The organism is Halanaerobium sp. ST460_2HS_T2, assembly GCF_003337665.1.
Lineage (GTDB): Bacteria > Bacillota > Halanaerobiia > Halanaerobiales > Halanaerobiaceae > Halanaerobium > Halanaerobium kushneri.
In genome coordinates this window covers 57,672-115,342 of the sequence record NZ_QPJF01000003.1, presented here as the reverse complement: position 1 = coordinate 115,342, position 57,671 = coordinate 57,672, and the positions used below count along the sequence as shown (strand labels likewise).

Here is a 57,671-nt window from a genome sequence, read left to right as displayed (position 1 = left end):
TTACAGTTAATGGAGTTAAACAAACATATAATACCACTCCTCCAGAGTTAATCATAGCTGATTTAAAGATTTTAAAAGATGCTCCCTGGAAGTTAATTCAATCAGGATTAGGAGACCTTTTAGGTAAAGTTTCATCATTATTGGAATGGAAACTAGGAGTGGCTTTATTTGATGAATATTTCTGTCAGGAGGCCTTTAATTTAGTCGAAGAGGTTTTAGATGATCTGATCAATAATTCAGATAAAATTATTGCCAGAAAAAAATCTGGAATAGAAATTTTAACAAAGGGATTAATTTATTCCGGGATTTCTATGATGATGGTTGGGAGTTCCCGTCCTGCTTCAGGTACAGAACATCATATTTCTCACTTTTTTGATATGTATGCTGGCATTTTTAAGGAGCATGTTCCAACCCACGGTATTAAAGTAGGAACTGCATCTTTTATTAGCAGTGATTATTATCTAAGATTATTAGAAAGTGATTTTTCTCAGTTTGAAATCACTCATAATCGAAAAGCTCGGGAAAAAGAAATTAAAGAAGCTTATTTAGATAAAGCCGATGGTATCTTAGAACTCCTAGATCAGCGCTGGGAGCATGATCTGATTTCCAAAGAAGATTTATTATCAGCTGAAGAAGAAATAAAAGATAATATTAAGGAATTTAAAGATTATCTCTTAAGTGTAGAAACCATCTTAGATGATTTTGGGTTTTTTGAAAGGGAAGACGTTAAAAATTTAAACCGAGATTGGCTAAAGAAGGCAGTAAATCACTGTTTTGAAATTCGCTTTCGCTATACCATCTCCACTCTTTTAAGACAGGTAGGGCTGCTTGACAAATGGGGATCAGATGCAATTGAGAAGCTGGAAGTAAAATTAGCCGAAAATAATAAATAAATGGATTAACTATTTAAAAGTGCTGGAGCTTCATTTTTCCAGCACTATTTTTATTTAAATAAAGCTGATCGTAAAAAGTTAAAAATATTGTAGTAATAGGTAAAAAAATTGATATACAAACTATCTAAATTATTTTAAAATTAATTTAAGTTAATAAAATTAAAAGGGGGTATATATGAGTAAAGATAAATTAGGTGTTGAAATTAATGTTGAGCCGAAAAGGGTATCTGGAAAAAGAGATAAAAAGATATATGGACATTTTATAGAACATTTTCACAGGCAAATTTATAATGGAATTTATGATCCTGAATCACCTCTTTCTGATGAGGATGGATTTCGAACTGACATTATCGAAGCAGTAAAGAAAATAGACATCCCCATTTTAAGGTGGCCTGGTGGCTGTTTTGTTTCTTCTTACCACTGGAAAGATGCAGTTGGAAAGGAAAGAAAACCTTTATTTGATAAAGCCTGGCGGGTTGAAGATCCCAATACTTTTGGAACAGATGAATATATTAAAATGTGTGAAAAAATAGGCTGTGAACCTTATATCTGCACAAATGCTGGAACTGGAACAGCAGAAGAAATGAGTGACTGGGTAGAATACTGTAATCTAGAAAATGAAGGTCAGTATGCAAAATGGCGCATAGAAAATGGAAATCCAGAGCCCTTTAAGGTTAAATACTGGAGTATTGGCAATGAAAATTATGGTCACTGGGAAATTGGGGCAAAATCAGCTGACGAGTGGGGAAAACTTGTTAGAGAAGCTGCCAAAATGATTAAACATGTTGATCCTGAGACTGAGCTTTCTGCTGCAGCGCTTTCTGATCTGGAATGGAACGTTAACCTTTTAAAAAATTGTGGTGAATTTCTGGACTGGATTTCTATTCATGAATACTGGGACATGGTGCCGGAAGAGAATGATCTGGCTACTTATGAACAGTGTATGGCTTTTACTAAAGATGTTGGGCATGCAGTTGATGAAGTTAGAGGACTGCTAAAAGCAATGAAATTGGATAAAAAGATTAAAATTGCCTTTGATGAATGGAACCTCAGAAGCTGGCATCATCCTAATGTTCACACAATAGAACAGGGTGTTGATAAAAAAGATTATCTGGACCCAAGAGATAAAAATGATGATAACAGTCAGTACACGATGGCAGATGCGGTTTTTACAGCCTGCTTTTTAAATGCAATGAATAGAAATTGTGACATTGTTGGTATGGCTAATTTTGCACCAGTTTTAAATACAAGAGGCTGTATCTACAGTTATGATCAAGGAATAGTTTTAAGAACTACCTATCATGTATTTGATTTATATGTTAATTATCTTGGAGATACAATTATTGACCTCTGGACTGATCAGCTCCCTCAGATGACAATAAATGATAAACAAGGTAATGAAGTTGAAGTAGAAAGTTTAGATTTACTTGCTACCAAATGGTCTGATAAAGAGGGAATTGCTATAGCAGCTGTAAATAAAGACCCTCAGGAAGGTCAGCTGTTAGATCTATCTATTGCTGCTGACTATAAGGAAGCTAAATTATTTTATATTAGTGGTGAAAATAAAGATTCTTATAATGATGTTGATAAAAATGAGGTCAAAATAATTGAGGAAGATTTGGGAGAATTTGCTGGTAATTTAAAGTTAGAATTAAAACCTCATTCTGTTAATATTATTCAACTTAAATAGATTAAATAACAAAATAATTGAATTGATTAATTTAAAATTCTAAAAAGTTAAAAATATTGTAGTATAAAGTAAAAAAATTGTAGTGACTATTTATCTAAATTATCTTAAAATTAACTTAAGTTAATAAAATTAAAAATAGGAGGAATAATTATTATGAAAAAATCTTTGCTTATCTTTTTAGTTTCAACAATGCTGCTTATGTTTACTTTTTCTGCTGCGGCTGAGACTACAACTCTTACTTACTGGACTTTTCAGGAATTACATCAGCAGTTTTTTGAAAAACAGGTTGAACTCTGGAATGAGAATAATCCCGATAATCAAATTAATTTAGAGTCAACAGTTTATCCTTATGATCAAATGCATAATAAGTTATTGATTGCTCTGCAGTCGGGTGTTGGTGCTCCAGATATTGCAGATATTGAAATCAGTAAATTTGCTAATTATTTAAAGGGAAGTAATCCACAATTAGTGCCTGTTAATGATGTAGTTGATCCACTTATGGATAAGATGATTACAGCAAGGTTTGAGAACTATGCCAAAGATGGCAAATATTATGGAATTCCCTTCCATGTTGGAGCCACTGTAATGTATTATAATATGGAAATGATGGATGCTGCCGGTGTAGATATTGATAATATTGTTACCTGGGATGATTATGTTGAAGCAGGTAAAAAAGTAAAATCAGCTCTTGACAAACCAATGACTACAGTTGAGGTTACAGAACACTGGACACTGTATCCAATGATCAGTCAGATTGGTTCTGATATTTTTGCAGAAGATGGCAGTGTTATTTTAGATAATGACAAAAACGAAAGAGTTTTAACATTTATTAATGACATGGTACACAAGTCCGAAATAGCTGTACCAGCTCCTGGTGGATTCCACCACTCAGAAGAGTACTGGGCTTTCATGAATGATGAAGGGGCAGCTTCCTTAATGATGCCACTTTGGTATATGGGAAGATTTGTTCAGTATATGCCTGACCTAAAAGGTAAAATGGCTATTAGACCTCTACCAGTCTGGGATAAAGGTGGAAACAGATCTGCTGGTATGGGTGGTACAGGTACTGTAGTTACAGTTCAGAGTGATAAAAAAGAACTGGCTAAAAACTTCCTGGTTGAAGCAAAGTTATCAGTACAGGCATCACACAAATTATGGACTGATCTTGGTTTTGATCCTGTAAGATGGGAAGTCTGGGATGACCCAGTTATGTCAGAGCCTAATCAGTATACAGAATACTTCCAGAATGAAGATATTTTTGGAATGCTTTTAGATATTAAAGACGAAATTAATCCTACTATGATTACAGAAAAATACCCACAGGCAATTGATCTGCTGAAAAAGAATGTATCTTTCAAAGTCATTAAAGAGCAGAGTCAAACACCTGCCGAAGCTTTAAAAGATGCTGCAGATGAGTTAAGACAGTAGTTAATTAATTAAAATAAATTATTAAATAGACTAAAAGGTTCGGCTCTAATCTTAAGAAAATTGAATGATTAAGTTGGATCTTTTAGTCTTTTATTAAGGAGAATTTCTATGCAGATATTTAAAAATTTTTATGAAAAATACATTAACTCGAAAAAAGTTGCTCCCTATATTTTTGTTTCACCATTTATTTTGGTCTTTTTAGTATTTTATTTATATCCTATAATTTCAACAGTAATTATGAGTTTTCAGGAGATTGGATTTGGGGAAGCAAAGTTTATTGGACTGGCAAACTATAAAAAATTGTTTAACGTACATTATAAAAATGCATTGTTAACCAGTACCAATTATACTTTCTGGACAATTTTAATTTTAGTTCCTTTGCCGATTATTTTGGCAGTGTTTTTAAATAGTGATAAAACAAAATTTACTAACTTTTTTAGATCATCAATTTTTATGCCAGCTTTAACATCTGTAATTGTAGCAGGTATGTTTTTTAGATACGCTTTTGGTGAGCAGGCATCAACTCTGGCTAACTCAATTATTGGTATTTTTGGTTTAGAACCTATTACCTGGCTGCAAAACTATATTCCGGCAATGATAGCTCTGGTTGTTTTATGTGTCTGGCGCTGGCTGGGAGTAAATATAATTTATTTTTTATCAGGGCTGCAGAGTATTCCCGAAGAAATTTACGAAGCTGCAGATATTGATGGGGCAAACAGCTGGGATAAATTCAAATATATTACTATTCCTTCTTTAAAACCGGTAATTATTTATGTAATAACAATCAGTGTTTTTGGAGGTTACAAAATGTTTGCAGAAAGTTATGCTTACTGGCAGACAGCAACTCCAAATGATATTGGAATGACAATAGTTTCTTATATTTATCAGACCGGTTTTAATAATTTCAATATGGGTTTTGCTTCGGCAATTGGTATTACCCTGTTATTGATTGTATTAGTAGTTAATATTATTCAGCTCAATATATTTGGATTGTTCAAAAAGGAGGAACAGTAATGTCAAATAGTAAAGTTCAAATTACAGCTATAATTTTAGTTTTATCATTTTTTGCCTTTTTTGCTCTGGCACCATTTTTCTTTATGTTAATTTCATCCTTTAAACCAGGAGACCAGATTATTAAAAATGGAATCAGTGCCAGCATAGATTTTGATATCATGTCTTTGCAAAACTATAAGACTTTGTTTACAGAAAGAAGTGGAATTTATCTTCACTGGTATAAAAATAGTGTATTAATTACTACAATTCAGACAGCTGTAGCAGTGTTTTTAAGTTCCTGGGTTGGTTATGGTCTGGCTGTCTATGAGTTTAAAGGGAAAAATTTAATCTTTGTGCTGGTATTAGTTTTAATGATGGTACCAATTGAAATTTTAATATTACCCCTCTATAAACTATCTATAACTTTAAAAATAATTGACAGTTATGCCGGGGTAATATTGCCCTTTATTGTCCCACCAGTTGCAGTTTTCTTTTTCCGGCAGTTTGCAGTTGGTCTGCCGACAGAATTAATTGATGCAGCAAGAATTGATGGTGCATCTGAATTTGCAATATTTTTCAAGATTATGATGCCTCTAATGAAACCGGCTTATGGAGCAATGATCATTTTACAGGCGATGTTTAGCTGGAATGCTTTTGTCTGGCCGCTAATAGTTCTACGTTCAAATGAAAACTTTACTCTTCCAATTGGTCTTGCTTCTTTAATTACTCCATATGGTAATAGTTATGATATGCTTTTTTCCGGGGCAGTAATTTCAGTTGTACCAATAATAATTCTGTTTATGTTTAAACAAAATTCATTTATTTCTGGTTTAACAGTTGGAGGAGTTAAAGGATAATAAGGAGAGTCAAAATTGCAGCTAAAAATTAAAACTTTGTCTCAAAATAATATACTAATAGGATTGGCATTATTAACTATGTTATTAGTCTTTTATAGTTCAGCTCTGGCATCTGACCCGGTAATTATGGAAGAGAATTTTAAAATTAAAGATCTGGAAAAAATTAAGCTTAAAGTAAAAGTAGGAGAAAAAATTACTTTACCCAGTCAGTTAAAAGTCGAATTACAGCAGGGAATTACAGCTCAGTTTCCTGTTGTTTGGGATGAGACTGCTGATTTAATTTATCGGGAAAAAGGAAATTACCAAATCAAGGGGAAATTAAAAATCCAAAACTATCCGGATCCCTTAATTGAACAACGAGCTGATCCATTTATTTATAAACATCAGGATGGCTATTATTATTTCACTGCTTCTTATCCAGAATATGATCGAATAATTTTGCGCCGCTCAAAAACTATTGCAGGATTAAAAGATGCTGAAGAAAAAGTTATCTGGTGGAAACATCAGGAAAAAGAAATGAGTAAGCATATCTGGGCTCCAGAACTGCATTTTATAAATGGAAAATGGTATATTTATTTTGCTGCTTCCAGAACTGATGCGATCTGGGCAATTAGACAATATGTGCTAGAAAATGATTCAGCCAATCCACTCCAGGGTGAGTGGAAGGAAAAAGGTAAACTTAAAATGAATTTTGAGGAATTTACTCTTGATGCCACTAGTTTTACTCATCAAAATCAGAGATATTTAGTCTGGGCGCAGAAGAAATATGGTGATTCGAATTTATATATTGCAAAACTAAAAACCCCCTGGCAAATAGAAGGAAAACAAAGACTGATAGCTGAGCCAATTTACAGCTGGGAGCGTAAAGGCTTTAATGTAAATGAAGGTGCAGCTGTTATTAAGAAGGGAAATAAAATATTTATCACTTATTCTGCAAGTGCTACAGATGCCAATTATTCTGTTGGTCTTTTAACTGCTGATCAGGACAGTAATCTTTTAGATCCTGATTCCTGGTCAAAATATGATAAAGCTATTTTTAAGAGTAGTAAACTTACTGAGCAATTTGGTCCCGGTCATAATTCTTTTACAGTTGATGAAAATGGAAATGAGATTCTAGTTTATCATGCCAGATCATATAAAAAAATTAACGGTGATCCCCTTTATGATCCCAATCGCCATACAAGAGTACAGAGAATTTTCTGGGATCAAAATAATAACCCTGTTTTTGGAATTCCAGGTTATAAAATTGAGGGGGATAGAGGTGTTGTAGCAGAAATTACAGTTGAATAATTAAAATTATAAGCTTAAGTATAAATGAATAATGATAAAATAAGACCTCCTTTATAACAAAGAACTCTCAGCTGAGAGTTCTTTGTTATTTAAAGTAATTTTTTTGCTAAAAAGCTGTTTAATCAGTTTTAAAATGATATAATATTATTAAATGCAAAGAGAAAGCAGCGATAAAAATGGATAATAATTTAATCATCAAAATGAAATTGAAAATTTATAGTTATCTCAGAAAAACTCATATCCAAAATAGGTTAATTGTTTTGTTTTTAGTTCTATCTCTTTTCCCAATGTTAGTAACCGGTATTTATTCTTATCAGAAATCAAGTCAGGCAATTCACGATAAAATTAATACATATTCAGTTGAAGTAGTAAATCAGGTTGCTAAAAATATTGAAGAAGAATTGACCAGAATGGAATATCAGACTATTGAGATAGCATTTTCAGAACTGGTACAGAACACGCTCAGCAATTATGAACAACTGAGTGAATGGGAAATATATGATGCTAGATACAGAATGCGGGCCGATATGGTGAGAAAATTTTCTTTTTCTGAATATATTTCTGATGTTCAGCTCTTTACTGATCAGGGAGATAAAATTATTGCTTATGGAGATACAGGATTTACTTTAACTTTTAAAGATAAGTTTAGAAATAATTTACTTGCAGAGATAAAAAATAGTGATGGAGCTCCAGTCTGGAAGGCAGTTGATTTTAGAGATGAGCTGCATCAGGTAAGCAGAGTGTATCCCGAAAATACACCTGAGAAATCTTATGGAATAATTATCGGGAGGACAATTAAAGAATTATATAAAGGAACACAGCTTGGTTCTGTTATTATTAGAGTTAATGAAAATTTATTTTCTGATGTTTATAGAAATATTGATCTGGGCGAAGGAACTGAGATTTTTATAATTAATTCTGCTGGAACAGTTGTTTCGACAAGGAATAATGATATTGCTTTTAATGAAAAGTATCCAGAATTTAACTTGATTAATAAAATTAATGAAAATTCTAAACAGACAAATACTACCTTTGAGTTAAATATTAATCAGGATAAAAATTTAGTTGCTTTTTCACCAATCAAGGATACTGATTGGTTTATTGTAAGTACCATTCCTTTTTCATATTTAAATCGTGAGACCGGTCAAATAGCAAAGGATATTATGGGAGTTAGTTTGATTATTTTTATGTTAGCAATCTTTTTATCATATTTATTTACAAAAAGTATATCAGATCCTTTAAACAAACTGGTTTCTGCGATGAATCAGGTCGAAGATGGTAATTTAGAGGTTCAAATAGAGGATTACCAGGCACAGGATGAATTATCGGAGGCCAGCAATAACTTTAATCATATGGTAGTTGAATTAAAGGAACTGCTTGAGGATGTCAAGGAAAAGGAAAAACAAAAAAACAATTTAGAATTCAAGGCATTACAGGCTCAGATTAATCCGCATTTTCTTTCTAATATTTTAAATACAGCCCGCTTACTTGCTGATATGCAGAATGCCGATAATCTTGAGAATTTTCTTTCCTCTGTTATTAATTTACTGCATTTAAGCATGAATAATAAAGAAGATTTTATAACTGTAAATAAAGAGATAGAGTATTTAAAAAGTTATCTTAATATCCAGCAGTTTAGACTGCATAATAAGTTTGATGTAAAATTTGAGATTGAAAAAGATTTATTGAATTATAAGATCCCTAAATTTTTACTGCAGCCGGTTGTAGAAAATTCTATTATCCATGGGATAAGTGGAAAAAGTGGGCAGGGTTTAATAGAAATAAAGGGTTTTAGCCAGAAAGAAAGAGTTATTTTTACAATTACAGACGATGGTATCGGTATTTCTGAAACGGAAATTAATAGTTTATTAAATAAGGAAAGAAAAAATAAAGATCAATTTTCTGGGATTGGAATTAACAATGTAAAAGAAAGAATAGAGAATTATTTTGGTAGTGAGTACGGTATTGAAATTGAAAGTTTAAAAGGCTATTTTACTACAGTTAAAATTATTTTGCCTGAGATTGATTAAGCTTAAGAAATATATTAATTTATTTTAGAAAGGATATCTAAAATGTTAAAAGTTTTGATAGTTGAAGATGATATTTTCGATTATACTCATCTTAAAAATATAATTGACTGGAATCAAGAAGGCTTTCAAATTTCTGAACAGATTAAAAACGTAGAAGCTGCAAAAGAAAAGTTGTTTGAGCAAAGCTTTGATATCTTAATTACTGATATGAAGATGCCGGGTCAGAGTGGAGCAGATCTTATTCAATTTGTTTCAGATAATTTTCCCGAACTTAAAACTATTGCTCTCAGTGGTTATAAGGAATTTGATTATGTTAAACAAAGTTTAAAAGCAGGTGCAGAAGATTATATTTTAAAACATGAATTAAGGCAGGACAATTTACGTCAGGTTTTAGCTAAAATAAAGAAAGAAATTAATAAACGCGATCAAAAAGAAGATAGTAACATTTTTGAAGAAAGTTTCTTTATGGATCAAAAAGAAATTTTAGTTCAAAATTTTGTTGAAAAACTAATCAGAGGTCATTTTAATAATAAAAATGAGTTAAAAAGACAGATACAATTATTATCTTTAAATTTTGAATTAAAAAATATAGTAATTACAGTTGGACAGTTTGATAATTATAAAGTTTTGCAGGAGAAATATTCAGAATCAAAGTTGATGAACTTAAAAAGATCTTTTATAAATATGGTAGATGAAATTCTTAGAGAAAATGGAAAATCTTTTGCGGTTTTAAAAGATGAAAAAAAATTTCTCTTCTTATTTTCATTTAAAGATAATAGTGAGTTGAAAATTAATAACAGTATTGCTTCAGCTTTAAATAGAATAAAAACAGCTTTAAAAAATTATTTGAATATTACTGCCAGTTTTGCTGTTGGAAATATACTAAAGGATCCTTTGAAAATAGGCGAAAACTATCGAGAAATATTAGAACTTCTGGGAGATAGATTTTACCAGGGTAAAGATATGATAATTTATCAAAATCAAAATAATAGAGTTGATAATCAGCAATTTAATCTTGACATTAAAACAGAAAAAGCTTTGCAAAAATATATTGATCAAAAAGATTATAGCTCCTTAAAATTGGAATTGGAAAGCATATTTAATAAAATTTATCGAATTAAGCCAGGTTTATCAGTTGTAAAAATGACTTTTATTTCTTTAATTAATATAGTGAACAGTAAAATTAAAGATAAAAATTTAAAGAAGGAAGAGATTTTTAAAAACACTGGTAATCCATACCAGAAATTAGAAGAATTCAATACTCTAAAAGAATTTAAGATCTGGATTGAGGAAATTTACAATAATTTGATTATTGAATTGAAAAATAAAAATAATTATTCTGATATTATAAATAAAACCTTATTGTATATGAACAAAAATTATGATAAAGATATTACTTTAAGCAGAGCTGCTTCTGAAATAGGAGTTAGTTACTCATATTTGAGTAGGAAATTTAAAGAAGAGTGTGGACAGGGGTTTAGTGATTACTTAAATCAACTGAGAATAGAAAATGCTAAACAATTAATTGAAGCTGGAGATAGTAATATTAAGGAAATTGTTAATCAGGTTGGTTTTAATAATTATAATTATTTTTTTAAGGTATTTAAAGATTCAGAGGGAATGACACCAAGTGAATATGAGCGAAAAAGCCAGAAATAAATTTTAGAAAAACTACCTCTTAAATGGTGGTTTTTCTTTTTTTTTATTAAAAAACCGCAAAAAATCTGAAATTTCTTGCAGGAATTTTTGACTGAGTATTGAATAATGATTATAGAGAGTTAATTTAAGGCTTGAATTAATATTTGGTTTATAAAAACTTATAATAAGTATTAAAAATATATTTTTTATTTAAAAATCTAACCGATTAGATTTTTAAAAATTCAAACTTCTAAACGGTTAGAAATATAATTTAATTATTATAAAGTTAATAATTAATATAATTGGGGAGATAGATTATTATGGTTACAATCAAAGACGTGGCAAAAAAAGCAGGGGTTTCTGTAGCAACAGTTTCTGCTGTAATAAATAAAGATTCTGATGTCAATGTAAGTGAAAGACTTTCAAAAAAAGTAATTACTGCCGTAAATGAACTAAATTATCGGCCAAATAGAATTGCCAGGGCATTATCAAAAAAAGAAAATCCAATGATAGCCTATGTAGTTCCAACAATTAGGAATCAATTTTTTTCGCAGATTGGTCATTACATTGAGAATTTTGCTTTCGAAGAAAAATATGGAGTATATTTATGTAATACACATTCTAAAATAGAAAGAAGTGATTTATATTTAAATAATTTGATCGAAAATAGAGTTAGTGGAGTGATAGTAACTTTAACCTGGGAAATTATGACCAGCAATTTTATTGAGAATCTTCTAGAAGCAAATATTCCTGTGGTGGGTATGGCTGGAGCTCGGAAAAGAGATGATATTGATACAGTGTTAATTGATGATCAGGAAGGAAGCTATAAAGCCGTTGAATATTTAATTAAGAATAATAGATCTAGCATTGCCTTTATTGGGGTGGAGGAAAGTAAAACTACTGAAATTAGATATTCTGGTTACAAAAAAGCATTAAAAGAAAATAATTTAAAATTAGATGAAGATTTGGTTTCAATTCAAAAAGATTTTGACAGAGAAGATGGATATCAGGCAGCAGAAGAATTGATTGAAAATTATGGAGCAATAGATGCCATTTTTGTTTACAATGACGTAATGGCTTCTGGAGTAATTGATTATTTAAATCATCAGAAAATTAAGATACCAGATGAAGTTGCAGTTATTGGTTATGATAATAGTGTAGCTTCTTATACCAGACCAAAACTCACTACTGTAGCTTTACCAAAGTTCAAAATGGCAGAACAATCGATGAAATTATTATTTAATAGAATTCAGAATAATAGTAGGGATGAATATCAGAAATTGTTGATTCATCCAGATTTAATAATTAGAGAAACTACTTAAGGCTTTATAAATTGAATGATTAAAAATCAATATGATTTTTTGCTAAATATTTTTTTAATTTAATTAAGGAGGTGAGGCACAAAAATTTAGTTTAGTGAATTGATTATATATATTGGCAACGGTCTTAAAGACTAATTTTCTAACAAAAAAGGGAGGAATAAATTTATGTTTTTATCAAGTATTAAAAAGGTTTTAGTTTTAAGTGTTATTATAATCTTTGGAATGTTGTTTACAGTTTCTTCAGTAAGTGCGCAAACTGAAATGGATATGTGGACTTTTGTTAATGCACATGCTGAATTTTATGAAATGATGGCTGAGAACTGGAATCAAGAAAATCCTGATCGAGCTATAACACTCAATACTCAGGTATTACCTTTTAATCAAATGCATGACAAGTTAAATATAGCCTTACAAACTGGTATGGGTGCTCCTGATATTGTTGATATTGAAATCGGAAAATTCCCTGGTATTTTAGAGAATAATGCAGAAACTTTAGTTGATTTAAGTTCAGTAATTGATGAATATAGAGATGATATTTTAGAAGCGAGATTAGCACCTTATTCTACTCCTGATAATAAAGTATATGGAATTCCTACTCATGTTGGAACATATTTAATGTATTATAACGTAGATATGTTAGAAGAAGCTGGAGTTTCAATTGATGATATTGAAACCTGGGATGATTATCTTGAGGCAGGAAAAAAAGTTAGTAAAGATACCGATGGAGATGGAGAAAATGATCAATTTATGCTTGCGGTTCCAAGTGAAGAAGCTTCAGCTTTTGATGGAATGAGTAGACAGTTGGGAAGTAATTATTTTGATCAGGATGGTAATGTGATTTTAGATAGAGAAGAAAATATTAGAACTCTAAAGCGCTTAAAAGATTATGTTTATAAATATGAGATAGCTGATGTTGTTACTGATTATCATGAGCAGAATTTCTATAATGCTTTAAATAATGAGAAATATGCTAGTATTTTTATGCCTCAGTGGTATATGATTAGATTTACTGATTTTATGCCAGATCTGAAAGGTAAAATTCGTGTAAGACCTCTTCCTGCATGGCCTAATGGAGAAGGAACACTTTCTACAATGGGTGGTGGAACAGGAACTGCAGTCACTCAAGAAGCAAGCGATGTTGAATTGGCAAAAGAGTTTTTAGCTTATGCTAAATTAACTAGGGAAGCTGGAGTTAAAATTTGGACTGATTTAGGTTTTGATCCAATTGTTACTGATGCCTATAATGATGAATCATTCCAGGAGAAATTCCCTTATTTTGGTAACGAAAAAGTTATGCTGACTATTCAGGATTTACAGTCAGAAATTCAACCACTTTATTTCTCTGATCTCTTAACTAGACTCCGCGACCAATTAAATGAAGAAACACTATATGAAATTTTTGAAAATGGTGGAGATGTAGAAAAGAATATTAAAGAAGCTGCCGAAAAGCTTAGAGCAGAACAATAATCTAATAATTAGTCCCCTCTTTTGAGGGGACTAATTTTCAGTTAAACTTTTTATGGAGGTGTTGTATTTGATGCTAAAAAATTTATTTTATAATAAAAAAGTAGTTCCCTGGATTTTTATTACTCCTTTTTTATTATTTTTTACGGTTTTTAAAGTCTGGCCAATTGTATATTCAGCCTATTTAAGTCTGCATGAAATGAGCGGCTTAAATACGTCTAATTTTGTTGGTCTTCAAAATTATTTTGAAGTTTTTTCTGATAGTGATTTTTTAAAGGCTGTTTGGAATAATACTAAATATATGATTGGGACAATGATTACTTTGATTCCTATCCCTCTGATTTTTGCAGTCCTCTTAGATTCGAAGCACTGTAAAGGTAAAAATATTTATAAAGCTATTTTATTTATTCCTACTTTAACTTCTTTAGTAATTGCTGCTGCTGTTTTTAAAATATTACTTTATGAAGGAGAAGCCGGAATTATAAATACAATTATAGGTTTATTTGGTTTTTCACCACAAAAATGGCTTATTAGTCCCTATTTGACTATTCCCTCAGTAATCTTAATAGCAACCTGGCGCTGGACCGGTATGAATTTGATTTATTTTACCACAGGTTTAACAGGGATATCTCAGGAATTATACGAATCAGCTTCAATTGATGGTGCAAATATGCTGCAGCGCTTCTTTTATATTACTGTTCCATTATTAAAACCAATCATTATTTTTGTAGCAACTTTAAATTTAATAGGTGGCTATAAATTATTTACTGAAGTATTTATGTTATGGGATGGTGGGGCATCTCCCGGGAAAAGTGCCTTAACAATGGCGGTATTATTATATAGAACTGCATTTTCTTATTTTGAATTAGGCTATGCTTCTACAATTGGATTTGTAATGGCTTTAATAATATTAATACTTTCTTTAATTCAATTAAAAATTACTGGATTTTTCAATGAAGAAGAATAAAAATACTGTTATAAGGGAGGGTTATAATGTCTATTAAACCAAAACAATTAGATAGAATTAAAACAGCTTTAGTTATTGTATTTTTTATATTTGTTTCTCTGTTATTTATAATTCCATTTTATTGGATGCTTGTATCTTCATTTAAACCAACTGGAGAGATATTTACTGATAGTTTGAGTTTGCTGCCCAAAAATCCGATAATTAGCAGTTATACAAATTTATTGGGTACACATTTTTTAAGATGGTATCTAAATACTATGATTTTTGCAGTAGGGTATGTAATTTTAGGATTGTTTGTTTGTAGTCTGGCTGGCTTTGCTTTTGCTAAATATAAATTTAAATTTAGAAATCTTATTTTTATTGTGATAGTAGCTGCTCAAATGCTGCCGATTCATATGCAGTTAATCCCGCTTTTTATTATGCTAACTAAATCGGGGATAGTTAATACTTATGCTGGCTTAATTTTTCCTATGATAGCAAATCCATTGGGTCTCTTTTTTGTCAGGCAGTATATGCTGGGGATACCTGATGACTTAATGAATGCTGCCAGGGTAGATGGCGCTTCTGAATGGCAGATTTACTATAAAATCATCCTGCCAATTTCTAAACCCGCCTTAGGAGCAATGGCAATATTATTTTCACTTTTTGCCTGGAATAATCTGTTGTGGCCATTAATTGTAATGAGAACTGAAGAGATGTTTACTTTATCTGTAGGTTTATCAACATTAATTGGACAGTATAGACCACAATACGGTATGTTAATGGCAGGTTCAACTCTGGCTGTTCTGCCAATTGTACTTTTGTTTTTGAAAATGCAGAGTTATTTTATTTCAGGTCTAACTGCTGGAAGTATTAAAGGTTAAAAAATATAAATTTTTTGGAGGAATATAATTATGAATAAACTGATTTTAAATATAGAGCAAGCTAAGGAAAAGATCAATAAAAATATTTATGGTCATTTTGCTGAACATTTGGGTAGGTGTATTTATGAGGGCTTTTGGGTTGGCGAAGATTCTGAGATTCCAAATACTAGAGGTATTAGAAATGATGTTATTGAAGCTTTAAGAGAGATTAATATACCGGTATTAAGATGGCCCGGCGGTTGTTTTGCAGATGAGTATCACTGGAAAGATGGAGTTGGTCCTCGTGAAGAAAGAGCTACTATTGTTAATAATCACTGGGGTGGGGTAACTGAAAATAATCATTTTGGCACCCATGAATTTATGGATCTTTGTGATCTTTTAGATACAGAACCATATATTTCAGGTAACCTGGGCAGTGGAACTATTAGAGAAATGCAGGAATGGGTTGATTATATGACCCATGACGGAGAATCCCCAATGTCCGACTGGAGAAAAGAAAATGGAAGGGAAGAACCCTGGGATTTAAAATATTTTGGGGTAGGAAATGAGAACTGGGGCTGTGGTGGTAATATGCGGCCTGAGTATTATGCTGATAAATATAAAAATTATCAAACATATATTAATGACCACGGAGATAATAAAATTTTCAAAATTGCCTGTGGTTCCCATGACAGTAATTATCACTGGACTGAAGTTTTGATGGAAGAGGCTGCTGATAAAATGGATGGTTTAAGTCTCCATTATTATACTGTACCTGGTGACGAGTGGGAAAATAAAGGCTCAGCAACAGACTTTGATCAGGATGAATGGTATATTACCTTAAAAAAAGCAATGTATATGGATGAACTAATAACAAAACATAGTACAATTATGGATAAATATGATCCAGAAAAGAAAGTTGCCTTAATAGTTGATGAATGGGGCACCTGGTATGATGTTGAACCTGGCACAAATCCCGGTTTTTTATATCAGCAGAATACTTTAAGAGATGCTCTTGTAGCCGGAATTCATCTAAATATTTTCAATCAGCATGCTGATAGAGTAAAAATGGCCAATATAGCTCAAACTGCAAATGTTCTGCAGGCCATGGTTTTAACAGATGAAGAGGATATGATTGTAACCCCTACTTATTATGTATTTAAGATGTTTAAGGTGCATCAGGAAGCAATTCAAATTCCTATTCACTTAGAAACTGAAAAATATAAAGAGATTCCAAAGTTAAGTGTTTCTGCTTCTAAGAATGATCAGGATGAGGTTAACATAACTATTTGTAATCTTGATCCAGAAAATGAAGCTAAAATTGAAACTGTTATTAATGCTATCAAGGCCAATGAAGTTGAGGCTAAAATACTAAGTTCAGATAACTTAAATGATCATAATACATTTGAAAACCCTGATAAAGTTAAACCAGAAGGATTTGATAAGTTCAGCATGGAAGGTCAGAAATTGGTCGGAGAAATCCCATCGAGTTCTGTAGTATTGTTAACTCTGAAAAAATAATCATATTATTTTTAAAGTTCATTAAAAGTACGAAAAAAAATTTAAAAGTTTAATATGTCTTTATTATAATTAAACTCAAAAAATAAGCGAAAGGAATGGGTTTATGAAAAAACAACAAGTTAACCCCTATTTACCATCCTGGGAGTATATTCCTGATGCTGAACCTTATGTTTTTAAAGATCGAGTATATATTTACGGTTCTCATGATCGATTTAATGGTCACGCATACTGTTTGAATGATTATGTCTGCTGCTCGGCACCGGTGGAAGATCTCTCAGACTGGCGCTATGAAGGAGTAATTTATAGAAAAACAGAAGATCCACTCAATCCTGAAGGAGCCATGTGTCTTTACGCTCCTGATGTGACTGTTGGATCTGATGGCAGGTATTATCTTTATTATGTTCTTGATAAAGTTCAGATTGTTTCGGTAGCTGTTTCTGACACTCCGGTTGGAGAGTATGAGTTTTATGGTTATGTACATTATGCAGACGGTACCCGTCTGGGCGAAAATGAAGGGGATCAGCCGCAGTTTGATCCAGGTGTTATTACTGAAGGAGATAAAACTTATTTATATACCGGCTTCTGTCAAAAAGATGATAAATCAAGAAATGGTGCTATGGCCACTGTTTTAGATAAAGATATGCTGACAATAATTGAAGAACCGAAATTTGTAATTCCCAGTGAGCCATATAGTGAAGGAACAGGTTTTGAAGGGCATGAGTTTTTTGAAGCCCCATCAATTAGAAAAAGAGGAGATAAATATTATTTAATTTATTCTTCAATTTTAATGCATGAGTTATGCTATGCAACCAGTAAGAATCCAACCGAAGGCTTTAAATACCAGGGCACCATTGTCAGTAATGCTGATATTGGTATTGACAGCTATAAAGATGCTGATAAGCCAATGTATTATGGCGGCAATAACCACGGCAGTATTGTTGAGATAAATGATAATTGGTATATCTTTTATCACCGCCATACTAATGGAACTAATTTCAGCAGACAGGCCTGCCTGGAGAAAATAGAATTTACTGCTGAAGGTCAAATCCCTCAGGTAGAAATAACTTCTTCTGGTTCTAAAGATAATCCTCTGCTTGATGTTGGAGAATATCCGGCTTATCTTGCCTGTAACTTATTTACTGATGAGGAATCAGTTTATACAGATTTTAGTGGAGCCTGGATGAATAAGCAGTTTCCTAAAATAACTCAGGATGGAAAAGACGGAGATAAGGAGATTGGATATATTCAAAATATGAAAGATTCAGCGACAGCTGGTTTTAAATATTTCGACTGTCATAAGATAAATAAAGTTAAGATTAAAGTTCGAGGATACTGCAGCGGCAAATTTGAAGTTAAGACTGTCTGGGATGGTGAAGTTTTGGCTGAGATATCGGTTAAGTCCTCAAATATCTGGCAGGAGTATTCAGCAGCTGTTAAAATTCCGGATGGAGTACAGCCTCTATATTTCACTTATAGAGGAGAAGGAAGTGCAAGCTTAGCTTCATTTACTCTGCTTCCATGATAAAATGATGTTTGAACTTTATATTTTATTTTAATACCGCTATCTATATGGCGGTATTATTTTTTAAAGTTTAAAAAGTCTGAAATTTCTTGCAGGAATCAGTTCACAGGTGGCGAATAATATAAGTATAGCATTAATTTAAGTCTTAAATTAACATCCGATTATTTATTAAAAAGTTAATTTATGTAAAAAATATTTAATAGGAGGAAAGCAGATGAGTTTTGAATACCACGTTTCTAAAAAGGGATCAGATTTTAATTCCGGAACTAAAGAAGAACCATTTTTAACAATCAATAAAGCTGCAGCTGCAGCTCAGGCCGGAGATACTGTAATTGTTCACGAAGGTACATACAGAGAGTGGGTCAAACCACAAAATAGAGGTTTAAGTGAAAGCAGGAGAATTACCTATCAGGCAGCTAAAAATGAAAAAGTTGTGATTAAGGGTTCAGAAAAAATAAACGATTGGGAGAATGTTGAAGATTCAATCTGGAAAACAGAAATAGATAATCAAATTTTCGGTGAATACAATCCCTACCAGAAAGAAATTTTTGGTGACTGGTTGATTCACACCGGCGGCCAGGAAACTAAACACTTGGGTGATGTATATTTAAATGGGATGTCTTTTTACGAGGTCGACTCATATGATAAATTAGTTGATCCAGAAGTTAAAACTGAAATTAAAGATGACTGGACTGGTAAAATAGATAAAGTTAAAAATCCGGAGCAGACAAAATATCTCTGGTATGTTGAAGTTGACGAAGAAAAAACAACGATTTATGCTAACTTTCATGAGTCTGATCCAAATCAGGAGTTAGTAGAAATTAATGTGAGGAAAGCCTGTTTTTATCCAGAAACAAATGGTATTGATTATATCACTGTTAAGGGATTTGAGATGGCCCAGGCGGCAACTCCCTGGACACCTCCAACAGCCGACCAGCCTGGTCTAATTGGACCTAACTGGGCAAAAGGATGGATTATTGAAGATAATATTATTCATGACTCTAAATGCAGTGCAATCAGTATTGGAAAAACAGCTGCTACAGGAGATAATTTCCGCAGTAAGAGACAGGATAAACCTGGCTATAAATATCAGATTGAATCAGTTTTTGAAGCAGAAGCTTACGGCTGGAATAAAGATAATGTTGGCTCTCATATTATTAGAAATAACGAAATATATGACTGCGGCCAGAATGGAGTTGTCGGCCATTTAGGCTGTATATTCAGTGAAATATACAATAATCACATTTATAATATTGCTTTAAAAAGAGAATTTTACGGACATGAAATTGCAGGAATTAAGCTGCACGCGCCCATTGATGTAGAGATTCATGATAATCGTATCCATAATTGTTCATTGGGAACCTGGATGGACTGGCAGACACAGGGAACCAGAATCAGCAGTAATCTTTATTATAATAATAACCGCGACTTATTTATTGAGGTCAGCCACGGACCTTATATTGTTGATAATAATATTCTGGCTTCTGATTATGCCCTGGATAATTTCTCTCAGGGAGGAGCCTATGTTAATAATTTAATAGCAGGAAAGATGGTACACCGAAAAATATTAAAACGCTCTACCCCCTATCACCAGCCTCACAGCACTAAAATTAAGGGTTTTACAGTAATTTTAGGTGGAGATGATCGTTTTTATAATAATATTTTTATTGGTTTAGAAGGCATGGATGATATTATTGAAGTTGATCACGGAGCAACCTCTAATGACAAAGCAAAAGAGGGTGTAGGAACTGCTCATTTTAATAATTATACAGCTTCTTTAGAAGAATATTTTAATAAAGTTCATCAGAAGCCTGGTGATGTAGAGATATTTATGGATACCAATCAGCCGGTATATATAAATAATAATCTTTATCTTAATGGAGCACTCCCGTTTGAAAGAGAGGAAAGAAACTATATTGAAGCTGATTTTAATCCAGAATTATCAATCAGGGAATCAGGAGAAGATGTCTATCTGGAATGTAAGCTGACATCAGATTTTGAAAATATTAAAGCAGATATCCAAAGTACCGAAAATTTTGAAAAAGTTAGGATTACTGATGCTGACTTTGAAAATAAGTTGGGAGAAAAAATAGTTTTTGATAAAGATTATTTAGGCGAAAACTTTATCCCAAAAGCATCAATTGGTCCATTGGCTGTATTGAAAAATGGTAATAATAGTGTTAAAGTTTGGAGCAAATAAAAAAGTCTGATTTATATTAAATGAATTTAAATTTAAAAAATTAAGACTATTTTGCAGGAATATGTATAAATATGTCGAAATATATATTTAGAAGTTAATTTACTTGTTAAATTAACATTTAAATTAAATTCTTTTCATATATATTAAATTTAAGAAAGGGGGGAATTCACTTAATTAGGATTTATTTAATTAAACAGGGAGGTTATTAAAAAAATGAAAAAAACATTATCTTTAGTTGTGACAGTATCTATGTTTTTAGTTATTTTATTAAGTGTTTCTGCTATTGCTCAAGAGGAAATTGTTCTATGGGATATAACTACTGAAGCCGAGAGTGAATTACCAGTAATACAGGACGCAATTGCTAGATTTGAGGCAGATAATCCTGAGTATACAATAAGACATGTACCAACAAGTAATGATGATTATAAAACAAAATTACAGGTGGCAATGGGTGCAAATAATGAACCAGATATTTTTATGTCCTGGGGTGGAGGTCCATTAAAAGAATATGTTGATGCAGGTAAAGTAATGGATATGACCGAGGCGTTAAAGCAGGATGACTGGATTGAAAGATTTGTGCCGGCCGGTTTAGAAATTGCCAGATTTGATGAAAATTATTATGCTGTGCCAATTACCGGTATGAGAGCAGTTTTAATGTTTTATAGAACTGATATTTTTGAAGAAGTAGGAGTAGAAATTCCAGAAACCTATGAAGATTTTAAAGATGTAATTGTTCAGCTAAAGGATGCAGGGTATATTCCACTTTCTCTGGCAAACAAAAATAGATGGACTGGATCAATGTATTATATGTATTTAGTTGACCGCATAGGTGGAAAAGAAGCTTTTCTTAATGCGGCAAATAGAAATGGTGGATCATTTGCAAGTGAAGCTTTTGTAAGAGCAGGAGAAGTTATTCAAGAACTGGTTGATCTTGGAGCATTCCCTCCAGGTGTAAATGGACTTGATGAAGACCAGGGACAATCAAGACAGCTCCTTTATGCTGATCGGGCAGCGATGTATTTGATGGGAGACTGGGCATATGGATTAATTAAAAATGAGAATCCAGCTATGTTAGAGAATTTCAGTTTCTTTAGATTCCCAGTTTTTGAAGATGGAAAAGGAGATCCAAGCAATTTAGTTGGTTCACCAGGTGGAAATATGTACAGTGTTGCCAAAAGTAGTGAGCATAAGGAAGCAGCTATTGAGTTTCTAAAATATTTATCAGATGAAACTGCAGCAAAACAGTTAGTAGATCTTGGCAACCTTGCTCCTTTTAGAGGGGTAGAAGAATATTTGGATGATCCATTTATGATTGATATATATAATGCGTTGAATAATGCTAATTATGTTCAATTATATTATGATCAGTATTTACCACCTCAAATAGCTCAAGCACACCTAGATACAATTCAGGGTCTATTTGGAAAGACCATGACTCCTGAGGAAGCAGCTCAAATGGTAGAAGAAGAAGCACAAAAATATTTTAACGAGCAATAAATAATAGCTATAATAATCACCCTGTTCAATTAAAAGCAGGGTGATTATTTAAATATTAGATTGGAGGTATTAAAAAATGCAAAAGGTAAGTAAATTAACGATATTTATATTTTTACTACCGGCATTATTAATTTTTTCACTTTATATGGTAGCACCAATACCTCTTTCTGCATTTTATTCTTTTTTTAGGTGGAAAGGATTTGGAGAAAGAGTTTTTGTTGGCTTAAATAATTGGATTGAATTAATTGGAGATGGTATTTTTCATAAGGCATTATTTAATAATTTCAAGTTGGTGTTTTTATCTTTATTTGGGCAGTTACCGATTGCACTGGGGTTAGCTATTTTACTGGCTAAAAAAACAAAAACTACTGATATTTTAAAAACTATCTACTTTGTTCCTCTTTTGATGTCTTCGGTTGCAGTAGCGACTTTATGGAGCAATATTTATGATCCTAATTTTGGACTTTTAAATATGTTTTTACAGACAATTGGTTTTGAAAATTTATTTATCGATTATCTTGGGAATCCTAAATTAGCCTTATATTCTGTAATTGTAGCAATTAACTGGCGTTATATTCCCTTCTATATGATTCTATTTCTGGCAGCGATAAAAAATATACCCGACGAGCTTTATGAAGCTTCAAGAGTTGATGGAGCTTCAAAATGGGAAAATTTCCGCTATATTACACTGCCTTTGCTCAGACCTACAATAATTAATGCCAGTGTACTTTCTCTTGTAGGTTCCTTAAAGTTTTTTGATATTGTATATGTTTTAACAGGTGGTGGGCCTAATAATGCTTCAGAATTAATGGCAACCTATATGTATAAAAACGCCTTCAATAGCTTGAGAATGGGTTATGGCAGTACTATTGCTCTTGCCTTATTTATAATTGCTTTTACTTTTTCAATTATATTTATGAAAGTTACAAAAAAGGGGGCTAAATAATGTCAAAGACTGCAAAGATCATAGTAATATTACTGGCAGGTATCTGGTTATTGATAACACTTTATCCATTTATCTTTATGCTGCAGACCAGCATGAAAACTAATATGGAGTATTTTACTACCTCAGTTTGGGCATTTCCAGAAAATATAAGTCTAGATAATTATTTAACCGCTATGAATTCAGGTTTTATAAGATTTTATTTAAACAGTTTATTTGTAACTATTACTTCACTTGTAATTATTATTATCTCAGCTTCAATGGCAGCCTACATGATTGCTAAAATAGATTTTAAGTTAAGTAATTCAGTTTTTTCATTTTTTCTGGCTGGAATGATGATTCCGATTCATATTACTTTAATTCCTGTTTATCGAATGACTCAAACTATGGGGTTATATGATAAACTAACAGGACTAATTGGTCCTTATGTAGCTTTTAGCTTACCTATTTCAATATTTATTTTAACAGGATTTATTGCAGAAATTCCAAGAGAACTAGAGGAAGCAGCCTATATTGATGGGGCAAATATCTTTCAGATTTTTACTAAAATTATTTTTCCTTTAATCAAACCAGCAGTTTCTACAGTCGCAATTTATAATTTGGTTTTATTATGGAATGAATTTATATATGCTCTGGTTTTAATTTCTAATCCAGATAAATGGAATTTGACCTTAGGATTATGGAATTTTCAGGGGCAATATGGAACTAATGTACCAATGGTTATGACTGGAGTTATGCTCTCTGTTTTACCACTCTTATTATTCTACATTTTCCTTCAGGAAAAAGTAATTAAGGGTATGACAGCAGGAGCAGTTAAGGGTTAAGAATAAGACATAAAATATGATAATCTAGATTTAATTAAAGCCTTAGAGGATAATTTTAAATAATAAAAATAGTTATTTCAGAATATAAATTCGGGAGAGGTTTGAAATGCTTAAAAGTCAAAAAATTCGAGAAAGCAGTCCTGAACTTGATGCTTTAAAAATGGGGATGGACTGGAAGGAAGACGATTTATCTAAAGCTCAGATTTTAGTAAGCAGCACCTATGGTTATGGGCATCCAGGCAGTTTTCACCTTGATCAGCTGGTTGAAGAGGCACTGCAGAGTTTAAAAAAGCAGGGAGCCAAGGGTGCTTCAATGATAGTCAGTGACATTTGTGACGGTATTGCTCAGGGACATGATGGAATGAATTATTCGCTGGTTTCTAGAGAAATGATAGCAAATATGGTAGAAGTACAGGCAAAAGCAGCTCCTTATGATGGAATAATGATGATCTCAGCCTGTGATAAAGCAGTTCCTGCCCATCTGCTTGCAGCAGCAAGATTAAATATGCCGATAATTCAGGTGCCCGGGGGTTCAATGGCGCTGGGTAAGAAAAAGACCACAGTTGATATGACTGCCCGTGATTATGCCAGATATAAAAGAGGAGAAATCAGTAAAGAAAAATATTTAGAAACTCAAAAGTTGGCCTGTCCCTCCTGTGGTGCCTGCCAGTTTATGGGTACAGCTTCTACTATGCAGGTGATGGCTGAGGCACTTGGACTGGCTTTACCGGGTTCAGCTTTAATCCCAGCCAATGGTCCCTATTTAAAAGAAATGACTGATCTGGCAGCATCCTTTTTAACTGAAGCTGTAAAAAAAGATCTTAAAGTCAAAGATATAGTAACTAAAAAGTCAATTGAAAATGCAATTGCAGTCCATGCTGCAATAGGCGGCTCAAGTAATGCTCTGCTGCATCTGCCGGCCTTTGCCCATGAACTTGGCATAGAAATTGACGGCAACTTATTTGATGAGATTAACCGTAAAGTACCATTTTTAGTTAACACAATTCCCAGTGGGGATTATCCAACTCAGTATTTCTGGTATGCTGGCGCTGTTCCGGAAATTATGGAAAGAATTAAAGAACACCTCCATCTTGATGTTTTAACAGTAACGGGAAAAACGCTGGGTGAAAATCTTCAAAGCTTAGCAGACTTCTCCTATCTCAAAGGAATGGAAGAAAAACCAGCTTTAATGCCGGAAAAAGAAAAAGTGATTTTCTCGACGGACTCTCCGATTAATGAAGAGGGGGCAATTGCAGTTTTAAAAGGAAATCTGGCTCCAGAAGGCTCAGTGGTAAAGCATTCTGCCCTTCCAGAAGAGATGAAAGATTTTGTTGGTCGGGCAAGAGTTTTTGATCGAGAAGAGGAAGCAATGGAAGCAGTTTTAAATGGGGATATAGTTTCCGGCGATGCTGTAATTATTCGCTATGAAGGACCTAAGGGAAGTGGAATGCCTGAAATGTATTATACAACAGAGGCTATTGCTTCTGACCCTAAATTAAATAAGACAACAGCTCTAATAACTGATGGTAGATATTCCGGGGCCACCCGGGGACCGGCAATCGGACATGTTTCGCCTGAAGCTGCTTCAGGAGGGCCGATAGCTCTTGTTAAAGAAAATGATCTAATCGAAATTGATATAGAAAATAGAAGCATAAATATTATTGGAGTCAGTGGTGAAGAAAAAAGTAAAGAAGAAATCAGTCAGATTCTAAATGGGCGAGCAAAAGATTGGGTTAAGCCGGAGCCAAAATTTTTAAATGGGGTACTGGGTATCTTTACTCAGCTTGCAGCTTCTCCAATGAAGGGCGCCTATATCGATACTGAATATTTAAGTAATTTAATAAATAAAAGTACTAAATAATAATTATTGATGTGAGGAGGATTTAATTGATTAAAGGAATTATAACACCAACGATCACAGTTTTTGATGAGGATAAAAATATTGATTTTGAGGCAACAGAAGAACATATAGAAAATTTAATTGAAGCTGGTGTAAATGGGATTTTATTTTTAGGGAGCATTGGAGAATTTTTTGCAATGACTTTGGCAGAAAAGAAGAAGTTAATTTCTTTTGCTGTAAAAACTGTAAACAAGCGGGTGCCTGTTTTAGTAGGTACAGGTGGTACAGCTGCCGAAGATGTAATAGAGTTGAGTAATTTTGCTCAAGCTGAAGGAGTGGATGGAGCAGCTGTAATCACCCCTTATTTTTTCCAGTTTAACCAGCAGACCCTCTATAATTATTACAGTCATATTGCTCATAATGTAGAATTAGATTTATATATATATAATTTTCCTGCCCGCAGTGGAGTAAACATTGATCCCCAAACAGTTTATAAGCTGGCAAGTGAATATAAAAATATTGTGGGAATTAAAGATACAATGAATACAATCAGCCATACCAGAGAGTTAATTCAAAAAGTTAAAAAAGAGCTGGAGAAAGAATTTGCTGTTTATTCCGGATTTGATGAATACTTTTTACCAAACCTCCTGAATGGAGGAGATGGCTTAATCGGCGGTTTATCTAATATAGCCCCTGAACTTTTTGCTGAATTTTATAAGTCTTACCAAAAGAAAGACTTTAAGAAAATTAATGAAATATCCAATAAAATTAATATGATGATGGAAATTTACAGTCTTTCTGATCCTTTTTTTCCGGCAATTAAAAAAGCTGTTTCTCTCAGAGGGAGTAATCTAAACGCAGCCTGTAAGGAACCGGTTGGTCTCTTGAATGAATCACAGAGCAAAAATATTAAAATAATACTTAAAAAAGTAAAATTAATCTAAAAAATCTAATTAAAGGAAAAACTACCTCTTAAATGGTGGTTTTTCTTTTTTTTATTAAAAAACCGCAAAAAATCTGAAATTTCTTGCAGGAATTTTTGGTTGAGTATTGAATAATATTTATAGAGAGTTAATTTACTTCTTAAATTAAAGCTTAAATTAACGAAAATTTTGTCATTTGTTTTAATAAATTAAAAAAGGAGGGATCAGTAAAAAGTACTTTCTTTGTTTATGATTCAAGTTAGCTTTCTTAAAGTCTTGATTTAAAATTAAAAGGGAGGAATAATTTTATGAAGAAATTTTCAATTTTGTCACTTGCTTTATTAATGGTATTTTCTCTATTTTCGGTTACAGTTATGGCTCAGGATGAGGTAAATTTAACATTATGGGATATTAGAACTGCTTCTGACCAGGTTACTCCTGCTTTACAGGATGCAATTGAGCGTTTTGAAGCTGATAACCCAAATGTAAATATTGAGCATGTACCTACTCAAAATGATAATTACAAAACTAAGCTGAGAACAGCTATGTCAGCTGATAATGCACCAGATTTATTTATGACCTGGGGTAGTGCCAGCTTAGAAAGATATGTTGATGCTGATAAAGTTTATTCTTTAGAATCACATATGACTGAAGACTGGGAAAGTAACTTTATGCCGGCTGCTATGGATTTAGGTCGGGTAGATGGAGAAATGTACGGTGTTCCAGTAACCAATGTTTCGCCAGCACTTGTCTGGTACAGAACTGATCTGTTTGAAGAATATGGTCTGGAAGTACCAGAAACATATGAAGAACTAAAAAATGTTGTAAAAACATTTAAAGAAAATGGAATAACTCCTTTTGCTCTGGCTAATAAAAACAAATGGACAGGTTCAATGTACTTTATGTATCTGGTAGATAGAATTGGTGGACCGGAAGCTCTGCAGCAGGCAATTAGCAGAAAAGGTGCTTTTAATGACGAACCATTTATTGAAGCAGGTAGAAGAATTCAGGAATTAGTAGAAATGGGAGCATTCCCTGATGGTGTTAATGGTCTTGATGAAGACGCAGGTCAGTCCAGAACTTTACTATATACCGACCGGGCAGCAATGTATTTAATGGGAAGCTGGGCATATTCTTCCTTCAAAAATGAAGCTCCTGATATGTTAGATCAGTTTAGTTTCTTTAACTTCCCGGCAGTAGAATCCGGCAAAGGCGATCCTTCTAACTTAGTTGGTACACCTGGAGATAACTATTATTCAGTTTCTACTAAGGCAGCAAACAAAGAAGCGGCAGTTGAATTCTTAAAGTATTTAACTGATTCCAAAATGGGTGAAGAGTTAATCAATATTGGTAATATTCCGCCATTTACCGGTGTTGCAGAAAAGATTGACGATCCAATTATGAAGAAAATTTATAATTCCAGTCAGGAAGCAAATCATATTCAGCTCTGGTATGATCAGACATTACCATTAGAATTGGCACAGGTTCATTTAAATACAACTCAAGCTTTATTTGGTATGGAAATAACACCAGAAGAGGCAGCCAATCAGATGGAAGAAGCAGCTCAAGAGTATTATGGTGAATAAAATAAGTAATTTAATAGGCAGAGGGGATTTAATCCTCTCTGCTCTAATTTAAGAGGTGTTCTAATTATGAATAAAAAAGAATTAATGAACAATAAATATTTTATTGCAGCTCTGTTTTTACTACCTGCCGTTATTTTTTCTCTGGTTTATTTGATTATCCCAATTCCTCTTTCAACCTATTATTCATTCTTTAAATGGGATGGTATAGGGGCAATGGAGTTTTTGGGTCTCGATAACTGGTCAAAATTGTTGAGTGATCCAATATTCTGGTCTTCGATGGCTAATAACTTTAAACTGGTTTTAATTTCACTGGTTGTGCAGATTCCCATAGCACTGTTTTTAGCTGTATTGCTGACTAGAAAAATTAAAGGAGCAAGTTTTTTTAAGACTATCTTTTTTGTGCCGATGCTTTTATCTTCAATTGCGGTAGCTTTTCTCTGGCGCTATATGTATGATCCAACTTTTGGACTAATAAATAGTTTTCTAAACCTGGTTGGGCTGGAACAGTTAACCAGGAGCTGGCTTGGAAACTCAGATATTGCTTTTTATTCAGCATCTGCCCCTATCCAGTGGAGGTTTATTCCTCTTTATATGATTATTTTTATGGCGGCTATTTCTAATATACCAAAACAGCTTTATGAAGCTGCGGAAATAGATGGAGCTAATAACTGGCAGTCATTTTTCTATGTTACTTTACCAATGCTCAGATCTACAGTTGTTAATGCATCTGTTTTAATAATTGTTGGTTCACTTAAATATTTTGCCATGATTTTTGCTTTAACCGGTGGTGGACCAAATCATGCTTCCGAATTAATGGCTACCTATCTCTATACAAAATCTTTTACAGAAATGAATATGGGCTATGGTAGTACAATATCTGTAGCATTATTTTTAGTTGCCCTTATAGTATCAGTTGTATTTTTGAATTTCAGTAAAAAAGATGTCAGGAATTAGGTGAGTGATTATGATTAATAAATTAAAACAGTTAGTTATTTATATATTTTTGTCAGTCTGGCTGCTGATTACAGGATATCCACTTGTTTTTTTGGTCCAGAACAGTTTTAAAATCAGAATGGAATTTTTTCGCAATCCAGTCTGGTCTCTGCCAGAAAAATTTACCTGGCAAAATTATATTGAGGTAATGAAATCAGGGTTCTATATTTACTTTATCAACAGTATTATAGTCTGTTTTATTTCAGTTGCAATTATTATTATAGTTTCTGCTCTGGCCAGTTACGCAATTTCCAGAATAGATTTCAAATTTAATAAAATTGTTTATATTTTATTTCTGGCAGGAATGATGATTCCAATTCATTCAACCTTAATTCCTATTTATAAGATAACACTTTCAATGGGATTATATGATAAACTTTCAGCTTTAATTGGCCCCTATGTTGCTTTTAGTCTTCCAATTTCGGTTTTTATTTTGACCGGATTTATCAATGATATTCCTTATGAACTGGAGGAAGCAGCGATTATAGATGGAGCCAGCAGGTTTAGAATTTTTAGGGATATAATTTTACCACTGGTTAAACCGGCAATTGCTACAGTTGCAATTTATAATCTCACACTGCTCTGGAACCAATTTGCCTATGCTCTTGTCTTAACTTCAAGTCCGAGCAAAAGAATTTTAACTCTCGGTTTATTTGAATTTCAGGGACAGCACGGTATTAATATTCCTTTAACTTTGACAGCTTTATTTCTTTCTGTATTACCCTTGATTCTGCTCTATGTTTTTCTACAGGAACATATTATTAAAGGAATGACAGCTGGTGCTTTAAAAGGATAAAAATAAAATATTATTAAGATAAAGAAGGAGAGATAATTAATGACGGAATTTAATTTAGATGACTATTCGCTGGAAGAAAAAGTAAATAAATTACTGGCTGAAATGACTTTAGAAGAAAAAGTTGCTCAGCTTGGTTCAATAGGACCGGATAAAATTTTAGAAAATGGCAGGTTCTCAGAAGAAAAAGCAGCTAAATATCTAAAAGATGGTATCGGTCAGATTACAAGAATAGCAGGTGCAAGTGCACTGGAACCAGAAGCTGCAGCTGAGGCGGCAAATAAGATGCAGAAATATATTGCTGAAAATACTCGTCTTGGTATTCCAGCAATTGTCCATGAAGAATGTTTGAGCGGCTATATGGGTAAAGGTGGAACTACTTTTCCTCAGTCAATAGGTGTCGCCAGCAGCTGGGAGCCGGAGTTACTGGAAAGACAGACTGATGTGATTAGAAAACAGCTGCGTTCAATTGGAGCTCATCTGGCTTTATCTCCGGTTGCTGATGTGGCAAGAGATTTACGCTGGGGTAGAGTGGAGGAAACATTTGGTGAAGATCCCTATCTGGCTGCGGAAATGGTAACATCCTATGTTAAAGGGCTGCAGGGAGATAAATTATCCGAAGGAATTGTAGCAACTTTAAAACACTTTGCCGGCCACAGCTATTCTGAAGGTGGACGCAACCATGCACCGGTAAATCTTTCTGAGCGTGAACTTAGAGAGAGCTTTTTATTCCCTTTTGAAGCAGCAATTAAAACTGTCGGTGCTGGTTCAGTAATGAATGCCTATCATGATATTGATGGAGTTCCCTGTGCCTCCTCAAGAGAGTTATTAACAAATATTTTACGAGGAGAATGGGGTTTTGACGGTGTAGTAGTTTCTGATTATTGGAGTATTAAAATGCTTTATAAAGAACATAAAGTAGCAGCTTCGATGCAGGAAGCAGGAATAAAGGCCTTAGAGGCAGGTTTAGATATAGAGCTGCCGGAAGCTGAATGCTATGGGCAAAAATTAGTTGATGCGGTTAATGAAGGACTGATTTCTGAGTCAGTAATTGACCAGTCTGTCAGACGACATCTCCGCTATAAATTTAAGGTTAATGCTTTTGATCAGCGCTATGTTGATCTTGATAAAATTGCTGATCTTTTTGAAACTGCTGAGCAGAGAGAACTGGCCCGGGAATCAGCCCGTAAATCTATGGTCTTACTGAAAAATGAAAATGACTTACTACCTCTAGCTAAAGATTTATCATCACTTGCTGTAATCGGACCTTCTGCAGACAGCACCCGTAATTTGCTTGGGGATTACGCCTACAGCGCCCATGTGGACAGTAAAGAAGATGCAGTTGAGGTTATCAGTATCTTAGCTGGAATCAGGTCTAAAATATCAGAAGAGACAAAAATTAATTATGCAGCTGGCTGCAGTATCATGGATCAGAATAGAGATGGCTTTGCTGAAGCTGTTATGGCAGCTAAGGAATCAGAGGTTGCTCTGGTTGTCGTTGGCGGTAAATCAGGTCTTTCCGGTATGGGAGAAAATGAAAACAGTGATGATGATGTAGTCGACTTTGAAGGTGGAGAATTTTTAAGTGAACTTCAGAATACAACTGATACTACAGGAGAACATCATGACCGCACATCTCTGGATCTGCCGGGAGTACAGGAAGAATTGATTAAAGAAATTGTTAAGACAGGCACACCAGTTGTGGTTGTACTTGTCAATGGTCGTCCTTTATCAATTGAATGGACAGCAGAAAATGCAGATGCAGTCTTAGAAGCCTGGTTACCGGGAGAAGAAGGTGGAAACGGGGTAGCAGATGTATTATTTGGAGAATATAATCCAGCTGGAAAACTGCCGGTTTCAATTCCTAAAAATGTTGGGCAGACTCCTATTCACTATAACCGCCGCCATATGTCACACTACCGAGATTATGTATTTACAGGCAACAGACCTCTATATCCATTTGGTTACGGTTTAAGTTATACAGATTTTGAATATTCAAATCTTAAGATTACCCCTAAAGAATTTGAGGGCAATAAAACAATTACAATTAAGGCAGATATTAAAAACACAGGTCAGCTTGCTGGAGCAGAAGTAGTACAGCTCTATATCCACGATCGAATTGCTTCTTTAACCAGACCGATTAAATCTCTTAAAGGTTTTAAAAGAGTTGAGTTAAAAGCAGGAGAGACTAAAACTGTTGAATTCAAATTAAAAACAGAACAGCTCGCATTTTATGATAAGGATATGAATCTTGTAGTTGAGCCAGGAGAATTTGAGCTAATGCTCGGCAGTTCTTCTATAGATATTAGGCTTGAAGATGTGGTTGAACTAAAAGGAGATAAGGTGGAATTGACTGCAGAAAGAGAATATTTTACAGAGGTTGAAGTAAGTAATTAAAAATAACTCTAATTTATTGCAGGAATTTTAAAAATTGTATAGAATCTATATATTAGAGACTTAATTTATAACTTAAATTAAAACTTGAATTAATTTCTAAGATTTTAGGAGGAGGGATAAATTATATTTAAAAAATGACGGTTAAGTGTAATCTGTTTTTAATTTTATCAAAAATTTAAGGGGGATTAATTTAATGCGAAAAAGTATTATTATTTCAACATTAGTAGCGGTATTATTATTTTTAGGATCTTTTGGAGTAATGGCCCAGGATGGTATTACAATTGGATTGTCAATGGATAATTTGAGACTGGAAAGATGGCAGCATGATCGTGATATTTTTGTAAATAAGGCAGAAGAAATGGGAGCAGAGGTATTAGTTCAATCTGCTAATGGAGATGACACAGTTCAATTATCACAGGCAGAAAATTTAATTACCCAGGGAATTGATGTTTTAGTAGTTGTTCCTCATAATGGTAAGGTGATGGGAAGTATAGTTAGAGAAGCCCATGCAAATAATGTACCTGTACTTGCCTATGATAGAATGTTAATGGATAGTAAAGTAGATTATTATCTCTCTTTTGATAATGTTCGTGTAGGTGAATTACAGGCAGAATTTTTAGTTGATAAACAGCCTACAGGAAATTACTTTTTACTTGGAGGTTCTCCAACCGATAATAATGCTAAACTTTTCCGTCAGGGACAGATGAATATTTTACAGCCTTATATTGATCAGGGCAAAATAAATATTGTTGGTGATCAGTGGGCAAAAGACTGGTTACCACAGGAAGCATTAGGTATTGTAGAAAATGCTCTGACAGCTAATAATAATGATATTGATGTTATTGTTGCTTCTAATGATAGTACTGCCGGTGGAGCAATTCAAGCTCTTGAAGAGCAGGGTTTAGCCGGAGAAGTTTTAGTTTCTGGTCAGGATGCTGACCTTGCGGCCTGTCAGAGAATTGTTGAAGGTACTCAAACAATGACAATTTATAAACCAATTCAGGATTTAGCTAGTAGAGGTGCAGAAATAGCAGTTAATATGGCCCAGGGTAAAGAAATAGACACAAATGGTGCAATTAATAATGGTGAATATGATGTACCATCAGTTTTATTAACACCGATTCAGGTTCATAAAGGGAATATGGTGGATACAGTTATAGAAGATGGATTCCACGAAATGGAAGAAGTATATAAAAATGTACCAAAATCTGAATGGCCTGAACAGTAATCTTAAAAAAGGGGCGATTATTTGCCCCTTTTTCTTTTCTTAATGAAAGGAGTTGAACAATTTGGAAGAAGTTTTGCTGGAAACTAAGGATATCATTAAAGATTTTCCGGGTGTTAGAGCTTTAGATAAAGTATCTTTTCAGGTGAAAAGCAATCAAATTCATGCCCTCTGTGGAGAAAATGGAGCTGGTAAATCAACTTTAATTAAAGTTCTCAGCGGTGTTTATCCAAATGGAAGTTATGAAGGTCAAATTTTTATTGAAGGAGAAGAAAAAAAATTCGAAAATATTCATCAGGCTGAAGAAAATGGAATTGCTGTCATTCATCAGGAATTGACACTTTTTGAAGAAATGAATGTAGCAGAGAATATTTTTATGGGTAATGAAATTTCGCATAATGGATATATTGACTGGAATGAAATGTATGACCAAACAAACAAGTGGCTTAAAAAAATGAAACTGGAGGGAGTTAAACCAACAACTAAAGTTGGTGAGCTTGGAGTTGGTAAACAGCAGTTAATTGAAATCGCGAAAGCGCTGGCCAAAAATTCTAGACTTTTAATTCTGGATGAACCGACTGCATCTTTAACAGACAATGAAGTTGAGTTGTTAATGAAAATTTTAAGTGATTTAAAAAACGAAGGAGTTACTTGTATTTATATTTCTCATAAGTTAAATGAGGTTTTTGAGATTGCTGATTATATATCTGTTTTAAGAGATGGAGAATACATTGGCGGAGATCTGAAAGATAATTTAAACGAAAGAGAAGTAGTTAAAATGATGGTTGGCCGCTCAATTGAGCAGATGTTTCCTGATAGAAAATATAAAGCAGGTAAAGAAATTTTAAAAGTTGACAGTTTAGATTTAAAAAATTATGAAGGTGAACAAATTTTAGAAAACATTTCTTTTGAACTGGCAGAAGGAGAAATCTTAGGAATCTTTGGATTGATTGGAGCTGGGAGAACTGAAATAGCTAATACACTTTTTGGTTATCTTCCTGGTAGTAAAAAAGGGGATATATATTTAGATCAGGAAAAAGTAGATATAAAGTCGCCAAAAGAAGCTCTCCACAAAGGAATTGCGCTAATTTCGGAAGATAGAAAAAGATTTGGTATTATTCCTCCAATGAGCGTTAAAGAAAATATATCAATTTCATTTTTAGACAAATTTAAAAACCTGTTAGTTGTTGATGAAAATAAAGAGATTGCAAATGTGACTGAACTGGTTGAACAATTAAATGTTAAAACAGCATCTCTTAATACTAAAATTGTTAATTTGAGTGGAGGAAATCAGCAGAAGGCTATTTTAGCTAAAAATCTTGTTGAAACTCCTAGAGTTTTAATAATGGATGAACCAACAAGAGGAATTGATGTTGGGGCAAAACAGGAAATTTACGAATTAATGAATAAATTTGCTGAAGATAAAATGGGAATTATTATGATTTCATCTGAGCTTCCTGAAATATTAGGTATGAGCGACAGAATTTTAGTAATGCATGAAGGTAAGATTACCAAAGAATTTGATAATAGAAATAAAGATATTAGTCAAGAAGATATTATGGTTTATGCTACAGGAGGGAAAATAGATGGCTGATACGAAAAAAATTAAATTTGACTTAAGAACTTATATGATGATTATTGCCTTAGTTTCAATCTGGATTATATTTTCCTTTACAACGGGAGGAGATTTTTTAACTGCAAGAAACATTTCCAATCTATTTAGACAGTCTGTCTTTACTTCTATGTTGGCTATTGGAATGGTCATGGTCATAATAATGGGTCATATTGACCTTTCAGTTGGATCTCTGGTGGGTTTAACAGGTGGAGTAGTAGCGATTTTAGATGTCTGGCAGGGAATGAATCCTATAATGTCTATTGGTATTACGCTGTTATTAGGGCTGATTTTAGGGTTGTGGAATGGTTGGTGGACTGCTTATGGAAATGTTCCTTCATTTATTGTTACCCTTGGGGGTCTTTTAATATTTAGAGGTGTCTTAGTTGGAATAACTGGTGGAACAACTATTGGCCCAATGAGTGACCTGTTTTATTATTTTGGTAAGGGATATCTTTCAGATACAATTGGAATAATCTTTGCAGTTTTAGTAGGTTTAGCAATTATAATTATTCAGCTCAAGTCAAGAAGAGATAAATTAAAATATGATTTTGAAGTACTGCCTTTGAAGTTTGAAATTCTGAAAATAGTTGTTTCAGTTGCTTTATTAGTTACCTTTATTCTGATTTTTAATGCCTATCGGGGGATACCAATTCCCTTAATGGTTTTAACAGTTTTTCTAGCTATTTTTACATTTATAACTAATAAAACAACTTTTGGCCGCTATATTTATGCAATTGGTGGAAATAGTGATGCTGCCAAGTTATCTGGTATAGATATTAAAAAAATAACTTTAACTGTCTTTATGCTCAATGGTTTGATGGCAGCAATTGGTGGAATATTTTTGACATCTCGTTTGAGTGCTGCTTCAGTTGCAGCAGGAAATAGTGCGGAACTTGATGCTATTGCTTCCTGTGTAATTGGTGGAGCCAGTTTAGCTGGTGGTATCGGAAAAGTAGGTGGTGCTGTAGTTGGTGCCATTGTTATGGCCAGTCTTGATAATGGAATGAGTTTAATGAATGTTGAAAATTTCTGGCAGTCAATAATTAAAGGTCTAATATTAATTCTAGCTGTCTGGGTTGATATTTATACTAAAAATAAGAAATCTGCTGCTTAATAAAAAAGATTAAAAAAAAGCAGGAATTTTTTGTTCGGCCTTGAATATTATAAACTAGAGAGTTAATTTAAAACTTAAATTAATACTTGAATTAATATTGATGTTAATGTTTCAGACTTATATTTTCTTACAAAATGGAGGTAATCAAATTATGAAAAATGTTTTTAAAGATTTTAAAAAGGTAAAATATGAAGGACCAGAATCAGATAATCCAATGGCATTTAAGTATTATAACCCGGAAGAAAAAATTGCGGGCAAAACAATGGAAGAACACTTAAGATTCTCAATCGCTTACTGGCATACATTTGCGGATACAGGTGAAGATCCATTTGGTGCTGGGACCAGAGTTTACCCTTGGGCAGATATTAGTGATCCTTTAGAAAGAGCAAAGGCCAAAGTTGAAGGAGCCTTTACCTTTATGGATAAGCTGGGAGCTCCATATTTCTGCTTCCATGATCGTGATGTAGCTCCTGAAGGAAAAACAGTTGCTGAAAGCTACAAAAATTTAGATACTATCGTTGATTTAATTGAAGAGAAGATGAACGAAACAGGTATAAAGCTGCTCTGGGGAACAGCTAATATGTTTACCAATCCTCGTTTTATGAATGGTGCTTCTACTTCTCCTAATGCAGATGTATTTGCCTTTGCTGCCGCTCAGGTTAAAAAGGCTATGGAAGTAACCAAAAAACTTGGTGGTCAAAACTATGTATTCTGGGGTGGTCGTGAAGGTTATGAAACACTTTTAAATACAAATATGGCCCTGGAACAAGATAATTTGGCCCGTTTTTTAGAAATGGCTGTAGAATATAAAGAAAAAATTGGTTTTGATGGTCAGCTATTGATTGAACCAAAACCCAAAGAGCCAACTAAGCATCAGTATGATTTTGATGCAGCAAATGTGATTGCCTTCTTAAGAAAATATGATTTAGATGAGCACTTTAAAGTTAATCTGGAGGCAAATCATGCAACCCTGGCTGGACATACCTTTGAGCATGAGCTTCACTATGCTAGAATTAATGATATGCTGGGAAGTGTAGATGCAAATCAGGGTGATTTATTACTCGGCTGGGATACAGACCAGTTCCCAACTAATATTTATACAACAACTCTTGCTATGTATGAAATACTTAAAAATAATGGTCTGGGTAAAGGGGGCCTCAATTTTGATGCTAAAGTTCGCCGTCCTTCCTTCAAAATGAAAGATTTATTCTATGGTCATATTGCTGGAATGGATGCCTTTGCTAAGGGCTTAAAAATTGCCAATAAATTATTAGAAGATAAAGTATTAGAAGATTTTGTGGCTGAAAGATATGCAAGTTATGAAAGTGGAATTGGTAAGAAGATTGTAAATAAAGAGGTTGGTCTGGAAGAATTAGCTGAATACGCTATTGAACTTGGTGAAGTTGAAAATTATTCCGGACATCAGGAAATGCTGGAAGCGAAACTGAATCAGTATATTTTAAATAATTAAATATAAATATTTACCTGCTAAAAGCTGAGTGGACGGTTATTTAATCGTCCACTCCCAATTAAGTTTATTTCTAAAAAAATAAACTAAGATTCAAAAAATTTTAAATATCAAGAAAATATTTATCATTTCCTATTGAAATCTGATAATTTTTTTAGTATAATTAAATAAACCGGTTTCGAAGGAAGTGACAAAATGGTTACAATCAATGATATTGCCAAAAAGGCAAAAGTGTCTAAGTCAACAGTTTCTAAAGTAATTAATAATTACTCAGGTGTTGGTGATGATACTAAAGAAAAAGTTTTAAAAATCATGAAAGAAAATAACTACTGGCCCAATTCAGTGGCCAGAAGTCTCTCAACAAAAAAATCGTACACAATTGGTATATTTGGTCCTCAAATTTTAAATAACTTCTTCTTTAGAGAAGTTTTTGAAGGTATAGAGGCTGTAATGGGAGATAAGGGTTATGATCTTTTATATTTTACCAATAAACAGTGGGATGAATCCTGGGTTGACTACAGCTATAAAGAAAAATGTGAAAACAGAAATGTTGATGGCGTAATAATGATGGGTTATGGTAAGGTTAATATAGCTCAGTTTGATCGGCTTTTAAAATCGGATATACCATCTGTTTTTATTGACCTGGATTTGGTTGGTTCTAATACTTCCTATGTAACTTCTGATAATACCGGTGGAGCCCGAAAAGCGGTAGAATATCTAGCTGAATTAGGTCATAAAAAAATTGCAATGATTAGGGGATTAAATGGTTTTAAAGTTTCTACAGATAGATTTGTTGGTTTTCAGCAGGCTATCAAAGCTCTCAATCTCCCCTATAATTCAGAATGGATGTTTGACGGCGATTATAGTATGGAAACCGGCTATCAATCAATGAAAAGAATTCTTAATTTAGATGAAAAGCCAACTGCTGTATTTGCAGAGGATTTAATTGCTATTGGTGCAATTAAAGCTATTCGCCAGGCAGGTTTAAATGTACCAGATGATTACTCAATTATTGGTTTTGATAGCATAGAGATAGGAAGACATTATCATCTGACTACTATTGCTCAGGATCAGATTGGTTTAGGAGAAGCTGCCTCAAAACTTCTTTTAAATATTATTAATAAGAAATCATTTTCGCCAATCATTTTACCGACTAGACTGATTATTGGAGAGACATGCAGAAAGGTATAATAATTTTTAGATAAATATAAACCGGTTTCTAAATAAAAATTAGGTATATTTTTTTAATATTCAAATTTTAAACCGGTTTCTAAAAGGTAAAGGAGGAAACTATTTGGAAGAAAAGGGTGCTTTTTATTCCGGTGATTATCAGAATTTACTGAAGCAATATGGTTATAGTGAAAAAGAAATTGAAGTTAAGATCAATAAGACCTGGGATTCTCTATTTTTTGCTGATGATTTAAAATTTTATCATCAAACTGACGAAAATATGGCCTATATTACTGATACAGGTAATAACGATGTTAGAACTGAAGGTATGTCTTATGGGATGATGGCAGCAGTGCAGCTGGATAAAAAAGAAGTTTTTGATAGACTCTGGCGTTGGACCAAAAAATATATGTATCAGACAGCTGGCAAATATAAGGGATATTTTGCCTGGTCCTGTGATCTTAAAGGAAATAAAAATTCTCAGGGACCTGCTCCAGATGGGGAAGAGTATTTTGCAATGGCATTACTTTTTGCATCGAGAAGATGGGGAGATGGCAAAGGAGATTTAAACTATTCAAAACAGGCAAAAGAAATTTTGCATGAGGTTATTCATAAAGGAGAGAATTCGCCTGGTGATCCGATGTGGAATTCGGATAATTATTTAATTAAGTTTATTCCGGAAGTCGAGTTTTCAGATCCATCCTATCATTTGCCACATTTTTATGAACTTTTTGCTCAATGGGGAAATGAAGAAGATCGAATTTTTTGGGAAAAGGCTGCTAAAGCAAGTCGTAATTATTTAAAGCAATCTTGTCATTTAGAAACCGGTTTATCAGCGGAATATGCGGAATATGACGGATCACCTCGTTTTGAAGAGGGCCATGGAGATTTTTACAGTGATGCTTATCGAGTTGCTTTTAATATTGGAGTTGATTCACTCTGGTTCAATAAGGATCCCTGGCAGAGGAAGGAAGCTTATAATCTGCAGAAGTTCTTTTTTGATAAAGATGAATATACAAAATACTCTATAGATGGTAAAGAACTGGAAAAACCAGATTACTTACATTATCTGGGCCTTAAAGCTGCCAATGCTGCAGTATCACTGGCTGGAAAAAATAAATTTACAGAAAAATATATAAAAGACTTCTGGGAAGCTGAGCTGAGAAGAGATGAGCGCCGCTATTATGATAATTTTCTGTATTTATTTGCTTTACTTGCATTGAGCGGTAATTTTAAAATTTATTAGTACAAATGATTCTTAATTTTCGGATAAAATTGATTCAATTTTATCAATATACATCAAAATTATAAGGAGGGTTTATTTTGAAGAAGGGTTTAAGTATTTTAATTTTAATGTTGGTTCTGGCTTTAGCTTTTACCACTGTAACAGCAGCTCAGGATGATCTAAAGGAATTTGATGTTTTTATTTCTGTTTCCTTACCTGATTATTCTGGCTCATCCATTGTTGGTGACATAATCCAAAAAGAGACAGGAGTTAAATTAAACAGAGAGTATCTTGTTGGAGATTTAGAGCAAAAAGTTGGTTTAATGATTGCCAGTCAGGATTATCCTGATATGCTAGTAGCAGCTCATTTTACTGACAAATTTGTTGAGGCTGGTGCTTTAATTCCTCTTGAGGATTTAATTGATAAACATGCACCAAACATTAAGAAATATTATTCCAAGCATTTGGATGCCTTAAGAAAAGACGATGGACATATCTATTATCTCCCTCAATTAGCTATTCCTTTTGAACCAGCAGAAAGGAGATATCCATCAGTAGGATTTTTCATTAACAAAAGAGTACTGGAAGCAAATGATTACCCGGTAATTAAATCATTTGATCAGTATTTTGAGTTAATTGAGAATTATCAGAAAGAACATCCTGAGTATAAGGGACAAAAAACAATTGGATATACAACTTTATTTGATGGCTGGCGAAGATTTGCTACTACCAATGGTCCGATGCACTTAATGGGTTATCCAAATGAAGGTGGATTTGTACCTGTTAAAGAAGGTGGCGAATATGTAGTCCGTCCCTATTATGGCAGTAATGTAGAAAAATATTATTATAAAAAATTAAATGAAATGTATAATAAAGGTGTTGTAGATAAAGAAGCCTTTGTTTCTAATTTTGATCAGTATTTAGAAAAGATAAGTTCTGGCCGAGTTTTAGGAACAATTAACCAGTACTGGCAGGTTCAGCAGGCTCAAGAAGTTTTAATTAATGAAGATCCAGACAGCATTATGGTGCCTTTCCCTGTAACTTATGATCCAATTGTTGAAGAACATGTAAGAGACAAACCATATGTTCAGACTACACAGGGTATGGGAATTACAACAGCCTGTGAAGATCCAGTAGCAGCTATTAAATATCTAGATTACCTTGTTAGTTTGGATACACAGCGCTTAATTCAGTGGGGTATTGAAGGTGAACATTATCAGGTAGATGAAGATGGCATGTTCTACAGAACTGAAGAGCAACTGAAAATGTTCCAGGATCCAACCTGGGTTAGAGATGTATTTGGACGTCATTATTTCTATAATGCCTTTCCAAGTTTAACTGGTCTTGGTCCTGATGGAAACAGTTTTATGCCTAGCAGACAGCCCAGTGCAATTTATGCAAATAGTTCGGAAGCCGAAAAAGAGGTAATGGATGCCTATGGTGTTAAATCATTTACTGGTCTTTATAATAAGCCATTTGAAGACAGAAAGTATTTCCCACTCTGGACAATTACCTTACCTACAAACTCTAAAGCACAGATTGAATCAACAAGAATGACCGATGCTTTAGTGCAGCATATTCCGACTCTGGTAATGGATTCAACAGAGAAATTTGAAACTAACTGGGATGCCTATACTAAGCAGATTAACGGTCTAATGGATGCCCAAATTGAGCACTATCAAAAACAAATTGATTGGAGAATGGAGAACTGGTAAAACTAGTTTATAATCCTATCATTAATAATCGGAGCAGGGAGTTAAACTTCCTGCTCCTAAATAAAAATTTTCTTATTTTTGTTTAATTAGCTATTTCTTTAAGGAGGAATATTTGTGAAGAAAAGTGGAGATACTTTCTGGCAGAAACTCTGGAAGCAGAAAGCTTTAGTTTTAATGTCACTTCCATTTATAATTTATGTTATCATTTTTAAATATGTACCATTATGGGGCTGGTTAATGGCCTTTCAGAACTATTGGCCTGGAAATTCATTTTTCAATCAGACCTGGGTTGGTTTAGAAAACTTTAGATTATTATTAACTGATCCTGTATTTTTTGAGGTATTAAGAAATACTCTTGCTATGAGCTTGATTAAGCTTTTATCAGGAATGTTTTTTTCAATTTTACTGGCGCTGGTTTTAAATGAAGTTCGTTTTGCTAAATTCAAAAAAATTACTCAGACTATTTCTTATTTACCCCATTTTATTTCCTGGGTTGTAGGAGCTAATCTGGTTATGAATGCTCTTTCCACTGATGGTGGAATTGTAAATGATGTTTTATTAAATCTAGGAATTATAGATTCTCCGATTATGTTTATGGGAATCCCTAAACTTTTCTGGTGGATAGTTGGTGCCTCTCATGTCTGGAAAACTGTTGGATTTGGTGCGATTTTATATCTAGCCTCGATTGTTTCAATTAGTCCCAGTTTATATGAGGCTGCAGTTATTGACGGTGCGAGTAGATTACAGCGAATTAGATATATTACTCTACCGGCTTTAAAACCTGTTATCATAATTTTATTAATTATAAATGTAGGCCGTTTAATGAATATGGGCTTTCAACAGATTTATCTGCTCAGTAATGGAAGAGTAATTGAGTACTCCAGGATTTTTAGAATCTTTGAGCTTGATTATGGATTGAAAATGATGCGTTATTCTTTTGCTACAACGGCAGGTATATTTAGAAGCTTAGTCAGTATTGTTTTAGTTTTTAGTGCCAATCAAATAGCTAAAATGATGGGAGAAGAAAGATTAATTTAAAAAGGAGGAATAGATTCTTATGCTCAGAGCAAAAAAAAGAGGCTGGGATGATATTTTATTAGATTTATTTGTTTATACATTTTTGATAGCTTTGATTATTGTAACCCTGTATCCGTTTTTAAATACATTTGCAATTTCTCTTAATGAAGGTAGAGACAGTATCAAAGGTGGGATTTATCTCTGGCCGCGTGAATTTACAACTTTTAATTATGAATCATTATTGACTGATCCTCAGATTTTCCATGCAGCAGGAGTTTCAATTGCAAGAACTGTTTTGACAACAGTTTTCGGAACTTTTTTAACCGCAATGCTGGCTTATGTAATCAGTCGTAAGGATTTTGTCTTAAGGAAATTTATCACCTTTATTTATGTCTTAACAATGTATGTTCAAGGTGGTTTGATACCAACTTACTTCCTTTACCAGCGCCTTGGATTAACCAATAACTTCTGGGTTTATGTACTGCCTGGACTGGTAGCAGCCTTTAACTTAATTATTGTTAGAACATATATCAATGGTTTACCAGAAAGTTTAATAGAATCAGCTAAAATTGATGGAGCTTCAGAGTTTACTATTTTCTTAAAAATTATTATGCCTTTAAGTAAACCTGTGCTGGCAACAATTGCAATTTTTACAGCAGTTTATCACTGGAGTGCCTGGTGGGATGTTTTTCTCTATAACTCATCCAATCCAGCCCTTTCAACCCTGCAGTATGAGTTAATGAAAGTATTAGCGAGTGCCAATTCAATGTCTGGCTCAATGCAGCAGGCTTTATCAAACTCAGCTCAAGCCGCCCAGATTACCCCACGGGCAATTAGAGCTACCATGACTATTATTGTTACTGTTCCAATAGCCGTAGTTTATCCATTTCTACAGCGGTACTTTGTTCATGGCTTAACCCTTGGTGGAGTCAAAGAGTAATAACTGCTTAAAGTTCAATATTTTCTTAACAACTTAAGAGAAAGCTTATAAGGGATATTTTAAAAATAATCTTTTAGGAGTTTTCTCTTTTTATATATAAAAATAGTGCGAAGATTATGTTAAGAAAGAATTTTAATTAAATAGGGGGAGTATAATGATTTTACAAAAGAAAAGTACAGTAAACATGATTTTATTAACAGCTTTAATAGTTATTTTTGCTACATTTTTTTCGGCTTCAGTAGCTGCCGAAGTAGTCTATCAAACTGATTTTGAAGATGGCGCTGGTAACTGGCAGCCCCGAGGTGAGGGTGTTGAGCTAGAAGTTGTTGATTCAACAGCAGTCAGTGGCAGCCAGAGTCTGCTGATTAAAGGCAGATCTCAAAATTGGAATGGACCCAGTCTGAATATTGATGAATTTGTTGAAGGAAACAAAGAATATAATTTTTCAATGATGGTTAAACTTGTGGAAGGTTCTGAGAACTCAACAATTACTTTAAGTACAGAAAATAATAAGGATGGCAGCAATTCCTGGGATAATGTTACCAGTGTTGAAGCTTCTGCCTCTGATTGGGTTGAACTGAATGGAAATTATACTATTAATTCCGGTATGGACAGAATTACCCTGTATGCGGAATCAGCTAATGCCGAATTAGAATTTTTAATTGACGATCTTGTTATTAAAAAGGAAGGTGAAATCGTGCAGAAAATGGAAGCAGATATTCCTTCTCTAAAAGCGGCTTATGCAGATCATTTTAAGATTGGAGCAGCCATTGAGCCCTATCAGCTAGAAGGAGAACATGGCAAAATTTTAAAAAAGCATTTTAACAGTCTAACTGCAGAAAATGTAATGAAACCAGAGACAGTTCAGCCAGAAGAAGGCGAATTTAATTTTACTGGTGGGGATAAGATTCGTGAATTTACTAAAGAAAATGAGATGGTAATGAGAGGTCATACCTTAGTCTGGCACAGTCAGGTTCCCGACTGGTTTTTTGAAGATGAAGAGGGAGAATTAGTTTCTAAGGAAGTTCTCTTAGATAGAATGAGAAAGCATATTGAAAAAACAATGGAGCATTATAAGGGTGATATCGATAGCTGGGATGTTGTAAATGAAGCGATTGATCCTGCTTCAACTGAAACCAATGGACTCAGAAATAGTAAGTGGTATCAAATAGCGGGAATTGATTATATTAAAGAAGCCTTCATCCATGCTAATAAAATTGACCCGGAGGCAAAACTATATATCAATGATTACAGTCTTTTATCAGATCCGGCTAAAAGAGATATTATGTACAGAGTTGTTAAAGAGCTGCTGGCAGAAGATATTCCGGTTGATGGAATTGGAATGCAGGGCCACATTAATATTGAATCACCTTCAATTGCTACAATGGAGAAGACTTTAGACAAATTTGCTTCTCTGGGAGTGGATCTCCAGATAACTGAGCTAGACCTAAGTGTCTATACAAATAATAGTCAGAGTTATGACAGCTTTAGTGAGGAGCTAGCTGTTAAGCAGGGACACCGCTACCGTGAGATTTTTAATCTCTTTAAACAGTATTCTGATTCAATTACTAATGTTACTCTCTGGGGAATTGCAGATGACCACACCTGGTTAACAGGTTTCCCGGTAGAAAGAAATAACTGGCCGCTTTTATTTGACCAGTCATTAAAAGCCAAACCAGCTTTCTGGGGAGTTGTTAATCCAGATAGACTACCTGTAATCACCAAAGAATTCGATATTTCTCAAGGAAGCCCAGAGATTGATGCTGAAAGTGATTTGATCTGGCAGAATAGCGGAGACACTTTGGATTTAGAAGAAAATGAATATCTTGGTGGAGAAGTTAAGTTGAGCTGGGATGAAAACAATATTTATCTTTATGCTCAGATTGAAGATGAGAGTAAAAATGCTGAAGATGCTCTAGAAATATTTGTAGATGAAGCAAATGCAAAAACTGCTGATTCTGAAGCAATAAAACATTACCAGATTAAAAGAAGTGGAGAATCCAATTTAAAAACTGCAGCAGTAGAAAAAGATAATTCGTATTTGATTGAAGCAGTTATACCGGTAGAAAGTCGGAATTTAAAGGTTGGAGATCAAGTTGGATTTGATCTTAAAATTAATGATGCAGAATCTGAAACCTCTATTATCTGGAATGACTTTACTAAAAAGCAGACTGAAAGTGCAGAGAATTATGGGACTTTAAATTTAAAAGAAGAACCAGTAATTACAGAAGCAGTTTACGGTCAAGCAGAAATTGATGCGGAAATGGATGAGAGCTGGGAGAAGGCCAATACAATCAAAACGGAGAAAATAATTTCCGGTGAAAATCCAGCTACTGCTGAAGTTAAGACTATGTGGGATGAAAATACTTTATACATCTTTGCAGAAGTAAAAGATTCAGCGCTCAGCCTGGCTGGTGAGCAGGTACACGAAGAGGATTCTGTTGAGATATTTGTCGACGAAAATAATGATAAAAGTACTGAATATCAGTCAGATGATACTCAGTATAGAATTAACTATTTAAATCAGCAGTCATTTAACCCAGAGCGAGAAGGCCTGAAAACAGCTACCCGAGTAACTGAAACCGGCTATATTGTCGAAGCTGCTGTTCCTTTTGTGGAAATCACTGCCGAAGAAGGTCAAATTATCGGTTTTGATTTTCAGGTAAATGATGACGGAAATGGTGATGGCACTAGAGATGGAGTAGCTATCTGGAATGATCAGAGTGGAGAAGGCTGGAGAAACATGTCCGGACTTGGAAACCTGATTTTTGTGAAATAGCTTAGTGTTGTTATAATATTCACTTGTACCCGGTCCAAAAAAGACGTTTTGGACCGGGTACAAATATGTAATATAATAGATATAAAAGGAGGGGTTTCAGCATGAAAAAAGTTCAGCTTGGAAAGACAGGGCTTCAGGTCAGTCAGATGGGTTTAGGCTGTTTATACTTTGGTGCCAGAGACAGTAAAGAGAAATCCTTTAGAAGAATGGATCAGTATCTTGCTGCTGGAGGAAACTTTTTGGACACCGCCAATATGTATTCTCACTGGATAAGTGACCAGACTCAGGGTGGAGAAAGTGAAAAAATGATCGGTAAATGGCTTAAGGAAAGAAATAATAGAGAGGATGTAATCATTGCTTCTAAAGTTGGTTTTCCCTATCCCGGCACTGAATACGGAACCAGTAAAAAACAGATAAAAGAAGAGTGTCATAAAAGTTTAGAAAGACTGGGTACTGATTATATTGACTTATATTATGCTCACACTGATGACTTCAATACTCCCCTGGAAGAAACTCTGGAAGCTTTTAATGAATTAATTACTGAGGGCAAGGTTAGAGCAATTGGAGCCAGTAATTTTAAGGCCTGGCGTCTGGAAAGAGCACGCCAGATTGCAAAGCAAAATCACTGGCAGAGTTATAGCGCTATCCAGCAGCGTTATTCCTACTTGAGGCCCAAAAGTGGCTGGGATTTTGGAGATCAGGTGGCAGCAAACCAGGATTTATTTGAATTTGTAGAAGATACAGGTATTTCTTTAGTAGCTTATTCTCCACTGCTGCAGGGAGCTTATACAAACCCGAATAAAGAATTTAAAGAGCAGTATCAGGGTCCGGATACCGATAAAAGGCTGGCAGTTTTAGATGAAATTGCTGCCGAAACAGGAGCAACCCGCAATCAGCTTGTCTATTACTGGTTGATGAATAGAAAGCCAAATGCTATTCCCCTGATTGCAGCAACTACAGATGAGCAGTTTAAAGAAGCTCTAGGCAGCCTGGAACTTGAATTAAGTGAAGATATGTTAAGAGCAATGACTGAAGCAAAATTTTAATAAATATTAAATTGGCAGGGTAGTTTTCTACCCTGCTCTTAATACATAAACTTAAGGAGTATAAATAGATGCAGAATATAAATTTAAAATTACCTTCTTTAATTAATGATGGTATGGTCTTACAGCAAAATGAAGAAATTAAAATCTGGGGCTGGACTCTGCCTCAGGAGGAAGTTAAAGTTATTTTTAAGGAAGAAGAATATCTGACAGCAGCAAATGCTGAGGGGGAATGGTCTCTGTTTTTACCGGCTCAAAAAGCTGGTGGCCCTTTTGAAATGAAAATTATTGCTGCTGCAGAAGAAATTACCGTCAGTGATATTTTAATCGGCGAAGTCTGGCTCTGTTCAGGTCAGTCAAATATGGAACTACCGATGCAGCGGGTTAAAGATCGCTATGCTGAGGAAATAGCAGCGGCAGGAAATGATCAAATTAGAGAGTTTAAACTGCCAATCACTTATAATTTTAAAGATGAAAATAAAGATATTAAGGAAGCCAGCTGGAAAAAAGTTTCTCAGAACACTATCAGCGACTTTTCAGCTTTAGCTTATTTCTTTGCCAAAAAGTTAAATAAAAAATATGAAGTTCCAGTGGGCATTTTAAATGCAAGTGTAGGTGGTTCACCTGTTGAAGCCTGGATGAGCAGAAAGTCACTGGCAGAATATCCGGAATATTTAAAAGTAGCAGCTGAATTTGCTCAGCCAGAAAAGATTAAAGAAGCAGAAGCACATAATCTTGAGGTTAATAAAGAATGGGCTAAATTAGTTTATGAAAATGATAGGGGCTTAAATAACAAGCCACCATATTTTGACCCGGATTATAATGACTCTGACTGGCAGACAGTTAGGATTCCAACTAAATTTGACCGGCTCAACTTTGCCAACAAAAATGGTGTTGTCTGGTTTAGAAAAGAAATTGAATTGATTAAAGCTGAGGCAGAAAATGAAGCTCGACTCTGGCTGGGGAGGATTGTAGATGCAGATACAGCCTATGTTAATGGTAAAAGAGTAGGAGCAGTAACCTACAAATATCCCCCCCGCAAATATAAGCTTAAAAAAGGGGTTTTAAAGGCTGGCAAGAATTTAATAGCAGTCAGAGTTGTTGTTAATGACGGTCAGGGAGAATTTGTAGCCGATAAACCATATAAGCTTTTTATCGGAGAGAATGAAATAGATCTGAAGGGTGAATGGAAATATAAAATTGCTGCTGTGATTGAAGAAGATAAAAAAGAAGAAATTTTTATTCAGTGGCAGCCTACCGGTTTATTTAATGCAATGATTGCTCCACTGCTTAATTATAAGATAAAAGGAGTCTGCTGGTATCAGGGTGAATCAAATACCGGCCGGGAAGAAGAGTATAAAGATTTATTCAAAAAAATGATTAGATTATGGCGAAAAAGATTTAATCAAGAAGAACTTCCTTTTATTTATGCCCAACTGCCAAACTTTGAGCCACCTGAGGAAAATGAAAGAGAAATCTGGGCAGCTTTCCGTAATGCACAGCGTGATGCTTTAAAGCTTGAAAATACTGCAATGACTGTTAACCTTGACTTAGGAGAGTGGAATGATCTTCATCCTCTAAATAAAAAAGATGTGGCTCACAGATTTTATTTAGCAGCCCGCAAACTGGTCTATGGAGAAGATGTGGTCTATAGTGGTCCGGAATTAAAAAAGTTAACTAAAAAAGAGAGCCAATTAATTTTGGAATTCAATAATCTTGCTGGAGGCTTAAAAGTTAAAGGTGAGCAGTTAAAGGGCTTTGAACTGGCAGCAGCAGATGAAAAATTTAAAACAGTAAAAGCAAAATTAAATAATAATCAGATTATTATCGATATTAAAGAAGTAGAGCACCCTAAATATCTCCGCTATGCCTGGAAGGATAATCCCAGCGAAGCCAATTTATATAATCAGCTAGATTTGCCAGCAGGCACTTTTTTAGAAAAGCTATAAAAATATTTGTTAATTGTTTGACAATTCTAAACTGGTATGTTAGTATTATTAATATACTGATTGGCGGTGAGTTTATGAATTTAGCTAAACATGATGAATACAAAAATTTAAATATGAAAGACTATGTCTATAATGTTTTGAAGGAAAATATTATGAACCTTTCTTTGAAGCCTGGAACACCTCTGCGCAAAAAAGAGATAGCAAAAGAGTTTGGAGTCAGCCGGACTCCAATTCGGGAAGCTTTTGTAAAGTTAAAAGAAGAAGGTTTAATTGATGTTTATCCACAGAAAGGTACTTTTGTCTCATATATAGATTTAGACAAGGTACAGGAAGCCAAATTTATGCGGGAAGCTCTAGAAATCAAAATAGTTGAACTTGCCTGTGATATTTTTCCAGAGGAAAAAATGTTTGATTTAGAAGCAAATTTACAGATTCAAAAGGTAAGTTTAAAACAAAATAATTATCAAAAACTTTTTGAATATGACAATGAGTTTCACGAGATGCTATTTGCCGGCTGCAATATGGCCAATATCTGGACAGCAATTGAACAGCTGAGTACTCATCTTAACAGAATGAGAATGCTTAGTTTGTCAGCTGACTTTAACCGATCAGATGTAATAGGAGATCACCAGCAAATTATTAATGCAATTGAGAGCAGAGATCCCAAGCAGGCTAAAAAGACGATGGAGTCTCATATCAGCCGAATTCAATTTGATCAGGAAAAATTAAAAAGAGATTATCCTGATTATTTTGTTTAAAAGATAGCTAATAGATAAACAGCTATTTTTATTGTTTACACTAACATGTTAGTATTATTAGAAATACTAAAAACCGGAATAAAAAAATTTAAGGACTAAAAAACCGGTTTCTATAAAAATTTGTTTTACTTTAATTATAACTTTATAACAAATAAATATCCTAACAGGAGGTGAAAAAAAGTTATAATTCTTTTTTGGAAAAAATCAATTTATTAAATATACGATCTATAATAATAATCTCAAAGAGATATAAGTCTATAAAATATAGGTAATATATTAACACTATAAGGGAGGAAAATAATGTTTAAATCAAAAAAGTTTGTTTTTTCACTAGTAGTTATGATTATTGCCTTAATGACTGTTGCAGCAGGTGCTGCAGAGATTCCGGATAGCTGGTCAAATCCTGATACTGCTGCAGAAGCGGGAATCACAGAATTTAATCAATCTCCAGTGCTTGATCAAAGAGTTGAGAACGGTGAACTACCACCTGTAGAAGAAAGACTGCCTGTACCAGAAGATCTGCAGGTAATTGAGCCGGTTGAAGAAGTAGGTCAGTATGGTGGGAAGGTTGTTTCTACTGCTATTGGACCAAGTACTGAATCAGATGGTACTGTTATGCGCCCCTGGATGTTTCAATTAGACAAGACAATGGCAAATGCTGTACCGGATATTGCTAAAAGTTTTGAGTTAACTAATGAAGCAAAAACTCTAACAATTCATCTTCGTGAAGGACTCAAATGGTCAGATGGCCATCCATTTACCACAGAAGATATTATTTTCTGGTGGGAAGATGTAGCAATGAACGAAGAAGTTAATCACTGGACACAGTGGAACTGGAAAATGGATGGTGTTGCTCCAGAATTTACAGCTATTGATGATTATACTTTAAAAGTTGAATTTCCAAGATCCAATCCGACAATTGTAGATACAACCTTAACCTGGTGGAGAAGTCAGCAGAGTTTCTTCTTTTCTCCAAAGCACTATTTAAAGCAGTTCCATGCAGATTATAATCCTGAAGTAAAGGAAACTGCTGAAGAAGAAGGCTTTGGTAACTGGGTCCAGTACTTTACCAATAAAATGGAAGTTGGTCCAGTTCAGACAAATACTGAATTACCAACAATGGGTGCCTGGGTTTTAGAAGATATTAACTCATCCAGAAAGCTCTTTGTCCGCAATCCATATTATTACAAAGTTGATAGCGAAGGAAATCAGCTGCCATATGTTGATGAATGGGAAATAACAATTAAATCTGACGCTGAGGTTGCAAAAGTAGATGCCCTTCAGGGTAATGTTGATTTTGCAGCTCGTATTTTAAGTCCAAGTGAATTTCCTATGTACAAGCAGAATGAAGAGGTTGGTAACTACACCACTTATGCTTACAATAACCCTGTTCAGGCGCAGATTGGTTTAACATTTAATGTTAACCATCCTGAAGAGGCTAAAAGGGAAGTATATTCCAACAAGAAATTCAGACAGGCTATGTCAGTTGCACTCAATAGAAATGAAATTAATGAATTTGCCTATCGTGGTTTAGCCGAACCTGCTCAGGCAACTGCAAAACCGGGTGCTCCTTACTTTAAGGAGGAATGGTTGGACCATTATGCACAGTACGATACAGAACTGGCAAAAGAGTTATTAAATGAAATTGGTCTTGATGAAAAAGATGGTGAAGGATTTAGAGTTCTACCGAATGGTGAAACTTTAATTATAGACCTAGAAATTCCTGCACCTGGATCTGTTGGTGGTACAGCTCAGCTTGGTCAGGTAGCAGAATTAGTTAAGGCTTACTGGGAAGCTGTTGGAGTTAAAGTTAATTTAAAAACTCTATCACGTGAACTTTATCAGCAGCGTGCTGATGCTGGAGAACATGATATTGGTGTCTGGCCTGTAAATGTAACTCGTGATATTAATGCCTTTGGATTTGACTCTGATGGAACCCGTTATGCTACAAAATGGGCTCAGTGGGATACCTGGAGAATGTGGGACGAAACCGGACGCGAAGGTGAAGAACCACCAAAGGGTATGGAACCTCCTGAACATGCCAAAGAACAATTGCGAAGAATCCATGAATATTCCTCTGCTCCAAGTCAGGAAGCAATGAATAAAATGCTGGGAGATATCTGGCAGTACTATATGGATCAAACTTATGTTATTGGTACTGTTGCGCGCCCAATGGCTCCAGCCATTGTAGCTGATACTCTACACAATGTACCGGAAACTGCTCCTTATTCTAATGCAACAGGTGCATGGCAGATTACAAAACCAGAACAGTGGTTTACAACTAAGTAAGTAATTTTATAAAGCTGCACTGTAGTCTTAAAACTGCGGTGCAGCTTTAAATAAAGGAGGTCTTGTGATGTCTAAATTCATTATGCATAGATTATTATTTATGGTTGTTACACTTGTAGTTATTTCGATATTATCATTTATTATTATTCAGCTCCCCCCTGGAGATTATTTAACATCTTATATTACCCAGTTGAGATCAATGGGAACAGATGTCTCAGATGAACAGATAGAATATTTAAGAGAGCAGTATGGACTTGATGATCCAATATATGTTCAGTATTTTAAATGGATTGGTAACTTTATAACAGGAGATATGGGCTTTTCCTTTTCCTGGAACCGGCCGGTTAATGAACTTGTCTGGGAAAGACTGGGTTTAACTCTTGTGATTTCAATATCTTCACTTTTATTTACCTGGATTGTTGCCTTCCCAATCGGAATTTATACAGCTTTAAGACAGAACTCACTCAGTGATTACTTTTTTACTTTTTTAAGTTTTATTGGGGTGGCTACACCAAACTTTCTCCTGGCCCTGGTCTTAATGTATGTCAGCTTTAAATATTTTGGAATAAATGTAGGAGGATTATTTTCACCTGAATATGCAGATGCAGCCTGGGGAATAGGCAAAATAACTGATCTGCTTCAGCATCTATGGATTCCAGTGGTAGTTGTTGGAACAGCAGGTACAGCAGGTTTGGTAAGAATTATGCGGGCTAACCTTTTAGATGAGCTTGGTAAACCATATGTTACAACTGCAAAATCAAAAGGAATCCCAAATTATAAGGTTATTTTAAAGTATCCGGTCCGTATTGCTTTAAATCCATTTATTTCAACTTTAGGTTGGCAGTTACCAAAATTGATTTCGGGTTCAACAATTACTGCTGTTGTTTTAAGCCTGCCAACTACAGGTCCATTATTATTAGATGCTTTAAAAAGTCAGGATATGTATTTAGCTGGTAGTTTTATTATGCTCTTAAGTGTTTTAACAGTTATTGGTACATTTATTTCGGATATTTTATTAGCTCTGGTAGATCCCAGAATTAGATATGTTTAGGAGGTGTGAGTAAATGGCAAAAGAAAATAACCAAAATGAAAATTATGAAGATGATATTTATGCTGCCTCACAAAAAGAATTAATCTGGATGCGTTTTAAAAAACATAAACTGGCAATGGCGGCAGGAATAGTACTTATTATAATGTATGCGCTGGCAATATTTGCACCTTTCTTTTCTGCTCAGGACCCACATCAGAGAAGAGTTTCCTACAAGGAGGCTCCACCTCATCAATTGCATTTTGAAGATACAGAGGGTAATTTCAGTTTAAGGCCAATGATTTATCCTTATAACAAAGAAGTTGATATGGAGACTTTTGAAGATATTTATACAGAAGATGAATCAAAACCAACTCCGATAAAGTTTTTTGTGGAAGGTTTTGAGTACGAAGTTCTGGGTCTTTTTGAAACTGATATTCATCTTTTTGGTACAGGTGATGAAAACAGACCGGTCTTTATTTTTGGGGCTGATTCATTAGGAAGAGATTTATTTGCCAGAATTATTTATGGGGCTCGGATTTCACTTTCTATAGGTCTAATTGGTGTTGCCGTAAGTCTCTTTTTAGGAATTTTAATTGGAGGAATCGGTGGCTATTTTGGTGGAAAAATTGATCTATTTATTCAGAGGATGATTGAGTTAGTAAGGTCTATTCCCCAGTTACCTCTCTGGATGGGTTTGAGTGCTGCTTTACCCTCAAGCTGGTCTGCAATTCAGGTCTATCTTGCGATTACAATAATTTTATCTTTAATGAGCTGGACAAGTCTGGCCCGAGTAGTAAGAGGAAGATTTTTATCATTGAGAGAAGAAGAATTTGTAATAGCTGCCCGTTTGATGGGGAGAAGTCCTTTAGAAATTATTTTTATTCACATGCTTCCTTCTTTTTTAAGTCATATTATTGCTTCGTTAACTCTTGCTATTCCAGGAATGATTTTAGGAGAAACAGCTTTAAGTTTCCTTGGTATTGGATTACAGGCTCCTGTTATTAGTTGGGGTGTTCTATTACAGAAAGCGCAGAATCTTTATACAATCGCAAATGCTCCCTGGTTAATGCTGCCCGGTTTATTTGTAATTATCACAGTTCTGGCATTTAACTTTTTAGGAGATGGTATCAGAGATGCAGCAGATCCATATTCTAAGTAAGGAAATTTTTATTGAAAGACAGGGTGAATATAATGGCAAATAATAATATATTGGAAGTTGAAAATTTAAATGTTCATTTTCATACGGATGAAGGAATTGTTCGCGCCTTAAATGGGGTTGATTTTAAAGTTGGAAGAGGAGAAGCAGTCGGAATAGTTGGAGAATCAGGCTGTGGAAAATCAGTTACTTCAACTTCGGTGATGCGTCTACTGCCAGGTGTGGGAGAAATTGCAGCTGGAACAATTAAATATTATGATAAAAATAAAAAACAGCATGATATAATTAATTTAAAAGCTGATGGAGAGCATATGCGCTCTATTAGAGGACCAGAAATGTCAATGATTTTTCAGGAGCCGATGACTGCTTTTAGTCCTGTTCATACAATTGGTAATCAGATTATAGAAAAACTGCTCTATCATGAAGATATAGATAAAGATGAGGCACGAAGTAAAGCCTTGGAATTATTAAAAAAAGTTGGTATTTCCAAACCAGAGCAGAGAATTGACGAATATCCATTTCAGTACAGTGGTGGAATGAGACAGAGAGCAATGATTGCAATGGGATTGGCCTGTGAGCCGCAGCTATTAATTGCTGATGAGCCAACAACAGCTTTAGATGTTACAATTCAGGCTCAGGTTCTAAAACTGATCAAAAAGATGCAGGCAGACTACAACCTTTCTCTAATTTTAATTACCCATGATTTAGGAGTAATAGCCCACATGGTTGATTATGTTAATGTTATGTATTTGGGAAGAGTTGTAGAATCAGGTCCTGTAGAAGAGATATTTGACAACCCTGCTCATCCTTATACTCAGGATTTATTAAAGTCTATTCCAAGGATGACTGGAAATGAAGGGAAACTTGCTTCTATTGAAGGGGCAGTTCCCGATGCTTATTCTCTACCAAAAGGATGTCCTTTTCATACCCGCTGTCGGAAAAAAATTGGAGAGGTTTGTGAAAGCGCTTATCCAGAGAGACAGGAAATATCAGCAGATCATTATGTAAATTGTTATCTGCATCAGGATTTAGGTGATAAATAATGGCAAAGTTAGCTGAAAATGAAATCTTAAAAGTTGATGGTTTAAAGAAATACTTTCCTATTACTCAAGGTTTTTTTAATAAACATGTTGGAGATGTAAAAGCTGTAAATGATATTAGTTTTACTTTAAATAAAGGTGAAACAATGGGACTGGTTGGAGAATCAGGCTGTGGAAAAACAACCGCCTCTCGTTCCATTTTAAGAGCTATTGATCCAACTGAAGGAGAAGTTCTTTTTAGAAGGAAAAATGGAAATGTTGTTGATTTGGCAGAGCTTGATTATAATAAGTTGAAAGATGTTAGAAGTGAGATTCAGATGATTTTTCAGGATCCATTTTCCTCTCTAAATCCCAGGATGTCTGTACTTGATATAATTGCCGAACCTCTGGTTGTTCAGGGCTGGCCAAAAGAGAAATATAAGGCACGAGTCGAAGAATTACTTGATCTGGTAGGACTGGATAAAAAATATATGACTCGTTATCCACATGCTTTTAGTGGTGGTCAAAGACAGAGAATTGGTATTGCCAGAGCCCTGGCTTTAGAACCGGAGCTGGTTGTTGCTGATGAACCAGTATCTGCCCTTGATGTTTCAGTTCAGGCTCAGATTTTAAATCTATTAGATGATTTAAAAGAAAGAATGGATTTAACCTTATTAATGGTCGCACATGATCTCAGTGTAATACGCTATATCTGTGATAAAGTTGCTGTTATGTACCTGGGTAAGCTGGTTGAGATTGCAGATACAGAAGAACTTTATACTAACCCCAAACATCCCTATACAGCTTCACTATTGACTGCTGTTCCGGAAGCAGATCCTCATGTGGAATGGCTGGGTGAAAATCTAAAAGGAGAAGTTCCCGATCCTTCAGCTGAGATAAAAGGCTGTAATTTTGCTTCTCGCTGTCCTTATGCCAAAGACATTTGCGAAAATAAGGAACCTGAATTAGTGAATATTGGAGATAACCACTGGGTTTCATGTCATAGGAAAGAAGAGATTGACTTGACAGGTGTAAAATAATATGATTATAGAAAAAGGAGAAGAGTAAGGGAAAAGGTGATTTAAATGAAAATGGTATTTCGCTGGTTTGGCGAAAATGATGATAGTGTAAGCTTAGAAGAAATAAAACAGATACCGGGGATGACTGGAGTGGTTAGCGCCCTCCAGGATATTCCGGTAGGTGAGGTCTGGCCTCGAGATAAAATAAAAGAATTAAAAAATAAGATCAACCAGGCTGGACTGGAACTCGAAGTTATAGAAAGTGTTAATATCCATGAAGATATAAAATTGGGTCTTGAGAGTAGAGATAAATATATAGAAAACTACAAAAAAACTCTTAAAAATCTGGCAGCTGAGGGAATAAAAGTAGTCTGCTATAATTTTATGCCGGTTTTTGACTGGCTGAGGTCAGATCTGGCCCGCGAATTAGAAGATGGCTCAACTACAATGTCTTATGATGAAGACTGGATTAACAGCACAGATCCTGTTAAACTGGTAGAGGAATTTGATGAAAGCTCAGAAGGATTTTCTCTGCCGGGCTGGGAGCCAGAGAGGCTGGCTGAATTAAAAGATATTATTAAGCAGTATGAAAATATTTCAGAAAAAGACTTACTCAATAATTTGAAATATTTTTTGGAAGCAGTTATGCCGATATGTGAGGAAAATGATATTAAAATGGCAATTCAT

General features: G+C 34.2%; 43 protein-coding genes (2 of these 43 cut by a window edge). All 43 read left to right on the top strand.

Annotation, left to right across the window (positions count from 1 at the left end; all coding sequences use genetic code 11):
- Positions 1–893, top strand: the 3' portion of a protein-coding gene (locus DFR80_RS02550; protein ID WP_114489131.1) for a sn-glycerol-1-phosphate dehydrogenase. The gene continues 448 nt to the left of window position 1, outside the view; only the last 893 of its 1,341 coding nucleotides appear in the window; its start codon lies off the left edge, out of view; the stop codon is at positions 891–893.
- 175 nt (positions 894–1,068) lie between these two features.
- Entirely contained in the window at positions 1,069–2,583 is a 1,515-nt protein-coding gene (locus DFR80_RS02545) for an alpha-L-arabinofuranosidase C-terminal domain-containing protein (RefSeq protein WP_114489130.1), read from the top strand.
- Positions 2,584–2,736: 153 nt separating this feature from the next.
- Positions 2,737–4,011 (top strand): ABC transporter substrate-binding protein, encoded by a 1,275-nt coding sequence (locus tag DFR80_RS02540; protein ID WP_076545518.1) that lies wholly within the window; start codon positions 2,737–2,739, stop codon positions 4,009–4,011.
- 108 nt (positions 4,012–4,119) lie between these two features.
- Entirely contained in the window at positions 4,120–5,025 is a 906-nt protein-coding gene (locus DFR80_RS02535) for a carbohydrate ABC transporter permease (RefSeq protein WP_076545519.1), read from the top strand.
- Entirely contained in the window at positions 5,025–5,861 is an 837-nt protein-coding gene (locus tag DFR80_RS02530; RefSeq protein ID WP_076545520.1) for a carbohydrate ABC transporter permease, read from the top strand. Before DFR80_RS02535 ends, DFR80_RS02530 begins: the two co-directional genes overlap by 1 nt.
- Before the next feature lie 15 nt (positions 5,862–5,876).
- Entirely contained in the window at positions 5,877–7,151 is a 1,275-nt protein-coding gene (locus DFR80_RS02525) for a family 43 glycosylhydrolase (RefSeq protein WP_199505759.1), read from the top strand.
- Positions 7,152–7,327: 176 nt separating this feature from the next.
- Positions 7,328–9,181, top strand: coding sequence for a sensor histidine kinase (locus tag DFR80_RS02520; protein ID WP_114489129.1), 1,854 nt, complete (start codon positions 7,328–7,330; stop codon positions 9,179–9,181).
- A 42-nt stretch (positions 9,182–9,223) separates the two neighbouring features.
- The gene (locus DFR80_RS02515) at positions 9,224–10,840 is read left to right on the top strand and encodes a helix-turn-helix domain-containing protein (protein WP_114489128.1); all 1,617 of its coding nucleotides are present in this window, start codon (positions 9,224–9,226) and stop codon (positions 10,838–10,840) included.
- A 299-nt stretch (positions 10,841–11,139) separates the two neighbouring features.
- Positions 11,140–12,141: a LacI family DNA-binding transcriptional regulator gene (locus DFR80_RS02510; protein ID WP_114489127.1), complete on the top strand. Its 1,002-nt coding sequence runs from the start codon at positions 11,140–11,142 to the stop codon at positions 12,139–12,141.
- A 165-nt stretch (positions 12,142–12,306) separates the two neighbouring features.
- On the top strand, positions 12,307–13,608 hold the full coding sequence (locus DFR80_RS02505; protein WP_084566180.1) for an ABC transporter substrate-binding protein: 1,302 nt from the start codon (positions 12,307–12,309) through the stop codon (positions 13,606–13,608).
- A 70-nt stretch (positions 13,609–13,678) separates the two neighbouring features.
- Positions 13,679–14,572: a carbohydrate ABC transporter permease gene (locus tag DFR80_RS02500; RefSeq protein ID WP_158537671.1), complete on the top strand. Its 894-nt coding sequence runs from the start codon at positions 13,679–13,681 to the stop codon at positions 14,570–14,572.
- 26 nt (positions 14,573–14,598) lie between these two features.
- A complete protein-coding gene (locus DFR80_RS02495; protein WP_114489125.1) occupies positions 14,599–15,435 on the top strand; it encodes a carbohydrate ABC transporter permease in 837 nt (278 codons plus the stop codon).
- Positions 15,436–15,465: 30 nt separating this feature from the next.
- Positions 15,466–16,935: an alpha-N-arabinofuranosidase gene (locus DFR80_RS02490; RefSeq protein ID WP_199505758.1), complete on the top strand. Its 1,470-nt coding sequence runs from the start codon at positions 15,466–15,468 to the stop codon at positions 16,933–16,935.
- A gap of 103 nt (positions 16,936–17,038) precedes the next feature.
- The gene (locus tag DFR80_RS02485; RefSeq protein WP_114489123.1) at positions 17,039–18,457 is read left to right on the top strand and encodes a family 43 glycosylhydrolase; all 1,419 of its coding nucleotides are present in this window, start codon (positions 17,039–17,041) and stop codon (positions 18,455–18,457) included.
- Between the two features lie 214 nt (positions 18,458–18,671).
- Entirely contained in the window at positions 18,672–20,657 is a 1,986-nt protein-coding gene (locus tag DFR80_RS02480; RefSeq protein WP_114489122.1) for a right-handed parallel beta-helix repeat-containing protein, read from the top strand.
- A gap of 213 nt (positions 20,658–20,870) precedes the next feature.
- A complete protein-coding gene (locus DFR80_RS02475; RefSeq protein ID WP_114489121.1) occupies positions 20,871–22,154 on the top strand; it encodes an extracellular solute-binding protein in 1,284 nt (427 codons plus the stop codon).
- Positions 22,155–22,230: 76 nt separating this feature from the next.
- Positions 22,231–23,100 (top strand): carbohydrate ABC transporter permease, encoded by an 870-nt coding sequence (locus DFR80_RS02470; protein WP_114489120.1) that lies wholly within the window; start codon positions 22,231–22,233, stop codon positions 23,098–23,100.
- Positions 23,100–23,921, top strand: coding sequence for a carbohydrate ABC transporter permease (locus tag DFR80_RS02465; RefSeq protein WP_076545529.1), 822 nt, complete (start codon positions 23,100–23,102; stop codon positions 23,919–23,921). The genes DFR80_RS02470 and DFR80_RS02465 overlap by 1 nt, the downstream gene beginning before the upstream one ends.
- Positions 23,922–24,027: 106 nt before the next feature.
- Complete coding sequence (gene ilvD, locus DFR80_RS02460; protein WP_114489119.1) at positions 24,028–25,782, top strand: dihydroxy-acid dehydratase; 1,755 nt, start codon at positions 24,028–24,030, stop codon at positions 25,780–25,782.
- A 26-nt stretch (positions 25,783–25,808) separates the two neighbouring features.
- Entirely contained in the window at positions 25,809–26,705 is an 897-nt protein-coding gene (gene dapA, locus DFR80_RS02455; protein WP_114489118.1) for a 4-hydroxy-tetrahydrodipicolinate synthase, read from the top strand.
- Between the two features lie 287 nt (positions 26,706–26,992).
- The gene (locus tag DFR80_RS02450; protein WP_114489117.1) at positions 26,993–28,270 is read left to right on the top strand and encodes an extracellular solute-binding protein; all 1,278 of its coding nucleotides are present in this window, start codon (positions 26,993–26,995) and stop codon (positions 28,268–28,270) included.
- A 66-nt stretch (positions 28,271–28,336) separates the two neighbouring features.
- Positions 28,337–29,224 (top strand): carbohydrate ABC transporter permease, encoded by an 888-nt coding sequence (locus DFR80_RS02445; protein WP_076545533.1) that lies wholly within the window; start codon positions 28,337–28,339, stop codon positions 29,222–29,224.
- A 10-nt stretch (positions 29,225–29,234) separates the two neighbouring features.
- Positions 29,235–30,059, top strand: a complete 825-nt coding sequence (locus tag DFR80_RS02440) for a carbohydrate ABC transporter permease (protein ID WP_076545534.1) — start codon at positions 29,235–29,237, stop codon at positions 30,057–30,059.
- A gap of 39 nt (positions 30,060–30,098) precedes the next feature.
- Positions 30,099–32,453 (top strand): glycoside hydrolase family 3 N-terminal domain-containing protein, encoded by a 2,355-nt coding sequence (locus DFR80_RS02435; protein ID WP_114489116.1) that lies wholly within the window; start codon positions 30,099–30,101, stop codon positions 32,451–32,453.
- 193 nt (positions 32,454–32,646) lie between these two features.
- Positions 32,647–33,681: a D-xylose ABC transporter substrate-binding protein gene (gene xylF, locus DFR80_RS02430; protein ID WP_076545536.1), complete on the top strand. Its 1,035-nt coding sequence runs from the start codon at positions 32,647–32,649 to the stop codon at positions 33,679–33,681.
- A 61-nt stretch (positions 33,682–33,742) separates the two neighbouring features.
- Positions 33,743–35,272, top strand: a complete 1,530-nt coding sequence (locus DFR80_RS02425) for a xylose ABC transporter ATP-binding protein (RefSeq protein WP_114489115.1) — start codon at positions 33,743–33,745, stop codon at positions 35,270–35,272.
- Entirely contained in the window at positions 35,265–36,407 is a 1,143-nt protein-coding gene (locus tag DFR80_RS02420; protein ID WP_076545538.1) for a sugar ABC transporter permease, read from the top strand. Before DFR80_RS02425 ends, DFR80_RS02420 begins: the two co-directional genes overlap by 8 nt.
- A 151-nt stretch (positions 36,408–36,558) precedes the next feature.
- On the top strand, positions 36,559–37,878 hold the full coding sequence (xylA, locus tag DFR80_RS02415) for a xylose isomerase (RefSeq protein WP_114489114.1): 1,320 nt from the start codon (positions 36,559–36,561) through the stop codon (positions 37,876–37,878).
- 192 nt (positions 37,879–38,070) lie between these two features.
- Positions 38,071–39,066, top strand: coding sequence for a LacI family DNA-binding transcriptional regulator (locus DFR80_RS02410; protein ID WP_114489113.1), 996 nt, complete (start codon positions 38,071–38,073; stop codon positions 39,064–39,066).
- A gap of 103 nt (positions 39,067–39,169) precedes the next feature.
- A complete protein-coding gene (locus DFR80_RS02405; protein ID WP_076545541.1) occupies positions 39,170–40,291 on the top strand; it encodes a glycosyl hydrolase family 8 in 1,122 nt (373 codons plus the stop codon).
- A 77-nt stretch (positions 40,292–40,368) separates the two neighbouring features.
- A complete protein-coding gene (locus DFR80_RS02400; RefSeq protein ID WP_076545542.1) occupies positions 40,369–41,985 on the top strand; it encodes an extracellular solute-binding protein in 1,617 nt (538 codons plus the stop codon).
- A 114-nt stretch (positions 41,986–42,099) separates the two neighbouring features.
- Positions 42,100–43,023, top strand: a complete 924-nt coding sequence (locus DFR80_RS02395; RefSeq protein ID WP_076545543.1) for a sugar ABC transporter permease — start codon at positions 42,100–42,102, stop codon at positions 43,021–43,023.
- A gap of 19 nt (positions 43,024–43,042) precedes the next feature.
- Positions 43,043–43,942: a carbohydrate ABC transporter permease gene (locus DFR80_RS02390; protein ID WP_114489112.1), complete on the top strand. Its 900-nt coding sequence runs from the start codon at positions 43,043–43,045 to the stop codon at positions 43,940–43,942.
- 154 nt (positions 43,943–44,096) lie between these two features.
- Positions 44,097–46,721 (top strand): endo-1,4-beta-xylanase, encoded by a 2,625-nt coding sequence (locus tag DFR80_RS02385; RefSeq protein ID WP_114489111.1) that lies wholly within the window; start codon positions 44,097–44,099, stop codon positions 46,719–46,721.
- 101 nt (positions 46,722–46,822) lie between these two features.
- Positions 46,823–47,767: an aldo/keto reductase gene (locus DFR80_RS02380; RefSeq protein ID WP_114489110.1), complete on the top strand. Its 945-nt coding sequence runs from the start codon at positions 46,823–46,825 to the stop codon at positions 47,765–47,767.
- A 68-nt stretch (positions 47,768–47,835) separates the two neighbouring features.
- Entirely contained in the window at positions 47,836–49,713 is a 1,878-nt protein-coding gene (locus tag DFR80_RS02375) for a sialate O-acetylesterase (protein WP_114489109.1), read from the top strand.
- 74 nt (positions 49,714–49,787) lie between these two features.
- The gene (locus tag DFR80_RS02370; RefSeq protein ID WP_114489108.1) at positions 49,788–50,471 is read left to right on the top strand and encodes a GntR family transcriptional regulator; all 684 of its coding nucleotides are present in this window, start codon (positions 49,788–49,790) and stop codon (positions 50,469–50,471) included.
- 300 nt (positions 50,472–50,771) lie between these two features.
- A complete protein-coding gene (locus DFR80_RS02365) occupies positions 50,772–52,760 on the top strand; it encodes an ABC transporter substrate-binding protein (protein ID WP_114489107.1) in 1,989 nt (662 codons plus the stop codon).
- Between the two features lie 67 nt (positions 52,761–52,827).
- Positions 52,828–53,811: an ABC transporter permease gene (locus DFR80_RS02360; protein ID WP_114489106.1), complete on the top strand. Its 984-nt coding sequence runs from the start codon at positions 52,828–52,830 to the stop codon at positions 53,809–53,811.
- Between the two features lie 13 nt (positions 53,812–53,824).
- A complete protein-coding gene (locus tag DFR80_RS02355; protein WP_114489105.1) occupies positions 53,825–54,949 on the top strand; it encodes an ABC transporter permease in 1,125 nt (374 codons plus the stop codon).
- A 32-nt stretch (positions 54,950–54,981) separates the two neighbouring features.
- The gene (locus tag DFR80_RS02350; protein WP_114489104.1) at positions 54,982–55,989 is read left to right on the top strand and encodes an ABC transporter ATP-binding protein; all 1,008 of its coding nucleotides are present in this window, start codon (positions 54,982–54,984) and stop codon (positions 55,987–55,989) included.
- Complete coding sequence (locus DFR80_RS02345; protein WP_114489103.1) at positions 55,989–57,005, top strand: ABC transporter ATP-binding protein; 1,017 nt, start codon at positions 55,989–55,991, stop codon at positions 57,003–57,005. The genes DFR80_RS02350 and DFR80_RS02345 overlap by 1 nt, the downstream gene beginning before the upstream one ends.
- Before the next feature lie 45 nt (positions 57,006–57,050).
- Positions 57,051–57,671 carry the 5' portion of a mannonate dehydratase gene (gene uxuA, locus DFR80_RS02340; RefSeq protein WP_114489102.1) on the top strand. Its footprint extends 447 nt past the window's final position, so the window shows 621 of its 1,068 coding nt (coding positions 1–621); its start codon is at positions 57,051–57,053; its stop codon lies beyond the right edge, outside the window.

Bases quoted from the DNA above. Each gene is read 5' to 3' on its own strand.
- DFR80_RS02490 (WP_199505758.1), top strand. From the start codon at position 15,466: ATGAATAAACTGATTTTAAATATAGAGCAAGCTAAGGAAAAGATCAAT.
- xylA (WP_114489114.1), top strand. From the start codon at position 36,559: ATGAAAAATGTTTTTAAAGATTTTAAAAAGGTAAAATATGAAGGACCA.
- DFR80_RS02495 (WP_114489125.1), top strand. From the start codon at position 14,599: ATGTCTATTAAACCAAAACAATTAGATAGAATTAAAACAGCTTTAGTT.
- DFR80_RS02510 (WP_114489127.1), top strand. From the start codon at position 11,140: ATGGTTACAATCAAAGACGTGGCAAAAAAAGCAGGGGTTTCTGTAGCA.
- DFR80_RS02355 (WP_114489105.1), top strand. From the start codon at position 53,825: ATGGCAAAAGAAAATAACCAAAATGAAAATTATGAAGATGATATTTAT.
- DFR80_RS02420 (WP_076545538.1), top strand. From the start codon at position 35,265: ATGGCTGATACGAAAAAAATTAAATTTGACTTAAGAACTTATATGATG.
- DFR80_RS02500 (WP_158537671.1), top strand. From the start codon at position 13,679: ATGCTAAAAAATTTATTTTATAATAAAAAAGTAGTTCCCTGGATTTTT.
- DFR80_RS02530 (WP_076545520.1), top strand. From the start codon at position 5,025: ATGTCAAATAGTAAAGTTCAAATTACAGCTATAATTTTAGTTTTATCA.
- DFR80_RS02440 (WP_076545534.1), top strand. From the start codon at position 29,235: ATGATTAATAAATTAAAACAGTTAGTTATTTATATATTTTTGTCAGTC.
- DFR80_RS02470 (WP_114489120.1), top strand. From the start codon at position 22,231: ATGCAAAAGGTAAGTAAATTAACGATATTTATATTTTTACTACCGGCA.
- ilvD (WP_114489119.1), top strand. From the start codon at position 24,028: ATGCTTAAAAGTCAAAAAATTCGAGAAAGCAGTCCTGAACTTGATGCT.
- DFR80_RS02520 (WP_114489129.1), top strand. From the start codon at position 7,328: ATGGATAATAATTTAATCATCAAAATGAAATTGAAAATTTATAGTTAT.
- DFR80_RS02505 (WP_084566180.1), top strand. From the start codon at position 12,307: ATGTTTTTATCAAGTATTAAAAAGGTTTTAGTTTTAAGTGTTATTATA.
- DFR80_RS02475 (WP_114489121.1), top strand. From the start codon at position 20,871: ATGAAAAAAACATTATCTTTAGTTGTGACAGTATCTATGTTTTTAGTT.
- DFR80_RS02345 (WP_114489103.1), top strand. From the start codon at position 55,989: ATGGCAAAGTTAGCTGAAAATGAAATCTTAAAAGTTGATGGTTTAAAG.
- DFR80_RS02540 (WP_076545518.1), top strand. From the start codon at position 2,737: ATGAAAAAATCTTTGCTTATCTTTTTAGTTTCAACAATGCTGCTTATG.
- DFR80_RS02410 (WP_114489113.1), top strand. From the start codon at position 38,071: ATGGTTACAATCAATGATATTGCCAAAAAGGCAAAAGTGTCTAAGTCA.
- DFR80_RS02350 (WP_114489104.1), top strand. From the start codon at position 54,982: ATGGCAAATAATAATATATTGGAAGTTGAAAATTTAAATGTTCATTTT.
- DFR80_RS02535 (WP_076545519.1), top strand. From the start codon at position 4,120: ATGCAGATATTTAAAAATTTTTATGAAAAATACATTAACTCGAAAAAA.
- DFR80_RS02485 (WP_114489123.1), top strand. From the start codon at position 17,039: ATGAAAAAACAACAAGTTAACCCCTATTTACCATCCTGGGAGTATATT.
- DFR80_RS02370 (WP_114489108.1), top strand. From the start codon at position 49,788: ATGAATTTAGCTAAACATGATGAATACAAAAATTTAAATATGAAAGAC.
- DFR80_RS02545 (WP_114489130.1), top strand. From the start codon at position 1,069: ATGAGTAAAGATAAATTAGGTGTTGAAATTAATGTTGAGCCGAAAAGG.
- DFR80_RS02380 (WP_114489110.1), top strand. From the start codon at position 46,823: ATGAAAAAAGTTCAGCTTGGAAAGACAGGGCTTCAGGTCAGTCAGATG.
- DFR80_RS02515 (WP_114489128.1), top strand. From the start codon at position 9,224: ATGTTAAAAGTTTTGATAGTTGAAGATGATATTTTCGATTATACTCAT.
- DFR80_RS02480 (WP_114489122.1), top strand. From the start codon at position 18,672: ATGAGTTTTGAATACCACGTTTCTAAAAAGGGATCAGATTTTAATTCC.
- DFR80_RS02445 (WP_076545533.1), top strand. From the start codon at position 28,337: ATGAATAAAAAAGAATTAATGAACAATAAATATTTTATTGCAGCTCTG.
- xylF (WP_076545536.1), top strand. From the start codon at position 32,647: ATGCGAAAAAGTATTATTATTTCAACATTAGTAGCGGTATTATTATTT.
- DFR80_RS02360 (WP_114489106.1), top strand. From the start codon at position 52,828: ATGTCTAAATTCATTATGCATAGATTATTATTTATGGTTGTTACACTT.
- DFR80_RS02435 (WP_114489116.1), top strand. From the start codon at position 30,099: ATGACGGAATTTAATTTAGATGACTATTCGCTGGAAGAAAAAGTAAAT.
- DFR80_RS02365 (WP_114489107.1), top strand. From the start codon at position 50,772: ATGTTTAAATCAAAAAAGTTTGTTTTTTCACTAGTAGTTATGATTATT.
- DFR80_RS02390 (WP_114489112.1), top strand. From the start codon at position 43,043: ATGCTCAGAGCAAAAAAAAGAGGCTGGGATGATATTTTATTAGATTTA.
- DFR80_RS02450 (WP_114489117.1), top strand. From the start codon at position 26,993: ATGAAGAAATTTTCAATTTTGTCACTTGCTTTATTAATGGTATTTTCT.
- DFR80_RS02375 (WP_114489109.1), top strand. From the start codon at position 47,836: ATGCAGAATATAAATTTAAAATTACCTTCTTTAATTAATGATGGTATG.
- DFR80_RS02385 (WP_114489111.1), top strand. From the start codon at position 44,097: ATGATTTTACAAAAGAAAAGTACAGTAAACATGATTTTATTAACAGCT.
- DFR80_RS02465 (WP_076545529.1), top strand. From the start codon at position 23,100: ATGTCAAAGACTGCAAAGATCATAGTAATATTACTGGCAGGTATCTGG.